56 protein-coding genes (1 of these 56 running past the window's edge) are annotated in these 57671 nt (G+C 61.6%); 23 read left to right on the plus strand and 33 right to left on the minus strand.

All coding sequences use genetic code 11. The features are described 5' to 3' along the window. Positions 1–356 carry the 3' end of a GTP cyclohydrolase FolE2 gene (gene folE2, locus VJR90_00525; GenBank protein HKV95959.1) on the plus strand. 463 nt of this gene lie to the left of the window's left edge, so 356 of the gene's 819 nt are visible here — the last part of the coding sequence; its start codon lies beyond the left edge, outside the window; its stop codon occupies positions 354–356. A 37-nt stretch (positions 357–393) separates the two neighbouring features. Here the strand turns inward: folE2 and VJR90_00530 are convergent, their stop codons facing one another. The 12 genes from VJR90_00530 to VJR90_00585 form a co-directional block, all read right to left on the minus strand. Then, complete coding sequence (locus VJR90_00530) at positions 394–1701, minus strand: serine/threonine-protein kinase (protein HKV95960.1); 1308 nt, start codon at positions 1699–1701, stop codon at positions 394–396. A gap of 61 nt (positions 1702–1762) precedes the next feature. Further along, positions 1763–2269, minus strand: coding sequence for a phosphatidylglycerophosphatase A (locus VJR90_00535; GenBank protein HKV95961.1), 507 nt, complete (start codon positions 2267–2269; stop codon positions 1763–1765). 8 nt (positions 2270–2277) lie between these two features. Beyond that, the gene (thiL, locus tag VJR90_00540) at positions 2278–3240 is read right to left on the minus strand and encodes a thiamine-phosphate kinase (protein ID HKV95962.1); all 963 of its coding nucleotides are present in this window, start codon (positions 3238–3240) and stop codon (positions 2278–2280) included. Further along, on the minus strand, positions 3237–3692 hold the full coding sequence (gene nusB / locus VJR90_00545; GenBank protein ID HKV95963.1) for a transcription antitermination factor NusB: 456 nt from the start codon (positions 3690–3692) through the stop codon (positions 3237–3239). The genes thiL and nusB overlap by 4 nt, the downstream gene beginning before the upstream one ends. A gap of 219 nt (positions 3693–3911) precedes the next feature. Further along, positions 3912–4391, minus strand: a complete 480-nt coding sequence (gene ribH, locus VJR90_00550; protein ID HKV95964.1) for a 6,7-dimethyl-8-ribityllumazine synthase — start codon at positions 4389–4391, stop codon at positions 3912–3914. A gap of 147 nt (positions 4392–4538) precedes the next feature. Beyond that, positions 4539–6329 (minus strand): tetratricopeptide repeat protein, encoded by a 1791-nt coding sequence (locus tag VJR90_00555; protein ID HKV95965.1) that lies wholly within the window; start codon positions 6327–6329, stop codon positions 4539–4541. 64 nt (positions 6330–6393) lie between these two features. Then, positions 6394–7524 carry a bifunctional 3,4-dihydroxy-2-butanone-4-phosphate synthase/GTP cyclohydrolase II gene (ribBA, locus tag VJR90_00560; GenBank protein HKV95966.1) on the minus strand — a complete coding sequence of 377 codons (1131 nt, stop codon included), beginning with the start codon at positions 7522–7524 and terminating at the stop codon, positions 6394–6396. Next, on the minus strand, positions 7521–8123 hold the full coding sequence (locus VJR90_00565) for a riboflavin synthase (protein ID HKV95967.1): 603 nt from the start codon (positions 8121–8123) through the stop codon (positions 7521–7523). Before VJR90_00565 ends, ribBA begins: the two co-directional genes overlap by 4 nt. 29 nt (positions 8124–8152) lie before the next feature. After that, on the minus strand, positions 8153–9262 hold the full coding sequence (ribD, locus tag VJR90_00570; protein HKV95968.1) for a bifunctional diaminohydroxyphosphoribosylaminopyrimidine deaminase/5-amino-6-(5-phosphoribosylamino)uracil reductase RibD: 1110 nt from the start codon (positions 9260–9262) through the stop codon (positions 8153–8155). Between the two features lie 101 nt (positions 9263–9363). Next, a complete protein-coding gene (gene nrdR / locus VJR90_00575) occupies positions 9364–9876 on the minus strand; it encodes a transcriptional regulator NrdR (protein HKV95969.1) in 513 nt (170 codons plus the stop codon). 15 nt (positions 9877–9891) lie between these two features. After that, complete coding sequence (glyA, locus tag VJR90_00580; protein ID HKV95970.1) at positions 9892–11160, minus strand: serine hydroxymethyltransferase; 1269 nt, start codon at positions 11158–11160, stop codon at positions 9892–9894. Between the two features lie 58 nt (positions 11161–11218). After that, on the minus strand, positions 11219–12178 hold the full coding sequence (locus tag VJR90_00585) for an acetoin utilization protein AcuC (GenBank protein ID HKV95971.1): 960 nt from the start codon (positions 12176–12178) through the stop codon (positions 11219–11221). Between the two features lie 69 nt (positions 12179–12247). On the opposite strand from VJR90_00585, the gene VJR90_00590 reads away from it, so the two are divergent. From VJR90_00590 to VJR90_00640, 11 genes are all read left to right on the plus strand, one after another. Then, the gene (locus VJR90_00590; protein ID HKV95972.1) at positions 12248–12712 is read left to right on the plus strand and encodes a RimK/LysX family protein; all 465 of its coding nucleotides are present in this window, start codon (positions 12248–12250) and stop codon (positions 12710–12712) included. A 10-nt stretch (positions 12713–12722) separates the two neighbouring features. Then, positions 12723–13652: a 30S ribosomal protein S6--L-glutamate ligase gene (gene rimK / locus VJR90_00595; protein ID HKV95973.1), complete on the plus strand. Its 930-nt coding sequence runs from the start codon at positions 12723–12725 to the stop codon at positions 13650–13652. An 84-nt stretch (positions 13653–13736) separates the two neighbouring features. After that, on the plus strand, positions 13737–14798 hold the full coding sequence (locus VJR90_00600; GenBank protein HKV95974.1) for an MBL fold metallo-hydrolase: 1062 nt from the start codon (positions 13737–13739) through the stop codon (positions 14796–14798). A gap of 193 nt (positions 14799–14991) precedes the next feature. Further along, complete coding sequence (locus VJR90_00605) at positions 14992–15282, plus strand: hypothetical protein (protein ID HKV95975.1); 291 nt, start codon at positions 14992–14994, stop codon at positions 15280–15282. Positions 15283–15477: 195 nt separating this feature from the next. Beyond that, positions 15478–15966: a GNAT family N-acetyltransferase gene (locus tag VJR90_00610; GenBank protein ID HKV95976.1), complete on the plus strand. Its 489-nt coding sequence runs from the start codon at positions 15478–15480 to the stop codon at positions 15964–15966. 668 nt (positions 15967–16634) lie between these two features. Continuing rightward, the gene (locus VJR90_00615; protein HKV95977.1) at positions 16635–16934 is read left to right on the plus strand and encodes a DUF1905 domain-containing protein; all 300 of its coding nucleotides are present in this window, start codon (positions 16635–16637) and stop codon (positions 16932–16934) included. A gap of 284 nt (positions 16935–17218) precedes the next feature. Then, positions 17219–17599, plus strand: coding sequence for a VOC family protein (locus VJR90_00620; protein HKV95978.1), 381 nt, complete (start codon positions 17219–17221; stop codon positions 17597–17599). 87 nt (positions 17600–17686) lie between these two features. Continuing rightward, positions 17687–18136, plus strand: coding sequence for a lipocalin-like domain-containing protein (locus VJR90_00625; GenBank protein HKV95979.1), 450 nt, complete (start codon positions 17687–17689; stop codon positions 18134–18136). Positions 18137–18373: 237 nt separating this feature from the next. Beyond that, a complete protein-coding gene (locus VJR90_00630; protein HKV95980.1) occupies positions 18374–19108 on the plus strand; it encodes a hypothetical protein in 735 nt (244 codons plus the stop codon). Positions 19109–19415: 307 nt separating this feature from the next. Then, on the plus strand, positions 19416–21086 hold the full coding sequence (ettA, locus tag VJR90_00635) for an energy-dependent translational throttle protein EttA (GenBank protein ID HKV95981.1): 1671 nt from the start codon (positions 19416–19418) through the stop codon (positions 21084–21086). Positions 21087–21964: 878 nt separating this feature from the next. After that, entirely contained in the window at positions 21965–23038 is a 1074-nt protein-coding gene (locus VJR90_00640) for a S41 family peptidase (GenBank protein HKV95982.1), read from the plus strand. Between the two features lie 147 nt (positions 23039–23185). On the opposite strand, the gene VJR90_00645 is transcribed toward VJR90_00640, so the two are convergent. Both VJR90_00645 and VJR90_00650 read right to left on the minus strand, forming a co-directional pair. After that, positions 23186–25138, minus strand: a complete 1953-nt coding sequence (locus tag VJR90_00645; GenBank protein HKV95983.1) for a chloride channel protein — start codon at positions 25136–25138, stop codon at positions 23186–23188. A gap of 342 nt (positions 25139–25480) precedes the next feature. Further along, positions 25481–26215, minus strand: a complete 735-nt coding sequence (locus VJR90_00650) for an FAD-binding oxidoreductase (GenBank protein ID HKV95984.1) — start codon at positions 26213–26215, stop codon at positions 25481–25483. Positions 26216–26397: 182 nt separating this feature from the next. On the opposite strand from VJR90_00650, the gene VJR90_00655 reads away from it, so the two are divergent. Beyond that, on the plus strand, positions 26398–27198 hold the full coding sequence (locus tag VJR90_00655) for a hypothetical protein (GenBank protein ID HKV95985.1): 801 nt from the start codon (positions 26398–26400) through the stop codon (positions 27196–27198). A 121-nt stretch (positions 27199–27319) separates the two neighbouring features. On the opposite strand, the gene VJR90_00660 is transcribed toward VJR90_00655, so the two are convergent. Beyond that, on the minus strand, positions 27320–28159 hold the full coding sequence (locus tag VJR90_00660; GenBank protein HKV95986.1) for an N-formylglutamate amidohydrolase: 840 nt from the start codon (positions 28157–28159) through the stop codon (positions 27320–27322). Next, on the minus strand, positions 28156–29487 hold the full coding sequence (gene hutF, locus VJR90_00665; GenBank protein ID HKV95987.1) for a formimidoylglutamate deiminase: 1332 nt from the start codon (positions 29485–29487) through the stop codon (positions 28156–28158). The genes VJR90_00660 and hutF overlap by 4 nt, the downstream gene beginning before the upstream one ends. Before the next feature lie 45 nt (positions 29488–29532). On the opposite strand from hutF, the gene hutI reads away from it, so the two are divergent. The 4 genes from hutI (at position 29533) to VJR90_00685 (ending at position 34499) form a co-directional block, all read left to right on the plus strand. Next, entirely contained in the window at positions 29533–30717 is a 1185-nt protein-coding gene (hutI, locus tag VJR90_00670; GenBank protein ID HKV95988.1) for an imidazolonepropionase, read from the plus strand. Further along, positions 30714–32243 carry a histidine ammonia-lyase gene (hutH, locus tag VJR90_00675; protein HKV95989.1) on the plus strand — a complete coding sequence of 510 codons (1530 nt, stop codon included), beginning with the start codon at positions 30714–30716 and terminating at the stop codon, positions 32241–32243. The genes hutI and hutH overlap by 4 nt, the downstream gene beginning before the upstream one ends. A gap of 356 nt (positions 32244–32599) precedes the next feature. Then, the gene (locus tag VJR90_00680; GenBank protein ID HKV95990.1) at positions 32600–33484 is read left to right on the plus strand and encodes a DUF4382 domain-containing protein; all 885 of its coding nucleotides are present in this window, start codon (positions 32600–32602) and stop codon (positions 33482–33484) included. Positions 33485–33569: 85 nt separating this feature from the next. Continuing rightward, positions 33570–34499: a DUF4382 domain-containing protein gene (locus tag VJR90_00685; GenBank protein HKV95991.1), complete on the plus strand. Its 930-nt coding sequence runs from the start codon at positions 33570–33572 to the stop codon at positions 34497–34499. 35 nt (positions 34500–34534) lie between these two features. Here VJR90_00685 and VJR90_00690 read toward each other — a convergent pair whose 3' ends face one another. The 7 genes from VJR90_00690 to VJR90_00720 all read right to left on the minus strand — a co-directional run bounded on the left by VJR90_00690 (position 34535) and on the right by VJR90_00720 (position 41308). Further along, complete coding sequence (locus tag VJR90_00690; protein HKV95992.1) at positions 34535–35788, minus strand: MFS transporter; 1254 nt, start codon at positions 35786–35788, stop codon at positions 34535–34537. A gap of 213 nt (positions 35789–36001) precedes the next feature. Then, positions 36002–36484, minus strand: a complete 483-nt coding sequence (locus VJR90_00695; protein ID HKV95993.1) for a C40 family peptidase — start codon at positions 36482–36484, stop codon at positions 36002–36004. Between the two features lie 38 nt (positions 36485–36522). Continuing rightward, on the minus strand, positions 36523–37545 hold the full coding sequence (locus VJR90_00700) for a biotin-dependent carboxyltransferase family protein (GenBank protein ID HKV95994.1): 1023 nt from the start codon (positions 37543–37545) through the stop codon (positions 36523–36525). Then, on the minus strand, positions 37542–38153 hold the full coding sequence (pxpB, locus tag VJR90_00705; GenBank protein ID HKV95995.1) for a 5-oxoprolinase subunit PxpB: 612 nt from the start codon (positions 38151–38153) through the stop codon (positions 37542–37544). Before pxpB ends, VJR90_00700 begins: the two co-directional genes overlap by 4 nt. Next, on the minus strand, positions 38150–38890 hold the full coding sequence (locus VJR90_00710) for a 5-oxoprolinase subunit PxpA (protein HKV95996.1): 741 nt from the start codon (positions 38888–38890) through the stop codon (positions 38150–38152). The genes pxpB and VJR90_00710 overlap by 4 nt, the downstream gene beginning before the upstream one ends. Positions 38891–38926: 36 nt before the next feature. After that, the gene (gene hutU, locus VJR90_00715; GenBank protein ID HKV95997.1) at positions 38927–40597 is read right to left on the minus strand and encodes a urocanate hydratase; all 1671 of its coding nucleotides are present in this window, start codon (positions 40595–40597) and stop codon (positions 38927–38929) included. A 405-nt stretch (positions 40598–41002) separates the two neighbouring features. Beyond that, complete coding sequence (locus VJR90_00720; protein HKV95998.1) at positions 41003–41308, minus strand: hypothetical protein; 306 nt, start codon at positions 41306–41308, stop codon at positions 41003–41005. Positions 41309–41480: 172 nt separating this feature from the next. Between VJR90_00720 and VJR90_00725 the strand changes: the two genes are divergently transcribed. Both VJR90_00725 and VJR90_00730 read left to right on the plus strand, forming a co-directional pair. Then, positions 41481–41891, plus strand: a complete 411-nt coding sequence (locus tag VJR90_00725) for a BlaI/MecI/CopY family transcriptional regulator (GenBank protein ID HKV95999.1) — start codon at positions 41481–41483, stop codon at positions 41889–41891. Next, on the plus strand, positions 41888–43513 hold the full coding sequence (locus tag VJR90_00730; protein ID HKV96000.1) for a TonB family protein: 1626 nt from the start codon (positions 41888–41890) through the stop codon (positions 43511–43513). Before VJR90_00725 ends, VJR90_00730 begins: the two co-directional genes overlap by 4 nt. Positions 43514–43552: 39 nt before the next feature. Here VJR90_00730 and can read toward each other — a convergent pair whose 3' ends face one another. The 7 genes from can to aceE form a co-directional block, all read right to left on the minus strand. Next, positions 43553–44170 (minus strand): carbonate dehydratase, encoded by a 618-nt coding sequence (gene can, locus VJR90_00735; GenBank protein ID HKV96001.1) that lies wholly within the window; start codon positions 44168–44170, stop codon positions 43553–43555. Continuing rightward, positions 44167–44787: a GNAT family protein gene (locus tag VJR90_00740; protein ID HKV96002.1), complete on the minus strand. Its 621-nt coding sequence runs from the start codon at positions 44785–44787 to the stop codon at positions 44167–44169. Before VJR90_00740 ends, can begins: the two co-directional genes overlap by 4 nt. Beyond that, positions 44784–45032 carry a DUF1272 domain-containing protein gene (locus tag VJR90_00745; GenBank protein ID HKV96003.1) on the minus strand — a complete coding sequence of 83 codons (249 nt, stop codon included), beginning with the start codon at positions 45030–45032 and terminating at the stop codon, positions 44784–44786. Before VJR90_00745 ends, VJR90_00740 begins: the two co-directional genes overlap by 4 nt. 29 nt (positions 45033–45061) lie before the next feature. Beyond that, positions 45062–46984, minus strand: coding sequence for a dihydrolipoyl dehydrogenase (lpdA, locus tag VJR90_00750; GenBank protein ID HKV96004.1), 1923 nt, complete (start codon positions 46982–46984; stop codon positions 45062–45064). An 81-nt stretch (positions 46985–47065) separates the two neighbouring features. After that, a complete protein-coding gene (locus tag VJR90_00755; protein ID HKV96005.1) occupies positions 47066–47446 on the minus strand; it encodes a VOC family protein in 381 nt (126 codons plus the stop codon). 93 nt (positions 47447–47539) lie between these two features. Further along, on the minus strand, positions 47540–48883 hold the full coding sequence (gene aceF, locus VJR90_00760; GenBank protein HKV96006.1) for a dihydrolipoyllysine-residue acetyltransferase: 1344 nt from the start codon (positions 48881–48883) through the stop codon (positions 47540–47542). 78 nt (positions 48884–48961) lie between these two features. Next, on the minus strand, positions 48962–51631 hold the full coding sequence (aceE, locus tag VJR90_00765; GenBank protein ID HKV96007.1) for a pyruvate dehydrogenase (acetyl-transferring), homodimeric type: 2670 nt from the start codon (positions 51629–51631) through the stop codon (positions 48962–48964). A gap of 238 nt (positions 51632–51869) precedes the next feature. Here aceE and pyrC point away from each other — a divergent pair, with 238 nt between their 5' ends. Both pyrC and rnt read left to right on the plus strand, forming a co-directional pair. Then, the gene (pyrC, locus tag VJR90_00770; protein ID HKV96008.1) at positions 51870–52907 is read left to right on the plus strand and encodes a dihydroorotase; all 1038 of its coding nucleotides are present in this window, start codon (positions 51870–51872) and stop codon (positions 52905–52907) included. A gap of 31 nt (positions 52908–52938) precedes the next feature. Next, positions 52939–53577 carry a ribonuclease T gene (gene rnt / locus VJR90_00775; GenBank protein HKV96009.1) on the plus strand — a complete coding sequence of 213 codons (639 nt, stop codon included), beginning with the start codon at positions 52939–52941 and terminating at the stop codon, positions 53575–53577. 38 nt (positions 53578–53615) lie between these two features. On the opposite strand, the gene grxD is transcribed toward rnt, so the two are convergent. The 3 genes from grxD to VJR90_00790 are packed head-to-tail and all read right to left on the minus strand — an operon-like array spanning position 53616 to position 54915. Then, positions 53616–53939, minus strand: a complete 324-nt coding sequence (gene grxD, locus VJR90_00780) for a Grx4 family monothiol glutaredoxin (protein HKV96010.1) — start codon at positions 53937–53939, stop codon at positions 53616–53618. 24 nt (positions 53940–53963) lie between these two features. Next, positions 53964–54296 carry a BON domain-containing protein gene (locus tag VJR90_00785; GenBank protein HKV96011.1) on the minus strand — a complete coding sequence of 111 codons (333 nt, stop codon included), beginning with the start codon at positions 54294–54296 and terminating at the stop codon, positions 53964–53966. A gap of 37 nt (positions 54297–54333) precedes the next feature. After that, positions 54334–54915 (minus strand): Fe-Mn family superoxide dismutase, encoded by a 582-nt coding sequence (locus tag VJR90_00790; GenBank protein HKV96012.1) that lies wholly within the window; start codon positions 54913–54915, stop codon positions 54334–54336. A 138-nt stretch (positions 54916–55053) separates the two neighbouring features. On the opposite strand from VJR90_00790, the gene nadC reads away from it, so the two are divergent. Both nadC and VJR90_00800 read left to right on the plus strand, forming a co-directional pair. Beyond that, a complete protein-coding gene (gene nadC, locus VJR90_00795; protein ID HKV96013.1) occupies positions 55054–55905 on the plus strand; it encodes a carboxylating nicotinate-nucleotide diphosphorylase in 852 nt (283 codons plus the stop codon). Between the two features lie 110 nt (positions 55906–56015). Continuing rightward, on the plus strand, positions 56016–57611 hold the full coding sequence (locus VJR90_00800) for a sulfotransferase (protein ID HKV96014.1): 1596 nt from the start codon (positions 56016–56018) through the stop codon (positions 57609–57611). Positions 57612–57671: the final 60 nt, after the last annotated feature.

A 57671-nucleotide genomic window follows, 5' to 3' on the forward strand; every position in this document is an offset into this window, starting at 1 on the left:
TCACCAGCCTGTGCCCCTGCTCCAAGGAAATCTCGGCGTATGGCGCGCACAACCAGCGCTCCCACGTGACCGTGAGCTGCCGAACCCGCGGCTTCGTGTGGCTGGAAGAACTCATTGACATCGTGGAACGCGAGGCGTCGTCCGAGTTATACGGATTGCTCAAGCGTCCGGACGAGAAATTCGTCACCGAGCGCGCCTATGACAACCCCAAGTTCGTGGAAGACATGGTGCGCGACATCGCGATGCAGCTCAACGCCGACGAACGCATCCGCGCTTACACCATCGAGTCGGAGAATTTCGAGTCCATCCACAACCATTCGGCTTACGCCATGGTGGAACACAACAAGGACGCCTGAGCGGCGGCCAGGTCCAGCTCCACCTCGATCCAGGCAGTCAGCTTTTCTGCAGATTCGCCTGCAGCTTGGGCGCCCCGGACTCGCCTTTGCGCCCGTGCGCCAGGCGTTCGATCAGTGCCCTCAGAAACATCTTGTGGAAGCGCAACTGGCACTGCGTGGATGCCTGCTCGATGAGCGTGGCATTCACGCGCAACACGCTCATGGGTGTCACCGCCACGATGCCCGCAATCGCGCGCCGCTCGGGCAGGTAGGGCGCCTCGCCGTAGCAATCGCCCTCTGACAGCCGGCCGACCATCTGGCCGCCGCGGCGCACGTCCGCACTGCCGAGCACCATCACCAGGAAGCCGTCGTCCAGTTCACCCTCAGTCACCACGCTCTCGCCGGGGCCGTAACTCTGCCAGCGGCTCGCCTGCAGCACCTCGTAGACCTCCGGATAGCTGAAGTCCTCGAAAAATGCCAGGCGCCGCAGGATATTGAAACGCTCCTGTTCCGCCAGTTCCTCGGAAAGCTTGTCGAGCGTGCGCACGGCACGCGTCAGGTCGGTGGCCAATTCCAGGCCTGTCTGGTAGCGGCGTGTTACGTCCTTGTCGAGGGACTTGTCCACGATGTCTTCCAGCACCGGCGGCACGTCCGCGCGCAGAGAGTGCACCGGCGGCGGCGTGGCGTAGATGATCTGATGCACGAGGCGTGCCAGATTGTTGCCGTAGTACGGCCGTTTGCCGGTGAGCAGTTCATACATGACCACGCCCAAGGAATACAGATCCGTCTGCACCGTCGAGGGCTGCTGGCGCATCTGCTCCGGTGCCATGTAGCTCGGCGAGCCCACCAGCCCCTTGAGCTGCCCGCCGTCGTTGCCGGCCATGTGCGCAACGCCGAAATCCACGATGCGCACGTCGCCGTCCGCCGTCATCATGATGTTGCCGGGCTTGATGTCGCGGTGCACCAGACCCTTGCGGTGCGCGTAGTCCAGCGCCTTGGCGCACTTGAATACGATTTCCACGATCTTGCGCACCGGCAACAGGTTGCCCGCGCGGCAGAACGTGGTGAGCGGTTGGGCTCCACGCACGTATTCCATGACCACGTAGCAATGACCGCCATCCTCGCCTGCGTCGTAGATCGGCAGGATGTTCGGATGATTCATCTTGCCGGCGAGATAAGCCTCGTTGAAGAACAGCTTGCGGCGGGTCTGGGCGGTCTTCTCGTCGGTATCGGCATCGAGACTGTAGACCTTGATGGCTACATCCTTGCCGAGGAAGGAATCGTGGCAAAGATAGACCGTACCTGTGGAGCCACGCCCAAGCTCCTGGGCGACAACAAACTTGCCGAGCTTTTCGGGGGCGTTCATGCGCACTCCATAGGTTGCCAACAGCCTTTTTTACCGTCCTTGGCCCACTATGTCCAGCGGATCACCAGGCCGGAAATGCCAGTCGCAGGATGTACAGCACCACGGCGGATGGAATCGCAGCCACCAGATCATCCAGCATGATGCCGATGCCTCCGCCAATGTTGCGGTCGAACCAGCGGATCGGCCACGGCTTGAGGATGTCGAAGACCCGAAACAGCGCAAATCCCAGCACAATCCACAGCCACCCACCACGCTCCAGCAAGGCGTGCGGCATGACCGCCATGGTGATGAGATAGCCTACCACCTCGTCCCAGTTGACGGCGCCGGGATCCTCGACGCCCAGTGCCCGGGCCGTATAGCCACAGATGAAAATGCCGAGCACGAACAACAGCGCGGTAATCAGCCAGTACAGCCAGACGGGCACCGGCGTCAGCAATACAAAGAGGATGACGCCCACCAGCGTGCCCGCGGTGCCTGGGGCTCGTGGCACCAGGCCGCTGCCGAATCCATGCGCCAGGAAATAAATGGGATTGCGGTAAATCTGGCGTACAGGCAGATGATCGTGCATGCGGTTTCTTATTTGAAGTGCCGATAACCCGAGGTATCCGCGTCCGGAACCCATCGGGTCCCGTCGGTTTGCAGACAGCGCAGGGATTTTTCCGCGGTCACTACACCCACCTGCGTGACCGGAAAGTCCGCTTTGCCCAGGCGTTGCTGCAATTGCGCAAGCCGCGCGGGCGGCATGCAGAAACACAATTCGTAATCATCTCCGCCGGCAAACGCCAACTGGCGCGCCTCGGCGCGCCCCAGCAGTTCCACCGCCTCGGGTGCCAGCGGCAGCGTATCCACATTGATTTCACCACCCGCGCCGCTGCTCTGCAGAATGTGCACCAGGTCCGCAAAGAATCCGTCGGAGATATCGATGCAGGCGCTGGCCAGCCCGCGCAGTGCCAGCCCGAGTGCGACGCGCGGTTCGGGCTTTGCGAACCGCGCGCGCAAACGTTCGCTGGCTTCCGGCTCGATGCGGTTGCGGATCAAGCGCAGCCCCGCTGCCGCCGCACCCAGTTCGCCGCTGACGTAGATATGCTCTCCGGGTCTGGCGCCGCCGCGCGTCAGCGCCGCACCGTCGGGCACCAGCCCATGCGCGGTGACGGTGATGCTCAAGGGGCCACGTGCCAGATTACCACCGACCAGCGCCACACGCTGTCGTTGCGCGAGCGCGAGGAAGCCGCGTGTGAAATGCGTCAGCCACTTTTCATCGGCTTCCGGCAAAGTCAGCGCCAGCAGTGCCCATGCCGGTTCGGCACCCATGGCCGCCAGGTCGCTCAAGTTCACCGCCAGCGAGCGATGCCCGATGTCTTCCGCCGGCAGGCCGGCCGGAAAGTGCACGCGCTCGACCAGCGTGTCCACGGTGGCCACAAGTTGCATGCCGTCCGGAACGCGCAACACGGCCGCATCGTCACCGACACCGAGAATTACGTCCTTGCGGTTGTGCGACTTGCCGGAAAAAAATTCCCGGATCAGCTCAAACTCGTTCATGCCCGCGCTCCATCGGTCCGAGCCTGCGGTTTGAACTCGGCGCTGCGAACTTCGCGGCACACGCGCTCCAGCACCGCGTTGATGTACTTGTGCGCATCCTCAGCGCCGAATCTCTTTGCGAGTTCCACCGCTTCATTGAGCACCACCCGGTAGGGCACTTCGGAACGCGATTTTAGCTCACAGGTACCGAGCAGCAGAATGCCGCGTTCCACGGGATCAAGCTGCGCAGGCGGCCGGTCGAGGTACTCGCCAAACAACGCTTCGAGCGCCTGACAGTCGGCAATCGCCTCCGAGAGCAGGGCTTCGAAGTACGCGGTGTCGGTGCCGCGCAGGTTCGGGCCGACGAGCAGTTGCACACGGATTTCGTCAGCCGGCGTGCCCGAGAGCTGCCACTGATACAGCCCCTGCAACGCCAGCCGCCGGGCGCGTGAGCGCGCGCGACCGCCATGGATAGCGGAAGTCCCGGAAACGCAGGAGCGGTTCCCGTGGCGCGAACTCCGTGTTTGAGCTTTCGCCATAAGCTATCTCAAAATATCGTTCGCCCTGAGCGTAGCGCTGCAAGCGCGTAGTCGAAGGGTTCCAAACCACAGATTTTTCGTGTTTCGACTTCGCGGAGCTTCGCTCTGCTACGCTCAACACGAACGGTTAGAGAATTTCGAAACAGGTCCATGTCAATCCGCCAGGCGCTGCAGCAGGCCGGCCATTTCCATGGCCGCGCGTGCAGCGTCCGCACCCTTGTTGCCGGCCGCACCGCCCGCGCGCGCCTGCGCCTGCTCCAGGTTGTCGCAGGTAAGCACGCCAAAGCCGACTGGCACACCCGTATCCAACATGGCCTGCATGACACCGCGCGCACATTCACTGGCCACGTAATCGAAATGCGGGGTCTCACCGCGAATCACCGCAGCGAGCGCAATCACCGCATCGTAGCCGCGACCGGCCGCCACGCGCTTCACCGCCATTGGAATCTCGAATGCTCCCGGTACGCGAATCACATCCACAGTCTCGGCACGCACACCTTCCCCGGCCAGCGTGCGCAGTGCGCCATCCAGCAGACGATCCACTACGTGCGCGTTAAAGTGCGCAGCGATGATCGCGAAGCGCAGACCCGCAATACTGCGTTCATCTTGCGGAGTTTTGGAAGGACCGGACATGATAAAGAACCCGGAAAAGCTGCGCGTATTCTAACCGAGTGCGGGCGTGCGGCTGGCTACATTGTGGCCGTGAGAGTGGCGATATTGTGGGTGGGAGCGGGGATACCCGCCGCGATTCCGGTCTTATCGCGGGCGGGACGGCCACTCCTACTGCATGGTGACGCTGGTGTATTGCTTGGCTAATTTCTCGAAGCGTGGGTCGCCGTGGAGCAAGGCATACGTCGGATTGATGCCGAGGTCGCTGCAGCCGACCGGACTGGCGGTGCAAAAGCCAGGCAGCATGCGCATCGCGGTCTGCTTCTCGCCCAGCGCGAGATAGAGCTGCAGCAGATCAGCTTGCGCGGTGGGACTGATATTGGCGCGGCGCAGGCGGACCAGCGCAGCCAGTGCCTTGGGACGCAGGGCGGATTCGAGCAGCGCCTGATAGGTCAGCCGGCCCGCATTCACCAGCTGCTTGTCGAGCTGCGTGCTTGGTTGCACCAGGTCAAAGGCTTTAACCGCGTCTGCACCGCGCTGCATCTCGACATACGCGAACGCCAGACCAAACGCAGCGTCAATATCGTGTGGCGAGAGCTTGGTCACCGTCTGTGAAACCGCCACCATCTGCGGCCAGTCGCCCAGGTCCTGATACTGCACAGCAAGATTGTTCTGTGCATTCACATTATCGGGATCGAGCAATGCAGCTTCCTGATACTGGGCCAGCCCTGGCTTGAGCGGCAGCACATTGCCGTAATTCACGTGCGCAGGCGCATTGCTCGGATCCAGCGCAAGTGCCTGTTCATATTTTGCCTTGGCCTCGGCGATGCGGTTGTTGTTCAAATCCGCATTGCCCAGCTCCACCAGTGCGTTAACGTTGTGCGGGTCCAATAGCAACGCCTTGTCCGCTGCCGCTCGGCTTTTGCGCTCGGCTTCCTTGAGCGGGAGCGTCGAAAGTTCCGCCAACAGATTGTAGCTGTGCGCGAGCCAGGCCCATGCGTCGGCGTAATTTGGATCGAGCTTCAAGGCCTGCTGAAAATCTTGTTGAGCGGCCTTTACATCCGCCGCCGTGTGACGATTCATGGCCGCGAGACCCCTGAGATAGAATTCGTGTGCCCGCGGGTTCTGCGTGGGCACCGCCTGCAGGCCGGCAAACTTGATTTGGAGCGCACCGGCGATGGCCGCGGAAATCTGGTCCTGCACCGCGAAAATGTTTTTGAGCGTATCGTCGTAGTGTGCCGACCACAGTTGATAGCCGGTCACGGTGCTGACCAGTTCCGCCGACACCCGCACCTCGTTGCCTTCGCGCTGGATGCTGCCGTCGAGAATGTGCGCGACGTTCAGCGCCTTGCCAATTTCGGCGGGCGTTTGCGTGCTGCCGCGAAAGTGGGCTGCAGTATTCCAGGCGATTACGCGCAGCGCGGTATTCTCGCCGAGCGCGTTGGTCAACTCTTTGGTGATGCCGTCGCTGAAGTATTGCTGCTTGGGATCGCCACCGAGGTTGGCGAATGGCAGCACCACGATGGTATCGGCGGGTGGATTGAAGGTGGATACAGCGGGATTGACCGTATTTTTGGCCACGGCCTGCTCTGCCGCCATACGTTGCGCATGACGTTCAGCCGCCCGCCACATGAAGGCGCCGGAGATGACCACCAGGATCAGCACCACCATGGCCAGCACGGAGCCGAGTTTCCAGTGCAGCTTCTGCCAGCGGGTGTATTTGGCCGGGTCCTTCGGCTTGATGAGCATCCAGGTAAGCACCAGCACCACAGGAAACAGAAGCAGCAGCACCAAGATCAGATAGCGCACGTCGTCGCGCGGCAGCCCGAAATCCAGGAATAGGCTGTTGCCGAGTTGCAGCAGCACCCAGCTGACCACCGCATACACCACCACTACGCGGTAGATGTGGTGCTGTTTAAGGCGGGCGAAAAAACCCTGCGAAGTATTCTCAGCGTCGGTCATGCGACCCTCCGCCGCAGAATTATGCGCTACTTCCCTATAGCCCAGTACGCCGCCGGCCAGGACCTCAGTCGCAGTTCACGTACTCCACGACTTCCAGGCCGAAACCCGACAGGCCGTGCATTTTCTTCGGCTGGCTCAGTACCCGCATGCGCTTGACGCCGAGGTCCAGCAGAATCTGCGCGCCGATGCCATAGGTGCGCAATACACTCGCGGTTGGTGCAGCTTCTTCCACCGCGCTGGTGGCATGGCCGCGCAGACGCTCCACCAGCAGTGCCGGATCTTCCGTCTGACGCAGGATGACCAGCACGCCGCCCTCCCGGGCGATGCGGCTCATGGCATGACGCAGCGGCCAGCCGAGTTCCTCCCAGTGCACGCCCACCACGTCCGACAGCGTGTTCTGCAAGTGCACGCGTACCAGCGTCGCGTTGTCCGGCTGCACCTCGCCGCGCAGCAGTGCCAGATGCACGGTGTGATTGATGCGATCTTCGTACGCCAGCAACCGGAACTCGCCGAACTCCGTGGGCACGCTGCGCTCGGCGATGCGCTCCACGGTTTTTTCCTTGGCGAGCCGATAACGGATGAGGTCGGCGATGGTACCGATGCGCAGCTGGTGCAGGCGCGCGAACTTCTCCAGATCCGGGCGGCGCGCCATGCTGCCGTCTTCATTCAGGATCTCCACGATGGCTGCCGCCGGCTCCAGCCCGGCGAGCCGCATGAGATCGCAGCCCGCCTCGGTATGGCCGGCGCGAGTCAGCACGCCGCCCGGTTGCGCCATGAGCGGAAAAATGTGGCCGGGCTGTTTCAGGTTTTCCGGTCTGGCGTCCGGTTTGACGCCGGTGCGGATCGTATGTGCACGGTCGTAAGCGGAAATGCCGGTGGTCACACCCTCGGCCGCCTCGATCGAAACCGTGAAGTTGGTGGTGCGCTTGTGATCGGTATCGTTGACCATCAGCGGCAGGCGCAATTGTGCGCAACGCTCGCGTGTGAGAGTCAGACAAATCAGGCCACGGCCATAGCGCGCCATGAAGTTCACGTCCTCGGGACGTACTTTCTCGGCCGCCATGATGAGATCGCCCTCGTTTTCACGATCGGCGTCGTCCATCATCACCACCATGCGGCCGGCACGCAGATCGTCGAGGATGGTCTCGATGGAATCGAGACCCGCCTGGGAAAGTCGCGTGACTGTACTGTTCATGGCTGGGTATCCGCTTGCGTCAGGCGCTCAAGATAGCGCGCCAGCAGGTCCACTTCCAGGTTCACGCGCGCGCCCTCCCGCCAGTGCTTGAGAACGGTGTGCTCCAGGGTGTACGGGATGATGTTCACGTCGAACCGGTCGGCGTTAACCTGGTTCACCGTGAGACTCACGCCGTCCACACACACCGATCCTTTGCGCGCGATATAGCAGCTGAGTTCCGTCGGCGCCTCGATTTCAAAGCGCACCGAGCGTGCATCCTCGCGGCGGCCGGTCACGGTGCCCACTCCGTCCACATGCCCCAGGACCAGGTGGCCCCCGAGCGGTGTGCCAAGCGTCAGCGCTATTTCCAGATTCACCGGAGCACCCGCGGCGAGAGCGCCCAAGGTGGTCAGCGCCAGAGTCTCGCGCGAAGCATCCGCGGCAAAGCCCTGCGCATGCTTTTCGATCACGGTGAGGCAGCAACCGTTTACGGCGATGCTGTCGCCCACCTGAAATCCATCCGGCCGCAATCCGGCTGCATCAATTTCAACACGCACGTCGCCGCCGCGCTTTTCGAGCGATTTGATTTTTCCGACAGCCTGCACAATTCCGGTGAACATCCATCCATTCCTGTTTTGTAGGAGCGGCTTCAGCCGCGATGATCTTTACCCTCTGCCGGCACCGCGATCAGGCGCAAATCATCGCCCAGCATGCGCACATCCGTAATCCCCAATTCAATGCGCTCCTGCATGCTCTTCAAGGCCGGCAGGCTGAACATGCCGCGCGCGGAATCACCCAGCAGGCAGGGCGCCATATAGATAATGAGTTCATCCAATAATCCAGCCGCGAGCAGCGCGCCGTTCAGTTTGACGCCCGCCTCTACCAGCACTTCGTTGCATTCCATCTGTGCCAGCCGTTGCATGAGCACTCCGAGATCCACGTGCCCGCCGTTCGCCGGCAGAGTCATGAGTTGGACGCCGGCAGCCGCAAGCGCCGCATGCTGCGCACCCCCGGACACGAGCGTGGCAATATGGGTTTCACCCGGCGGTTTCAACACCTTGGCGGCAGGTAACACGCGCAAAGCGCTGTCCACGACAATGCGCCGCGGCTGCCGCCACTCGCCTGGCAGGCGCACCGTGAGTGCGGGGTCGTCCGCCAGCACCGTGCCGCTGCCGGTGAGAATCGCGGAACTGCGTGCCCGCCAGTGCTGCGCATCCGCACGCGCGGCTTCGCCGCTGATCCATTTGCTTTCCCCATTACCCAGCGCCGTGCGTCCGTCGAGGCTCACGGCAAGTTTGCTCCGCACCCACGGCCGGCCGCGCGTCATGCGGCTGATGAAACCGGGGTTGAGCGCCCGCGCCTGCTCCTCCAGCAGACCGCCCGTGATTTCGATGCCTGCGAACTGCAACTTCGCAAACCCCTTGCCGGCCACCAGCGGATTGGGGTCCTGCATGGCGGCGATGACGCGCGCCACACCGGCTTCGATGAGTGCGTCAGCACAGGGTGGCGTGCGCCCGAAGTGTACGCACGGCTCGAGCGTGACGTACACCGTCGCGTCGCGTGCCTGCGCACCTGCCGCTTGCAATGCCAGCGCCTCGGCGTGCAACTCGCCGGCCCGGTGATGAAAACCGCGGCTGATGACCCTGCCGTCCTTCACTATCGCGCAACCCACGCGTGGATTGGGGTCGGTGGTGTACAGCCCCTGCTCGGCAAGACGCAGGGCTTCGGCCATGAATTCATGATCGGCAGCGGTGAACATTCAGGGCCGTAGAAGATCGTGCTGAGTGCTATGTGCTGCGTGCATGTCCGCGCGCATGCTGATTCCGAACGCAGCACTCCGCACGCAGTACGCAGCACTCCTCATTGCTTGTCTTCATCCGGCAATAACGGCATCTGTTCGCGCTTGAGCGCATCGCGCGCCACTTCGTCCTGCAGGCGCTGAATTTCATCACGGAAGGCATTCACGTCCTGAAAGCGGCGATACACCGAAGCGAAGCGTACATAGGCGACTTCATCCAGCGCCTTGAGCTCTTCCATCACCCACTCGCCCAGTTGCCGTGACTTGACTTCGCGCTCACCCGTGACCTGTAGCTTGTGTTCGATGCGCGCCAGCGCCTCCTCCATGGCCTCGGTGCTGACCGGGCGCTTTTCCAGCGCGCGCAGCATGCCGGCGCGCAGTTTCTTCTCATCGAAGGGTTCACGGATACCGTCATTCTTCACGATGCGCGGCATGACGAGTTCGGCGCTCTCGAAGGTGGTGAAACGCTCACCGCACTTCTCGCATTCGCGCCGGCGGCGCACCTGCGTGCCCTCGCTCGCCAGACGCGAGTCAATGACCTTCGTGTCTTGGTGATTGCAAAATGGGCAATACATACCGGGGCCGGTAGTTCAAAATTTCAAATCAGGCGGATACACCGGGAACTTCCTGCACAACGCCAGTACTTGATCCTTGACGCGGGCGATGGTCTGCTGATTTCCGAGATCGTCAAGGATGTCCGCCATCCAGCCCGCAAGTTCACGGATCTCGCCTTCTTTCAGGCCGCGGGTGGTGGCCGCGGGCGTGCCGATGCGCAGGCCGGAGGTCACCATGGGCGGACGCGGGTCGTTGGGCACCGCATTTTTGTTGACGGTGATATTGGCCTGGTGCAGCGCCGCGTCCGCATCCTTGCCGGTGATATTGCGGGAAATCAGGTCCATGAGGAACAGGTGATCGTCGGTACCGCCGGACACGATGTTGTAGCCGCGTTGGATGAAAGCCTCGGCCATGGCGCGCGCGTTGTTCAGGATCTGCTGCTGGTAGCCCTTGAACTCCGGCTGCAACGCTTCAAGCAGCGCCACCGCCTTGGCGGCGATCACGTGCATCAGCGGTCCGCCCTGGGTGCCGGGAAACACCAGCGAATTGAGTTTCTTTTCGATTTCCGGATTGGCTTTCGCCAGAATCAGCCCGCCGCGCGGGCCGCGCAAAGTCTTGTGCGTCGTGGTGGTGGTCACGTCCGCGACGTTGACCGGATCGGGATACAGGCCGGCGGCCACCAGCCCCGCCACGTGCGCCATGTCCACCACCAGAAAGGCACCCACGCTGTCGGCAATCTCGCGGAATTTCTGCCAGTCAATGCGGCGCGAATACGCCGAGAATCCCGCCACGATCACCTTGGGTCGGTGTTCCTCGGCAAGCGTGCGTACCTGCGCGTAGTCGAGCAAACCGGTGGCCGTGTCCACGCCGTACTGGTGCACGTTGAAATGCTTGCCGGAGAAATTCACCTTGGCGCCGTGCGTGAGGTGCCCGCCATGAGCCAGCGCCATGCCGAGCATGCTGTCGCCCGGCTGCATGAGCGCGTAATACACCGCGGCGTTGGCCTGCGAACCGGAATGCGGCTGCACGTTGGCGTAGGCCGCGTTGAAGAGCTTCTTGGCGCGCTCGATGGCGAGCCGTTCCGCCACGTCCACGTACTCGCAGCCGCCATAGTAGCGTTTTCCCGGATAACCCTCGGCATATTTATTGGTGAGCACCGAACCCTGCGCCGCCAGCACTCGCGGGCTCACGTAATTTTCGGAAGCGATGAGTTCGACGTTTTCTTCCTGGCGGCGGCGCTCCGCGCACAAGGCGTCGTAGAGTTCATTGTCGAACCCCTGAATGGTCATGGACTGGCTGAACATGGAATGCTCCGGCGGGCGTTATTTTCCGCCGCTCATTGTACCTTAGGCACCACAGCACTCAGGCGCGGAGAAAGGCTTCGACCACACCGCTCCAGGCCTGTGCCAGATTGCGCCGGTTGTATCCGCCGCCACCCAATCCGACGATGCGGCCGTCACATGTTTCTTCCGCCAGCATGCACAAACGCGCCGCCGCGTGTGCGTGCGCGGCCACTGTATAACGCAGATGCGTGATGGGATCTCCCCGGATGCTGTCCGCACCGCACTGGAACAGGATGAACTCGGGCCGACCCCGACGCACATATGCTTCTACCTTTTCCCAGGCGGCACGGAATGCAGCGTCGTCCGCGCCGGGCGGCATGGGTATATTGAGCTTGGTGCCGCGCGCCGCACCCTTGCCGGTTTCCTCGCTGCCCCCGGTGCCGGGATACAGAAACCGGCCGTCCTCGTGCAGATCGGCAAACAGAAGATCCGCATCGTCTTCGAAAGCGTAGAACACGCCGTCGCCGTGATGCGCGTCAATGTCCACGTAAGCAATGCGTTTCAGGCCATGCGCGCGCCGCAGATGTTCAACGGCGGCGCCGATGTCGTTGAGCACGCAGAAACCCGCGGCATGCTTGCGACCGGCGTGATGCAGTCCCGCAATCGGCACGAACGCGTGCCGCCAGGTGCCGCGCATCACGCCATCCACCGCGTTGAGCGTGGCGCCCACCACCCATTCGGCCGCTTCCAGAATATGCGGAGCCGCGGGCGTGTCGCCGTCATCCAGAAAACCCTCACCCATCGCACATTTTTCACGCACGTAATCGAGATAGCGTGCATCGTGAAAGGCTTCGAGTTCCGCGTGGCTCGCGGCGCGCGCCGCGATTGGCTGTACACGCGTGTCCAGCTCACGCGCCCGCATTTCATCCCAGAAAGCCGCAAAACGGTCTGCACCGAACGGATGGCCGTCGCCGAAGCCATAGCGTGCCTGTGCCGGATCGCTGCACACCCCGACAGGCTGGACGGATTTTGCGGACATGCAAGACTCCCGGCGGACCGGCGATAGACGATGATATTATGGCAGCCCGCGCCGCGACCCATGTATCGCATGCAAGCACGGACAGAATCGCAATTACTTCCGGTCGGCTGGCGCGAATGGGCGGCATTGCCGGAACTCGGCATTGCGCGCATCAAGGCCAAGATTGACACTGGCGCGCGCACCTCGGCGCTGCACACCTTCGCGTTGGAACTGCTGCAGCACGACGGTCAGACTTGGGCACGCTTCGGCGTGCACCCGCTGCAGCGCCGCACCAAGCCCGAGATTTACTGCGAAGCGCCGGTTGCCGACGAACGCTGGGTCACGGACTCCGGCGGGCATCGCGAACGCCGACCGGTGATCGTGACGCCGATATGCGTCGGATCGTACACCTGGCCGGTGGAACTGACGCTCACGCGCCGCGACAGCCTGCGCTTTCGCCTGCTCATCGGCCGCAGCGCGATGCGCGCGCGGCTCACCGTGGACCCAACCGCTTCCTATCTGACCGGAAAGCGGCGCGTGCGTTCCCCAGCTTGAGAGATCCAGCATGAAGACCACGAAAAAGAAACGTCTCAAGATCGCCGTGCTGTCGCGCAACACGCGCCTGTATTCCACCAAACGTCTGGTGGAAGCCGGGCTGAAGCGCGGCCACGACGTGTACGTGATTGACCCGCTGCGCTGTTACATGAACATCGCGGCGCACCGGCCGGAAATCCATTACAAGGGGCGCAAGCTCGAGGACTTCGACGCCATCATCCCGCGCATCGGCAAGTCCGTGACCTTTTACGCCACGGCGGTGCTGCGCCAGTTCGAAATGCTCGGGGTGTTCCCGCTCAACGAGTCGCTGGCCATCGGCCGGGCGCGCGACAAGCTGCGTTCGCTGCAACTTCTGGCGCGCAAGGGTATCGGCATGCCGCTCACCGGGTTTGCGCATTCGCCCGACGACACCGAAGACCTGATGGCGCTGGTGGGCGAAGCACCGGTCATCATCAAATTGGTAGAAGGCACACAGGGCAAGGGCGTGGTGCTTACCGAAACCCGCCAAGCCGCCGAGAGCGTGATTGACGCGTTCCGCGGCCTGGATGCGCATTTCCTCGTGCAGCAATTCATCCGCGAATCCCGCGGCACCGACATCCGCTGTTTCGTGATCGGCGGCAAAGTGGTCGCCGCCATGAAGCGGCAGGCGCGCAAGGGTGAGTTCCGCGCCAACCTGCACCAGGGTGGCAGTGCCGAGGCGGTACGCATGACACCGCGCGAACGCCAGATTGCGCTCAAGGCCACCAAGATCATCGGCCTGAACGTCGCAGGCGTGGACATCATCCGCTCCAGCAACGGGCCGCTGGTGCTGGAAGTGAACTCCACACCGGGCCTCGAAGGCATCGAAGCGGCCACCAAGACCGACATTGCCGGCGAAATCGTGCGCTTCATCGAACAACGCTGCCGAAAATCCAACGACTTGCCGCCGCCGCACGGCTGATCCTTCTATACACGTGGATCAATTCTGACCCTTGGACCGCGAGTGGCTTTGACAAAGTAGCATCAGGAGTTCGCGGAGGTACCCATGACCACGTCCAGCCTATTCGCCAGCGCAATCGTCGCACTCTCGCTCGTTATTGGTCCGGGTGCGCTGGCCGCACCACATTCCGCGCCCGGCCAGTCGCCACCTGGAATACAAATCCTCTTCCTCGGCACCGCCGGCGGGCCGCCCTTGCGTGCCGCTCGCTCCGAGCCGGCGACGCTGCTCATCGTTGACGGCCGGCGCTACCTGATTGATTGCGGCATCGGTACCGCGCGACGACTCGTTGAGGCCGGCATCCGCTCAGAAACGATCGGCACCATCTTTCTCACTCATCTGCACCCCGACCACGATCTGGGGCTTGTCGGTGTGCTGGCAAACGATTTCCAGAATCGGGATCTGGCCGGCCCACAACACACAATTAGCATCTACGGACCACTGCAGACGAAAGAACTCGTTGACGCAGCCTACCGTTTCATCAGCATTCCGTACGCGGTGTTTGCGGCCGAAGGCGGTGGACCGAGGGGCGGCGTGCCCCCGGCACCGCCATTTTCGGTTCATGAGTTCCGCGCGGGCGTCGTGTACCAAGACGACAAAATTCGCGTCATTGCGGTGGAGAACTCGCACTACGCCCTGATGCCGCAAAAATTCCGCGCGACCATGAAGTCGTATAGTCTGCGGTTTGAGACACCGCACGGAACGATTGTATTCACCGGCGACACAGGACCGAACGATGCCGTCCTCCGGCTTGCCGAGGGCGCCGACGTGCTCATCTCGGAGGTAGAGGACTTCGCGGCGATCAGGACATTCGCTGACCGCATGGCGCAGCAGAATCACTGGTCAACCGAACGCCGGAGTCGGTTCTACGCACATATGACGAAAGAACACCTCGACATCAAGGACGTGGGACAGATAGCGGCACGGGCACACGTGAAATCCGTCGTGTTGTACCACTGGGACCCGGCTGATCCAGCAGCCTATGTGGCAGGCGTGGCGAAATATTTCTCCGGTCCGGTGTTTGCCAGCGCTGACCTGCAGCGGTATTGCTTGCTGTCTGCGTCACTGCATAACCAATCGAGCCGACCGCCACTGCACCTTTGCGAATAGATCACCGATATAAAGAGGGGCGGTGCCCTTAACCGTTGAGAGCGTAGAGACCACCACCAGAACAGACAAGCCCGGCAAGCTCATCGCGTGCATCGAACGGCGCTGCCGCAACTCCAACATCTTGGCGCCACCGCACGGCTGATTCTTGCCGTAAAATCGGAATCCCGGAATTCAGGTATCTGAACCGCAACCTATGAACAAATCCATTTTTGCGAAGCCCAGTGCACTGATACCGCTCGCAATGTCTCTTGCAGCTCTGGCCGTCGTGCTTGTCCACATTGTCATGTTCGGCACAGCTCGCGAAGCTGACGAGGGAACAGCCGCGCACCTGTGGCAAATACTCATGGTCGCTCAGCTTCCGGTCATTGCGTTTTTTGCCATCAAATGGTTGCCACGGGTGCCGAAGCAGGCAATCGGGGTATTGGCGCTCCAAACCGCAGTGCTCTTTGCGGCGCTGGCTCCAGTCTTCTTGCTTGGCCTCTGATGCCGGAGCTGCCTGACAATTCATTTCAGCACACTCTCAACCGCTACACGGATTGCCGACGTTAAATTCGGGTTTTAAGGACCAAAACCACATCCCATGAAGATAAATGTGTTCCCTGTCACGCCGGCTCGCTGGCCGGATCTCGAAGCGGTCTTCAACGCCAGAGGCTGCTCGGTAGCCCGTAGCTGCTGGTGCATGGCGTATCGCCGCAGCGGATCCCAATATCCTTCCTGGCCGGATCGGAGTTGTGCCAAAGCCAACCGCGCCGACCTCAAGGCCCTGGTGAACAAAGGCAAGACACCCGGCCTCATCGCGTATCAAGGCAAGGTTCCGGTCGGCTGGATTTCGCTCGCACCGCGCGAGGAGTTCGCCCGGTTGCAGCGCTCGCCGGTGATGAAGCCCGTGGATGACAAACCCGTCTGGTCCATCATCTGCTTCGTCGTGCCGTTGGCGTATCGGGGCCAGGGTGTAGGCCACGCCCTGCTGCAAGGCGCAATCGATTACGCTCGAAAGCACGGCGCCACGCTGATCGAGGCCTATCCCGTGGACAAGGCAGGACGATCCAGGGACGATGCTATGTGGTTCGGCGCCAGATCCATGTACGACCGCGCTGGCTTCAAGGAAGTAGCACGCCGCAAACCTGCACGGCCAGTCGTTCGGCTTAAAGTGCAAAAGAGTGCGTGACCGCGATCCTCGACGATCGTGACGTCGCCATCGCATTGAATATGCGATGCAAGATGGCCTGACAACCGTACCTGCACTGGCAAGCCACGAATTAAATTCGACAGCACTACAATATAGACCTTCGTTCGTCTTATTCTAGTTGGAACACTCTATGCACTCCGTCGTTGGGGTCAAAAGGCAAAACTTTTTTCGGCGGTGTTGGTCCGGCACTGCACGCCTGTGGCAAGCGTACTGGCTCGTCGGCGTACTGGGCCAAATTGTTGTTCTCTTTGTTACCTTTGCAATCACCTATCCATTCCGATCGGGTTTTCAGGAAAACTTGTGGACGGACATCGTCAATTTAATGCTCATACTTATCAATTTAGTCCTCGTGCTCATCTATGTTGTTTATGCCAGCGTTAGCATTTGGCGTTGTGCGCCCAACGCCAACAATCAGGTTTGGGGCGGCTTGGCGCGTGTGACGATCTTAATGTCGTGGGCTTACGGAGTGGTCGAAGTTTGGCGAGCACTGTAACTACCCATTGCGGCTGGGGCTCTACCGCCGTCCAGTTCGGCGCCACTAAGCTCAAACGCATGGAGGCGGAAAATTGAATACAGCTGGCGAGTCAATGCGCTCTCGACGAGTCCACGTACTGACAGTTGAGCGCAGGAGGCAGGCACGGAACATCATGGCCAGAGCCGAATACAAAGTGCGCGCCAAGGTGTGGCTCTACCCTGGAAAGGCCGCCTGGCACTTTGCAAACCTGTCGTCGAAGCAATCGAGCCACATCCGGAAACTGTTCGGCACCGAGGCCGCAGCTTGGGGCTCTTTGCCGGTCACCGTGCGCATCGGGGACACGGCATGGAAGACTTCCATCTTTCCCGACAGCAAATCTTCGAGCTATCTCTTCGCGATCAAGGCAGAGGTGCGGAAGAAGGAACACATCCGTGCGGGCGACACCATCACGGCAACCGTGCAGATCAGGTAGGCACGCTGATGCCCACCTCGAGACAGGCAATGCAAAGCGTTTTGAAGAGCTCTAAGCTGCTACTCATTCGCCCTGAGCATAGCGAAGCGCAGTCGAAGGGCAGGTGCAAAAACTTTGAATTGCAAGCATCAATTCGGTATGCACCCTTCGTCGGGCTCAGGATGTACTTCGACAGGCTCAGTACGAACGGAATTGGTCGAATGTTCCTTGGCTTGCCTGCGACGTCCACAAACGGTAGCTTAGACGCGCTGTGTTAAGCGCCACAACAGGCTCGGAGGCTGACTGTGAGCAAGGACACCAAGCTCTCCTCGATCCGCCAGATTGCCGTCACCGTCAGCAGCGTGGATGCCGCCTTGAAGTTCTATCGTGACGTTCTCGGCATCCCCTTTCTTTTCATCGCCGGCCCCAATCTGGCATTCCTGGATGCGGGTGGTACTCGCCTGATGCTCAGCACGCCGCAGGGTGCGGGTTCCGTCGGTCACAATTCCATTCTTTATTTCACGGTTTCGGACATAGTCGCTGCGCACGCCGTCCTGGTTACGCGTGGCGCCACAAGCGAACGTGCGCCCGAACTTACCGCCAGGTTGCCGGACTATGAACTCTGGACCGGCTTCCTGAAAGATCCAGACGGCAACCTGGTGGGCTTGATGGAGGAAAAGCGATGATCCGGCGTCCTTGCGTGGCACGTGCCTGTTCATTCAAGCCGAAAGCATTTCGCGGCGCGGCGTAGTTCAGGTGTCAGGCCGAATCACATGAGTCTCTCCAACGATCTCCCGGGAACCTGGTTGCTTCAGTCGCGCATTGACGTTACGCCAACCGGGGAACGCCATCCCGATTCGCTGCTCGGAGAGGACCCCGTGGCACTTCTGATCTACGACCGCACGGGGCATTTCTCCGCCCAGTTCATGAAAACGGATCGCTCCAACCTCGCGCCATCGGGCCCAAGCAATGCCAGGAACAACACGCAGGCACAAGGCGGCTACGACGCGTACTTTGGAACCTACAGCATTGACGACGCTACCGGCGTGGTTACGCAGCAGCTCATGGGCTCCCTATCGCCGGGGAACGTGGGCATGGTGCTGTCCCGGGCGATGGAGGTTCGTGGCGATACGCTGCTGATCAATCTCGAGACCACGGCGGCGGATGGAACGCCCGTGGTCCGCACACTTACCTGGCGACGCTTGAGGAACGCAACCCGATAGGCAACCTTACAGACCATCCGCGAGTGTCTGAATTAGGAGGTTGTGCTGGGTAATGACCATTTCAGGGAATACACCCAAAATGAGCTTGCGCGTCGGATTAATACTGGTCGTCGAGGACGACCGGCAAAACAAAGAAAACCGGCTATGAATTTTGAGTGATAGACTTTAGCTGATGCCGGTATTCGCTCTGACCCCATTTTTCATTTAGTGAGCCACGGAAAGAGAGATTAGGAAACCATGAGCCTCGCAATCACCGTGTATGTACGTGAGGGAATAGTAATGGCGGCGGATAGCCGCTTGACCCTGAATCAAACGGTTTCACAGGTGGATGCCCAGGTCGTCCATTTAGCCGTAGGTCAAAGCGATAACGTTCAGAAACTATTTCTTTCGCCAAACCGCGTTGGAATATCAACTTTCGGGGATGCCGACATCAAGGGCGTACCAATTGCAGGGTTCGTTGACTCTTTCTTGGCCACCAAACTACCGGATAACGGCCAAGTAGAAGAGACCGCTAAAGCACTCCTGGCCTTCTTTCGGAGCAACGATCCGATGCCAAGCACAACCTTTCATGTCGCCGGATACACATCTTCTGGCGCCATAGCGCAACAAGAGGTCTGGCTAGTGGATATACGCACGAATTGCTGTGAGCGGAAGAATCCACCAGAAGAGCAAGGAGCCACTTGGGGTGGTGAAATAGATATCCTTTCACGGCTCGTTAATCCTGTCGCTAGAGTGGACGCTAGTGGCAAAATACTAATGAATTTACCCGATTATCCAATTCCGTGGGGCTTCTTCACTCTGCAGGACGCAATAGATTTTGCAATCTTTGCGACACGATCGACCATTGACGCAATCCGTTTCCAACCGAGAGCAAAAACTGTTGGCGGTCCAATTGATGTTTTGGTTCTTCAACAGAACGGTTGCAAGTGGATTCAACGCAAACAGCTACGCGGAGAGTCGAAAGAGAGCTGACAGTGCGCCCCCTTGGATAATGGAGCCAGCACCACTACCCGCCACGCCTGATCCGGCTCGCGCCATTCCTGAGAATGCCGGGAACCATATGTGGGAAGCTTCAAATTACCTGTCACCATTACGAGGCCTGTCCTCGATGAACCTGCGAGCGGTGACCCAGATGTTTAACTTTTTTCCACTGCCGCTGTTGCGGGATTAACGGAGGGCCATTTATGCGAAGCACCCCTAAATGAGCTCATGCGGCAAGAAATTCATCGCGGCTAGCTTATAATCCGCATCCTTTCCCAATCTCCGAACGATTAACTCCATGGCGCAATATATCTACACCATGAACCGGGTGGGCAAGGTCGTGCCGCCCAAGCGCGAGATCCTGCGCGACATTTCCCTGTCCTTCTTTCCCGGCGCCAAAATCGGCGTGCTCGGGCTGAACGGCGCCGGCAAATCTTCGCTGCTGCGCATCATGGCGGGCGTGGACACGGACATCCACGGTGAAGCGCGCCCGCAGCCGGGTATCAAGGTCGGGTTCCTGCCGCAGGAGCCGCAGCTCGATCCCAAAATAAACGTCCGCGCGAACGTGGAAGCCGGCATGGGCGAAGTCATGGAGGCCAAGGCCAAACTCGACGCGGTGTATGCGGCGTACGGCGAACCGGACGCCGATTTCGACAAGCTCGCGGCCGAGCAGGCGCGGCTGGAAAACATCCTGCAGGCCGCGGGCGCGACCAACCTGGATCACGTGCTGGAAGTGGCTGCCGAAGCGCTACGTCTGCCACCCTGGGACACGGATGTCGTCAAGCTCTCCGGTGGCGAGCGCCGGCGCGTAGCTCTGTGCCGCCTGTTGCTCTCGAAGCCCGACATGTTGCTGCTCGACGAGCCCACCAACCATCTGGACGCGGAATCGGTCGCGTGGCTGGAACGTTACCTTCAGGAATATTCCGGCACTGTGGTGGCCGTGACGCACGACCGTTACTTCCTCGACAACGTGGCCGGCTGGATTCTGGAACTGGATCGCGGCCACGGCATTCCCTGGCAGGGCAATTACTCCTCGTGGCTGGAGCAGAAGGAAAAGCGCCTGGAAATGGAGGAGAAACAAGAAACCGCGCACATCAAGGCCATGAAGCAGGAACTCGAGTGGGTGCGCACCAATCCCAAGGGCCGGCATGCCAAGAGCAAGGCGCGCCTGCAGAAGTTCGAGGAACTCTCCTCGGTAGAATTCCAGAAGCGCAATGAAACCCAGGAACTTTATATTCCACCCGGCCCGCGCTTGGGCGATCTCGTGGTCGAAGCCAAGGACTTGCGCAAGAGCTTCGGCGACAACCTGCTGTTCGAGGGGCTGTCCTTCAAGCTGCCGCCGGGCGGCATCGTGGGCGTCATCGGCGCAAACGGCGCGGGCAAGACCACGCTGTTCCGCATGATCGTGGGCCGGGAGAAACCCGATGCCGGCGAATTGCGCATCGGGCCGAGCGTCAAGCTCGCGTACGTGGATCAGTCGCGTGATGCGCTCAACGACAAGAAATCCGTGTGGGAGGAAATCTCCAACGGCCAGGACGTGCTCACCATCGGCAGCTACGAGACGCCCTCACGCGCCTACGTCGGGCGCTTCAACTTCAAGGGCCCGGATCAGCAGAAACTCGTCGGCCAGTTGGCGGGCGGCGAACGCAACCGCGTGCATCTCGCCAAGGTGCTGCGCGACGGCGGCAACCTGCTGCTGCTCGACGAACCGACCAACGATCTCGATGTGGAAACCCTGCGCGCACTGGAAGAAGCGCTGCTCGCCTTCCCCGGCTGCGCGGTGGTGATCTCGCACGACCGCTGGTTCCTGGATCGCATCGCCACGCACATGCTGGCGTTCGAAGGCGATTCCAAGGTGATGTGGTTCGAGGGCAATTACGCCGACTACGAGACTGACCGCAAGCGCCGCCTCGGTGCCGATGCGGATCAACCGCATCGCATCAAATACCGTCCTTTGCGGCGCGGTTGATCGGCCCGTACAGGGATGTACGGTCGCGCGCAGCGTGAAGCGCATCCCGGACATGCGCCGGGATGCGCGTGCGCCGGGCGGGCAGGATGCCCGCTCCGGCGTCAATTCAGTCTAGCCGCATCGCATCAAATACCGGCGCTTGAAAGAATAGACCAAGGCAATTGATTAAATCCTATGCCTAAGTTTCGAACCGTTCGTGTTGAGCGTAGCGGGCCCTGGCTCCGCGGAGTCGAAACACTGACGAGTCCGGAATTTGGTACCCTTCGACTTCGCGTCTTCGACGCTACGCTCAGGGCGAACGGAATTTTGAGATAGCTTGCACTCGCTTGACCGCCGGGCACGCCTAAAATCCCCCCTCTTTCGGGCTTCGCAATCCTGCTTCGCCCGAAAGTCCAGGGCAGCCATCAGTGGCTGCCCGCTCGGAGCTATGCTCCTTGCCCCCTTTGACAAAGGGGGCGCGTTTCGCGCGGGGGGATTTGTCAAAATGTTCAATTTGTTGGATGCCCTTAGGAATCTAATCCGATAGTGCTAATCTTCATGTGGGCGCCCTCTCTCATGTGATGTGGAACCAAACGACTTTCCGCTCTGGCACATTACGATGCCGTATTGAGCGGGGGCGTCCATATCATCTGATTTACTCGCCACATTCGTCACACCGGCGTGGTCCCGGCTCTCGCCGGGAGGTGTCCGGGTTCTTGAAGAGGCTGGATTCCGGCTCTACACCTTCGCGGGGGCAAGCTTCACCGGAATGACTGAAAGCGAAACATTCAGAGCTTCCTCGGCGCGGTAGCAGCTGCGCTTATTTTCGTCCCGTTCGACTGCGACGGAACTTGCTGCATTTTGTACGGCCTTATCAGAAACCTTATGCTAGGCACACGATGAGCGCGGCCAAGGTAATAGCAATTGCGGCATTGTTCGCGGCGCTGGCACTCGCCGGTTGCACACCGAACATCGCGCCGGGCCATCCGATCCCCAGGAACCCGTACGCCTACCAGTTCGAGGAATACTGGTACAAGTTCGACCACCTGTATCCGTATTTCGAGTACAAGCACGTGGACTGGCAGGCCGCGTACAACCAATACCGGCCGCTCGCCGACCAGGTGCACAACGAATCGGAACTCGTGCATCTGCTGATGCGCATGACCACAAAGCTCAAGGACGTTCACGTGTGGTTCAAGTCGCCCGAGGGTGAATACCTCAACACTTACGATTCCAAGCGCGCCGATGATCCCAACTGGAGCCCGGGACCGCTCAGCGTCTATGTTCCCGATCTGGCCTACTACGGCGGCGCGGACTGGGGCTACGGCCACGTGCAGGGCTTTCCCTATATCTTCATTGCCGACTGGAAAAAGCACGCGCTGTCGCTGGACGATTTCGCGACCGCTTTGGAGCAATTCCAGTCGAGTCCTGGCCTGATCCTGGACGTGCGCATGAACAGCGGCGGCAATGACCAGTTGGCCTACAAGATCGCCGAATATTTCGCCGCCAAACCGCACCTCAGTGAGTATTACCGTTACCGCAACGGGCCGCGTCCGGGCGATCTGGGTAAACCCCGACCACGGTACCTGTACCCGGCAATCGGCGTGCACTACCCCGGCTTGTTGATGCTGCTGATCGGACCCGACAGCTTCAGCAGCACCGAGAATTTCATCGCAGCCATGCAGACTCTGCCCAACGTCACCACCCTCGGTGCAACGACGGGCGGCGCCTCCGGCTGTCCGGAAACCTTCGCACTCGGAGACGGCTGGATCTACAGCGTGCCGGTCTGCTACGACATGACCGCGGATCACAAGGTTATCGAATGGAACGGCATCCAGCCGGAAGTGCCTGTGTCCGCCACGCAAGCCGATTTCGGGCGTGGCGACGATCCGGTGCTGGATGCCGCCCTGCAACTGCTCAAGGAAAAGCTCAAGGCACAGGGTGATCAGCAATTACCCGGCACGCCCCGCTGAGATCGTCTAACAAAATTGGCGAGAGGAACCGCTCCGCACAACTGAAATCCCCCCCTCGCCCCCCTTTGCAAAGGGGGGAGCGCGCTTGGCGCGCAGGGAGATTTGTCACGGGTGCTCATATTGTTAGGTGCTCTAAGTAACGCAGAGTCAATCGCGTTTGGAGGCGTCGCGCTTGGTGCCGGCGTCCGGCTTTTGTCCCACGGTCCTGACGTCGGAGTGGAGCGCCTTCCCCGCGTCGGCGTGTGCCGGTGCGAGGTTGCGCAGCCAATGTGGCAGATGCACGTGCAGATCAATGATGCGCTCACGTATGTGCTCTTCACCCAAGGCCATGGCGCGCGCGCGCAGCACGTCATGGCGCGTCACCAGGCTAATCAGAGTGCCGGACTGCGGATCAACGATCGGCACGCAATCCATGTCGGATTCGGCCATGCGGTCTGCCACCCGGCTGAGCGGCTCGTCCGGATAACCAGTGGCACGCGCCTTGGGGGTCACATCGGCAATGCGAACCGTGGGCAGATAGTTGCCGCTGCGCAGCTTGCCGACGTCCGTGCGCAACAGCATGCCCAGCAGCTTGAGCCGGTCATCCACGACCGGCAAGCCGTGCTTGTAGCTCTCCGGATCGCGTTCATCCGCGTGCGGCGGCAACTGCATGTGCTCGTCGAAGAATTTCACGGCATCGCCCACCGTCATGTTGCCGGCGAGCGTGCGCACGTCGCGCGTCATGTGGTCCTCGACGAACATGGTCTCGAACGGATCGGTTGAATACTCGCGGGTCACGTGATGCCCACGCCGGGAAATCTTTTCGGTGAGCACCGAACGCTTGAGCATCAGCACCGTGCAACCCGCTGCCACGAAGGTGGCGATGGTCAGTGGCAGTACCGCGTTCATGTCGTGCGTCAACTCGAGCGCAAACACGATGCAGGTGAACGGCGAGCGCATGGTGCCGCCGAGCACCGCGGTCATGCCCACCAGCGCCCACAGTGTCGGTTCACCGACCGGAATGATGCGCGCCTCGAGCGCGCCCATGGCGCCGCCCATGATGAGCAGCGGCGCGAGCACGCCGCCCGAAGTGCCGGAGCCGAGCGTCGAAGCCCAGAGCAGCGATTTCACGATCAACAGCGCCAGCACCACGGAAAACACCAGATTGCCCGCGAGCAGATCGCGGATCACATCGTAGCCGACGCCCAACGCCCGCGGTTCGATCATCGCGGCGATGCCGATGAGCACGCCGCCAATCGCCGGCCACCACATCCAGTGCACCGGCAGTTTTCCGAAGCCATCCTCGAAGCGGTAAGTGAGCCAGGTGAGCAAGCCGGACAGCAGTCCGGCGGTAATTCCGACCGGGATGCAGATGAACAATCCCGCGAGCGGCATGAGCGCCGAGTGATAGGCGAACAGCGGGCCCGCTCCAAGCAGCGGCTCGCGCACGATGGTGGCGGCGGCGGCGGCTATCGCGACCGGGATGAAACTGCGCGGCCGCCATTCGAACAACAGCAGTTCAACGGCAATCAGCGTCGCGGCCACCGGCGTCGCGAAAATCCCGGCCATGCCCGCCGAAGCGCCGGCGATCATCAGCGTCTTGCGCTCCATGGCGGAGAGCTTGAACAGTTGCGCAAACAGCGAGCCGAACGCGCCGCCGGTCATGATGATCGGGCCCTCCGCACCGAACGGTCCGCCGGTACCGATCGCGATCGCAGAAGCAACAGGTTTGATTACCGCCACCTTCGGCTCGATGACACTACGGTTCAGGAGAATCGCCTCGATAGCCTCGGGGATGCCGTGGCCGCGGATTTTCTCCGAGCCGTAACGCGCCATCAGCCCGATCAACAAGCCACCGACGATGGGCGGAATGAACGCCATCCAGCCGACCGTCTCATGCGATGGGAAATTGAAGGCAAAGGAAACCGTGTGATAAAAGGAAATGTTGGTAATGAAGCCGATCAGCCGCACGAGTATCCAGGCGATACCCGCGCCGGCCCCGCCGATCGGCACCGCCATGAGCGACAGCACCACCAGCCGCCAGTTCGCCGTCGTGTAGTCGCCCAGGGCCGGGCGCTTGCGACGCGGTGTTGGAACCCCAGATTTGGGATGCGGGCTCATGGAAAATCCGCGCCCCGGCGTGAGCGGGTGCCCGGAATCGTGTTGGCTGTTGGAATTAAAACCACGGAGTGCAAGGTTAGCACTCTGTCGCGAAGATATCAGGTCGGCCGACCCCACCTTGAACCTGCCGAAGCCTGCCCTGCCCGGCCAAAGTACCGGGTCGAATCGGATTGGCCCGCGCGACGCGGTGCTGCGCAATTCCGGCGGCGGAAGGCAATCACCGCGACCGAAAGGGCGACGCCGAACACTCCGACCAGCGGATAAAAAGAAGCGACAAGCTACGGATCGTCTATCGGGTACAGCCGCGGCTGCGCAGGCAGAAACCAGCGCTTGCGGGTTGTGTCAGTTCGAAGACACGAACTTCTCGCGGCGCAGGTTGTGAGTCTGAAAACCCACGGCCTTGAGCTTGGCTACCGCGTCGTCAATCATGCCGGGATTGCCGCACAGGTACACGATGTCGCGCGCCGGATCGGGATTCAGCTCCATCAAGTGGTCCTGCACGTAGCCCTTGCGTTCGTGTGCCACCGCGGGTTCCGAGAGCCGCCGGCTGTAGCTGGTGATGAACTGGAAGCGCGGATTCTCGCGCGCCAGTTGCAGCATGTCCTCGCCGTACAGGAGTTCGTCGGGTCCGCGCACGCCCATCAACAGCACCGCCTCGTGGCCGCCGCCGTTCAGGCGTTTGCGCAGTTGCGGCAGCATGGCACGGAACGGCGCAATGCCGGTGCCCGTGGCCACCAGCAGATCGCGCTGCAGTGAGTCCTCGCGCAACTGGAACTTGCCGAACGGACCGGTCGCCTGCACGCGCGCGCCCGGCTCCATGGCAAACAGCAAACCGGTGCCGCGGCCGCCGTCCACGTAGGTGATTGCGAGTTCCACGTCCCCCGAATGCTCCGGGCTGGCGGCAATGCTGTAGCTGCGGCGCAACTCCTTGTCTGTGAAGGGCATGTGCAGGGTAACGAACTGCCCCGCCGCCCAGCGAAACGGCACACCGTCCTCACGCCGGAAATTGAACTGGCGCACGCGCGGCGTCACCATGCGGGTGGACTGCAAAACGAAATTGAATCGCTCGTGGGGCATGCTCTTTTACCAATACATTCAACAGGAATGGAATTCACAGTGAAACGCGGGCACAGGTTACCGGGCATAATCCTGCGTTAACCCGGCGGCTCTGCGCTATAGTTACGCTCGCCTATTTTAAGGAGGATTGAGTCATGTTGCATCGCCCCGCCAATATTTTGTGTTTGCTGGCCGGCAGCCTGATGGCGTTCGCCACCGCCCATGCCGGCCCGATCGCGCCATCCGACAATGCTCACATGCTGCTGCAGGAAGCCGTGAACGGCAGTTGGCGCTCCGCCGCCAACAAGGCCCGCGACCAGTACCGCCATCCCATCGAGACGCTGGAGTTTTTCGGCATTCGTCCGGACATGACGGTGATCGAGCTGGATCCGGGCGGCGGATGGTACACGGAAATTCTCGCGCCTTTCCTCTACGACCACGGACATCTGATCGAAGCATCGGCGCCCATGGACAGCTCCAGTAAATTCATGCGCCGCATGGCCGACGCCTATGCGCAGAAACTCAAAAGCGACCCGGCGGTGTACGGACACGTCGAGAAAATCATCCCGTTCGCGCCGCCCGAGCAGGTGAACCTGGGACCGGACGATTCCGCCGACATGGTGCTCACCTTCCGCAACGCGCATGACTGGCTGAACCACAGTCCGGAAACATTGGAGGCCGTATTCCAGTCCGCCTACAAGGTGCTCAAGCCGGGCGGAGTGTTCGGCGTTACCGAGCATCGCGCCAGGCCGTTCGCCGATGCCGTGCAAAGCTCCAAGGAACTGCACCGCATTCCCGAGGACTACATGATCGAAGCGGGCCTGAAGGCCGGATTCCGGCTCGCCGGCGTATCGGAAATCAACGCGAATCCCAAGGATCCGGAGGACATCAACGTGCACCACTTACCGCCGAATCTGATGGGCGCCAAGACCCCGGCCGAAAAGGCCAAGATGGAAGCCATCGGCGAATCCGACCGCATGACGCTCAAGTTCGTCAAACCCTGATCCCGGCACGATGAAAGCGGGCAGCGCGCAGGCGTTGCCCGCTTTTTTGTGCCCGCGCTTTGGTTGCGGGCCCACTGCCGCGCCCGCGCTATACGCAAAGAGCGTAAATCCGGCGCAAAAGCTAACTGTCGGTAGCGTGCCTCCAGCCGGACGAGCGCCTGACGGTTTCGTCACTCACCGCCTGAAGCACGCTCTGGATCTGCTTCTTGGCAGGTACGAATCCCCGATACATCAACGCGCCAGCCGGATCCTGTTCGTCCATGTACACGCGTTCGCACATCTCGATCTGCAGCGCCTCGACCGTGTCCTGCTTGCCGTAGTGGTCGGTGATGTAGCCGCCCTTGTAGGGGCGGTTGCGTGCCACGCGGAATCCCTGCGCGCGAAACGCAGCCTCGGCGACCTCCGTGAGCCAGCCGGAATTGCTGCGCCCGTCGCGGTCACCGAGGAAGATATCGTCGGTCAGAGGGCCGTGCAACAAATTGGCCCGCGAAGCCACGCTGTGGACATCGATGAGCACGGCACGGCCGAATTTCCGGATTTTCATCTGCAGGAGTTCCCGCAGCTTCCTGTGATAGGGCGCATGCACCAGTTGGCGCCGGCGCTCGATTTCCCGCGCGTCGGGCATTGTGCGGTAAATTTCCTCGCCCCAGAAAGTCTTGAGCGCAACAAAGCCGGTCTCGAAACGGCCGGGATAGAGCGGCGCATCGTCGGGCGCACGGTTGAGATCCGCAACAAAGCGGCTGTAGGTAGCGTAAATCGTGGTGGCGCCAAGGTCCGGAAGATAATCGTACAGATGATGCAGATGCCAGTCGGTCATCGGCAAGCCGCGAATGTAGGCGGACGCAAACTGCGCTTCAATGCCGGGCGGCACATAAGTGCCGGTGTGCGGAATGCTCACCAGCAGCGGCGTTTCCTGCACCGCGGGCACGCGTATTTCGTACGGTTCCGCCGGAACGCTCATGCCTGATTGAGCCGTGCCACGGTGGCGGCAAACTCGCGCGTCCCGGCCTCTTCACCCGCAATTGCGCCGTGATCCGCAACGCGTTTCCCGCCCACGTACACCGCAGCGAGGTCCGCCCGGCTGCCACCCACAATCAATGCATCGAGTAACGAGTCCGGTCCGTGGCCGAGCCAGGGCGCCGTGTACTCGTCGAGCACCACGATATCGGCGCGCTTGCCGGGCACGAGTTCGCCGAGCGGTTCACCGAGCGCACGCGCGCCACCGCGGCAGGTCTGTTGCCACAGCACCGCGCCGAGACCGTCCGCATTTGCAAGGCGCGCACGCTGTTCGCGGCGCAGACGCTGGCCGTATTCCAGCAGCCGCAGTTCTTCTACCGCATCAATGCGGCCGTTGCTGTCGGAACCGATGGCGAATCGCCCGCCGGCGCGCACGTATTCCTCCGCTTCGAACAGGCCATCGCCCAAACCGGCTTCGGTGAGCGGGCACAGCACTACGGTGGCGTCGCGCTGCACGATGAGCGCGCGCTCGGCCGCACTGGCGTGCGTGGCATGCACCAAGTTCCAGCGCGCATCGAGTTGCACCGTGTGCGCCAGCAGTTCAATCGGCGTGCGGCCGAATGCCGCCTGACACTCCTCAACCTCCCGCCGCTGTTCGCTGATATGGATGTGTATGGGTCGGCGAGCGCCGATTGCGGCATCGGCCTGCACCAGCAACTGTGCCAATGTGAGCGGCGGCACCGCGCGCAGAGAATGCGGCGCGATGCCGAGCGGCACACCACGCAACTCCTGCAACAGCCGGCAATAGTCCTCTATACTGGCGTGCACGAAACGCCGCTGGCGCTCGGCCGGCGGCGTGTTGAATCCGCCCAGTTGGTAAAACACCGGCAACAACACCAGATGAATACCCGCCGTGCGCGCCGCTTCGATCACCGCCTGTGCCATCTCCAGGCCGAATCGGCCTCCAGGCAGCTGATGCAGATAGTGAAATTCGGCGACGCTGGTGAACCCGGCGCGCAGCATTTCGCGGAACGCCTGGCGCGCGATCACCAGCAGGTCCTGGGGCGTAATGCGCCCGGCCAGACGGTACATGGCCTCACGCCAGCTCCAGAACGAATCCTGCCCCCGCGCCTGCTCGCCAAAACCCGAGAGCGCGCGCTGGAAAGCATGACTGTGGGCGTTGGGCATGCCGGGAAGCGCGAAAAAACCGTGGCTCCCCTGCCCGCTGGATTCTATGGCTGCGATTATTCCGTCGCTGCCCACAACCAGGGTTTGGTCGGCACGCAAACCGTCGGGGGTCAGCAGGTATTTGAAACTCAACCGCGTAGGCATACGCCTATGCTCTCAAATTCACGCTCGGGCGGCTAGGAGATCCGGGTGTACGACCTGTTGGTCAAAAACGCACGCATCTACCCCATGGAATCGGACGCCGCGGTATCGCCCGCCCGCACTCTGGCGGTAAGCGACAGTCGCATCGTGGCACTCGACGTGCCCGATGATGCTGCAGCTAAGGAAGTCTTTGATGCCGATGACCGCGTCGTATTGCCAGGTTTTGTGGACTGCCACACACATGCACTGTATGCCGGCAACCGGGTCGCGGAACACACGTACAAATTACGCGGTGCCAGTTATGCGGAGATCACCGGCGCCGGCGGAGGCATTCAGACCACGGTGCGCGCCGTGCGTACCGCCGACGAAGCCCAACTGGTAAAGGAAACCCTGCCGCGCCTGCAGGCACTGGCGGCCGAAGGTGTGACCACGGTCGAAATCAAGAGCGGCTACGGTCTCAGCACCGAACAGGAACTCAAGATGCTGCACGCCATCCAGCGGCTGCGCCTGCATCTCAACATGGACATCGCGGCCACGTTTCTGGGCGCGCATGCGATTCCGCCGGAAAAATCCCGTGAGGAATATTTCCAGGAGGTCCTCGATGTCATGCTGCCGGCCGTGGCCAAGCAAAAACTCGCGGAGAGCGTGGACATCTTCGCGGAATCGTTCGCGTTCACAACCGAGGAGGTGCGTCAACTGTTCACGGCAGCCTCCGGGCTCGGCCTGCATTGCCGCATCCACAGCGACCAGCTCAGTCATATGGGTGCGACCGAAGCCGCGGCCACGCTCGGCGCCCTCTCCTGCGATCATCTGGAACACGCCAGCGAAACAGACGTACAAGCCATGGCGCGCGCGGGCAGCGTGGCGGTATTGCTGCCGGGCGCGTTCTATTTCCTGCGCGAAACCCGCAAACCGCCGGTCGAACTCTTGCGCCGTCACCGGGTGCCAATAGCCGTGTCCACGGATCTCAATCCGGGCACCTCGCCGATCGCGAGCCTGCTCACGGTCATGCACATGGCGGCATTGTTGTACGGCCTCACGCCCGACGAGATCCTGCTGGGCGTGACGCGGCATGCGGCGCGCGCGCTGGGACGCGAACAGCGGGTCGGCAGCCTCGCGCCTGGACGCCACGCGGATTTCACCGTCTGGGACATCCCGTCGCCTGAATTCCTCCTGTATCAGCTCGGCGGCCTGAAACCGGCCGCGGTGTTTTACAAGGGCAAGCAAACATGAGCGATTTGGCGTTGACCGGACATGATTTGACGCTCAAGGACTTGGCGGAATTCGAAGTACACCGCCCGCGCGTGACACTTGCCAGGACGGCGCGCGGCCGCATGCAGGCGAGTGTGGAAGTCGTGCGTGAAGTCGTGCGCACCGGGCGGGTGTGTTACGGCATCAATACCGGCTTCGGCGCGCTTGCACGCCAGCATATTTCCCATGACCAGCTCGTGCAGCTGCAATACAACCTGGTGCGCAGCCACGCCTGCGGCGTGGGCGAACCATTGGCACCCGTCGTCACGCGCCGCATATTGCTGCTCAAGGCCAACAGCTTGGCCATCGGCAACTCCGGCATCCGTCCGGAAGTCGTGGAGGCGCTGCTGGCGTTCCTGAATCGCGACGTACTGCCGGTAATTCCCGCAAAGGGTTCGGTAGGGGCCTCCGGGGATCTCGCGCCGCTCGCGCATCTGGCGCTGGCCCTGATCGGCGAGGGCGAGGCCGAGCACGGAGGCAAGCGGCTTGAGGGAAAGGCGGTGCTCGATGCCGCGCATGTGCCGCAGATACAGCTCCAGGCCAAGGAAGGCTTGGCGTTGCTGAACGGCACGCAGATGAGCGCAGCCTTGGCCATCGAGGGTCTGCTGCAGACACGCAACGCCCTGCTTTCCGCCATAGTGATCGGCGCGCTGACGCTCGAAGGACTGGCCGGCAGTTACAGCCCGTTCGACGCCCGCATCCACGCGGTTCGCAATCTGCCCGGCCAGATCAAGGTGGCCGAGTGGTTCCGCAGCCTGCTGACCGGCAGCGGGATCTGGCGGTCGCATCAGGACTGCGACCGGGTACAGGACCCCTATGCCGTGCGCTGCATGCCCCAGGTGTTCGGCGCGGTGTGCGACACGCTCGCGCATGCGGCCGGCGTACTGGCACGCGAATGCAACAGCGTATCGGATAACCCCCTGATTTTCGGTGAGGACGTGCTCTCCGGCGGGAACTTCCACGCCGAGCCCTTGGCCTTCGTCGCGGATTTTCTGGCGATAGCCGCCACGGAACTGGGCACCATGTCGGAGCGGCGTACCGACCTGATGCTGCGCAAGATCAATCCGCGCCTGGAGATGTTCCTGGCGCGCACGCCGGGGGTGGAGTCGGGCTTCATGCTGGCGCACGTGACCGCCGCCGCCCTGGCCTCAGAGAACAAGACGCTGGCGCATCCGGCCTCCGTGGACACCATCCCCACCTCGGCCGGGCAGGAGGACCATGTGAGCATGGCGCCCTGGGCCGGCATCAAATTGCTGCAAATCCTGGAAAACCTGCACCATATCCTGGCCATCGAGGCACTGGCCGCGGGAGCGGCCATCGAAGCCCAACGCCCATTGCACAGCACGCCCCAACTGGAAAAGGCCCTGGTCCATATTCGCGGGGTCGCAGCCGCGCATACCGGCGACCGGCGCCTCGACAAGGACATCAACCAGCTTGCCGCGCAACTGAGCCGGGGCTTGCTGACGGGCTGCCTGCCGCCGGACGCAAATCAGTCACTGCTGGTGTGACCTAAGCCGGGCATCAGGTGCCCCGCGGTCCGCGTCAATCTCCTGCAATTCAGATATGTCACACAAACGACATATTTTCCAACTATTGGCTATAATCACGCTGCGTCCCAGTCGGACACCGGACGATGGCTGAGGCCATCGGCAGAAAAGCATGGTTATGACGGCCCCGCGCAACGTGGGGAAGTCCGGGGCCTCTCGTTTTCCCCCTTTGACGAGAGGCCCCTCTTTTTTTCACCTGTAATTGCCTGGGCAGTCCTCCCCCTATGAGGCGAACGCACCAGACGGTAAACTGCGCGTCTGCGAGCCTGCCGCCTGTAGCTGGCCGTCTTCGTTCCCAAGCCCGATCCGGAGTTCCGATGTCCAGACTGATTGCCCGGTCCGCCGCCGCCCTGTGCGCGTTGCTGCTGCTCACCAGCTGTGGCGGCAGCGGCGGCAACAACAACAATTTGAATATCTATGTTGCGGACGCGCCCATAGACAATGCCCGCAGTGTGATCGTGTCGCTTACCGGAATTACTGTGACCGGAGATCAAGGTACTCAGACCTTCACGTTCCCGGCATCCACCCCGATAAATTTTTACCAGCTGCAGGGCGGACTTTCGCAATTCCTGATCAGCACCACTCTGCCGGCTGGACATTACTTTTCCATCACGCTGGACTTTGACGCTGCGCCCGGCACGCTCGATTCCAACATCACGCTGATCGGCAACGGCAACACCTATCCGCTGGTGATCCCCGCCGGTCAGCCGACGTCGTACACGGTACCGGTGAATTTCATCGTGTTCCAGAACATCACCGCGAATTACACACTCGACCTGGATCTGCGCAAGTCCGTCATTACAGACCCATCCAATCCCAATCAGTATCTGCTGCAGCCGTCGCTACGCGCCGTCAGCAACAATGATTACGGTCTTATTTCCGGCACGGTGGCCAACACCCTGGTCAGCTCGGGCTGCAACCCCGCCGTATACATATACAGCGGCAACGTGACTCCCACCGACGTCAACATCAACGCCCCGGCCGGCAGCGTACAGCCGATCACCAGCGCGCTGGTGGGAGTCAACGGCACCATTTCGCAATTCGCGTTCAGTGCCGGCTTCCTGCCACCCGGCCAGTACACCGCGGCTTTCACCTGCCAGGCCAACCTCGACGACCCGACCAAGACCGACAACATTCAATTCCTCGCCACCACCACCACCACCGTGGCCGCGGGAAACACTACCTACATCAATCTGCAATAGGCGTGGCGCTCAAATCCCGCGTGACGCGGATAAGCTATACTTTGTCCACGTTGCAGGTTGTCTCCCTGACTTGGGGAGGTGTCTTATGTTGCGATATGCGCGCATCCTTGTGCCCTTGTCATTCCTGTTGCTGATCGCCGGCTGCAATTCTTCCTCTGACAATGGCCTGCTCAGCCTTTCGCTGACCGATGCTCCGGTGGACAACGCCGCCAACGTGGTGGTGGATATCACGGCCATCCAGGCGATACCCCAAAACGGCAGCCCGATTACCTATACGTTCCCGCAGCCACAGCAGATTGACCTGCTGCAATTGCAGCAGGGTGTATCCACCCCACTGGTAAATGACTGGAGTCTGCCACCGGGGCAATACATCGGCCTGAATGTGTTCGTCAGCGCAGACCCAAGTGTTCCGGATTCCTACATCGTCCTGAATGACGGCAATCAGTACCCACTGGTGGCGCTGCAGCCCGTGAATTCAACGGCCTGCGGCCTGCCCTGCGCCAATACCGCGGTACTCGCGATCCCGCTGAATTTCAATGTCGACAGCAACGAAAATGGCGCCTATGTGATCGATTTCGACGCACGCAAATCCGTGCTGCCGCCGGCCACACCCGGGGGTACGCAATACGGGCTGCAGCCGGAAGGGCGCATGGCTGCCATCCTGGACTCCGGCAACATTATCGGTATCGTGCCCAACTCATTGATTACGCCGGGATGCACACCCGCCGTGTACATCTTTGCCGGTGCCAACGCGACACCGACCGACATCGACAACAATTCACCGCAGGCCACGCAACCGGTGACCGAAGAAACCGTGACCTTGAACAACAATACCGGAGACTACGTGTTCACCGGTGCGTTTTTGCCGGCCGGCACCTACACCCTGGCGTTCACCTGTGAAGCCGCTCTGGACAACCCCGGCACCGCCGACAACATCACCTTTACTTTTACCGGCAGCGTACCGGTCGCGGCGCAAACCACTTTCCGCGTGGTGCTGACCAGCCCCAACACCTGATCCCCGTGCACAGATCGTTGCGGTAATGAGCGCGTTCAACGGTCGGATGATTTCGTGCCGGCGTGTGCATAGCGGCGGAACACGCGGCCGTAACCAATAACATACAGCACCTGCAGCGCCGCGGCCACGTAAAACGGAGTGAGAAACATGCCGGCGGCGATCATCGGCCCCGCAACGCCCGGGCCAATGGACTGCGGCACCTGAAATGAAGCCGCATTGACGCTGGCCGCCAGGCCACGGCGCTCGTCGCGCACCAGCACCATCACTTGTGCCTGACGCGCGCCGACCGACGCCCCGCTGGTCGCGAGCCGAAACATGTAAACCACTGCTGCCAGCCAGAACCACGGCATCAGCGGCAGGATGCCCAGCAACACGGCGCCAATGGCGCGCGACCAGATCACCGAACTCACCAGTCCGTGCCGCACCGTGATGCGGCCGGTGACAATGGCGCTCACTCCGGCTAGCAAGAAAGTCACCGCCATCAGCGGGGCGATCTCACCGGGCCCGATGTGATAGCGCAGCGCAAACCAGTAGGCGATCAATGTGCTGGTCAGTCCGATGGACAGGCCGTTGAGCGTATTCAACTGAAACAGCCGCCAGAGGATGTGATTCTCAAAGCGCCGGGCCTCGGCATTGCCGGGCGTGGTTCGCGATGCGGCCAAGATCCGCGGGGCCACACGCTGCTCCGGAGCACCGCCCAGCAACCACAAATTCACGATTCCGCCCAGCGCAATCACCATGAAAATGGGGCTGTAGGCAAAATGTACGCCCCAGCCGGAAATCAGGAATGACGGCGTGATCGCAAACAGCGCGCCCAGGGTCATGCCGAAAAATCCCAGCCCCGAATTCAGGCTGTAAATCCAGCCGCGCTGTTCAGGCGGCACGACTTCCGCCAGCCACGCCTGTTCGGCGGGTGCGAACGGCCCGGCCGATCCGGCACGGCCGCGGCCGAATCCCCCGACAATCACCGCCGCAACCAGCAGCGTCGGGCTGGCACTCAGCAGCGGTGCAAGGCCGCACAGCACCGTCAGGCCTTCGTTGCAAAGCAGAAACGGCTTGCGCTGCAGTCGGTCGCTGACCACGCCGATCAGCATGCTGAAGGCCGCGGCTACCAACCCTCCGGCCATCAGGGTCAGGCCGATTTCAAGTCCGCTCCAATGCAAGGCATGCATGTACAGCGACAAGTCCACCACCAGCGCGCCCTGCGCCACGCTGCGCACCGCGCGTGCCGCCAGCAGGCGGCGCGTGGCCGGATGCAAGTCAGCGAGCGCCAGTCGCAGACGGAACATGATGCTGGCGGTGGAATATCACGCTGCGGCGGGAAAGGTGCAGCAGAAAGATGGCGGGGTGAGGACTAGGGAAGTATGAAGAACGGTATACCGTGAAAGCCAAGCTCACTTCCCTACTCCTCATCAGACCCAGCCGCCGCTGGGTTCATCGCGTTGCGCGTTGAATTCTACCGCGCTGCAGGCCGTGCCCAGGATCGCGCGGGATTTAATCGCTCAAAACCGCCCGCCGCCGACGAAACGCGATTTCCAGTAGCGATCATCCAGCCGGGCATAAGACACCGGTTGGCCGGTTTCCGGCGCATGCACGAACACGCCGTTGCCGACGTAGATGCCGACGTGCATCTGGATATTGCCGACGATCTGGAAAAACACCAGATCGCCGGGCTGCAAATCCCGCAGGCTCACCGGATGCGAGGCGTACAACTGCTGGTTGGCGGTGCGCGGCACCGCGATGCCCGCATGCCGGAACACGTAATACACCAACCCACTGCAGTCGAAGCCACGCGGCGTATCGCCGCCGTACACATACGGCGCGCCGAGTTCGCGGTTCGCGAGCTGTACGATTTCCCGCGCACGCGCGGCTTCGGGGGATGCATACGTTGCCTGCGCGGACGGCCGCTCCGGCCAGGGCGCACAAGCCGCGAGTGCAGCCGTAAGCAGGCCGGTAATCACAACGATCCGTGGTTGAACACGCATGGGTCTCATACAAGCGCAACTCAAGAGAAAACTCAAGCTCAGCGGCGCATGCGCACGCGCCGGCCGTCCACCTGCAGGTTGGCGGCGCGCAGTTCGGGATGCGACTTGGCGAGCGTCATCAGACTGCGTGCCGCCAGCAGGCCTTGGTCCGCGGAAACCAGGCCAGTGCGCAAATCCCCGTTGACGATACGCAACTCGGCAATGGCGTGTTCACGACTCACCAGTTGAAAACCAAGTGTGGCGCCGGGTCGCAACTGACCGAGACGCGGCAGGTCGGCCGCGATCACCACGGCAATTACGGGATAGCCGCCGATAGTGCCATGATTGCACAGCAAAACAATGGGATGACCGTCGCCCGGCACCTGCACCGCTCCGCTTACCATGCCCTGCGAATGCAGTTCCTGCTGGCGGCTGCGCGCCACACGTGCTCCCGCAAGCCGCAATCCACTGCGGTCGCTGTCGCTGCGTACCTCGTACTCCGAGCCGAGAAATTCTTCGAGTGCGCCGGCGGTGAACCATTCGGAATGCGGTCCGGCCAGAACCCGCAGGACTGGGCGTGCGCCGAAATCCGGCGATGCACGCCAGTACCAGCCCTGCTGCAGACGCTGCGTCTGAATGGGCAAAATCTCGCCGCCCCGCAGTATGGCCGGCCCCAGACCGGCGAGCGTGTCGCTACCCGCACTGCCCAAAACCAGCGGCGCGGAAAATCCTCCGGCTATGGCCAGGTAGGCGCGCATGCCGGTGTGCAGCGCACCGCAGCGCAAAACCTGGCCGGCATGCACCGCGATACTTTGATACATGGCCAGCGGCTTGTCGTCCAGACTCGCATCCAGTTGGCCGCCGGCAAACGCAATGACTGCGTCCGCCTCGAAACGCAACAGCGGTCCGGTCAGTGTCATTTCCAGCGCCGGAGAATATTCGGGATTGCCCACCAGCAGATTCCCCTGGCGCAGGCTGAGCGTATCGGCGGCACCCGCGCGCGGCACGCCCAGATGCGCAAATCCCGTGCGCCCAAAGTCCTGCAGGCTGGTAAAGCGCCCCGGTTCCAGAACCGCAATCACGGCAGCGGCCGAAAGCGGAGCCTGTCGCCCGGCAGCAGCAGCGCCGGCTCGGCACGCAAGGCATCGAACAGCATTGCATCGGTGTGGCCAAGCACCCGCCAACCACCGGGCGTGGCCTGCGGGTAGATGCCGGCGAATTCCCCGGCAATGGCGACACTGCCCGCGGGCACGCGCGTACGCGGTGATTTCAGCCGCGGTACGCGCAACGCCGGATCCAGGCCGACGAGATAGGGGAAGCCGGGAGCAAAACCGAGAAAGGCCACGCGGTAATCCGGCGCGCTGTGTCGCCGGATCACCTCGATGGCCTCCAGTCCCGTCAGGCGTGCAACCTCTTCGAGATCGGCGCCGTCATAACGCACTTCGATTTCATGTTCGCGCCCTCGCGATGTGCGCGGCGGGCGTTTCATGAGTCTCGACAGCCGGCCCGCAAGTTTTTCCGCGTCTAGCACCAGAGGATCGAATTCTGCCAACAGCGTGTCGTAGCCAGGCACCAACTCGCGCAGGCCTGCGATATGTTCCGCCAGCAGTACGCGGCGCAAATGCTGAGCGGCGGCACTGTCCGGAAGCCTGACCAGCAGCGCGGAGTCGCCAAAAAAACGCAGGTTCATGCGAAGGCGCGCAGTTCCACGCCCGCCTGCTCCAGCGCCGTGCGCAGCGCACGCGCCAGCGCCACCGCGCCCGGCGTGTCGCCGTGCACACACAGCGAACGCGCGTGAATGCGCACACTGCGACCGTCAATGCTCTGCACGCGGTGCGCGCAGGCAATGTCCGTGCCGCGCTGCGCGACGGTTGTTGCATCGGTGATGACCGCGCCCGCCTGATCGCGGGAAACCAATTTGCCGTCCGCGGTATAGGCACGGTCGGCAAACGCTTCGCCCACGACCTGGGTGCCGAGGCCGTGCGCCACGGTTTCCGCGGTACTCCCGGGCAAGGTGAGTATGGGCAGTGCACTGTCGAAACTTCGCAAGGCCGCGATCACCGCTGCGGCAGTTTCTTCATCCTGGGCCATGCGGTTGTACAAAGCGCCGTGCGCCTTCACGTAGCGCACATGCGTGCTGGCGGCGCGGGCGATGTCGCCCAGTGCGTGCAACTGGCGCAGAACTTCGGCAGTGAGTTTCGCGGGCGACAGCGTGAGATTGCGCCGGCCGAAATGCTCGCGGTCGGGATAGGCGACATGCGCGCCGACGACGACCTCGTACTGCAGCGCCAGGGCCACAGTGTGCCGCATGCTTGCGGCATCGCCCGCGTGCGCGCCGCAGGCGATGCTCGCGCTGGTGAGCAGCGGCATGAGTGCGGCATCGTCGCCACAGCCCTCACCGACGTCGGCGTTGAGGTCCATGAGCATGGCATTAATGTACACGCCTGGCAGTGCAACCGTACCTCAATGCGTGCCGAACATCGGCAGGTCCAGGCCGCGCTCACGCGCCACCTGCAAGGCCTTTGCGTAACCGGCATCCGCATGCCGCATGACGCCGGTGCCCGGGTCGTTGGTGAGCACGAGCCGGAGCGCACGCTCGGCCCGCTCGCTGCCGTCAGCGACGATCACCACGCCCGCGTGCAGCGCATAGCCGATGCCCACGCCGCCGCCGTGATGGAAACTCACCCAGGAGGCGCCGCTCGCGGTGTTCAGGAGTGCATTCAGTACCGGCCAGTCGGCCACGGCATCGGAGCCGTCGCGCATACCCTCGGTCTCGCGGTTGGGAGACGCCACGGAGCCTGCGTCCAGATGGTCGCGGCCGATGACGATGGGCGCCTGCAATTCGCCCTTGCGCACCATAGCGTTGAAGGCCAAACCTAGCTTGTGCCGTTCCTTGTAGCCCAGCCAGCAGATGCGCGCCGGCAGGCCCTGGAAGTGGATGCGCTGCCGCGCCATCTCCAGCCAGCGGTGCAAGTGTTGCTTGTCGGGGAACAGTTCTTTGGCCTTGGCGTCGGTCTTATATATGTCCTCGGGATCGCCGGAGAGCGCCGCCCAGCGGAATGGGCCCATGCCTTCGCAAAACAACGGACGGATGTAGAGCGGCACGAAGCCCTTGAAGTCGAAGGCGTTGGCCACGCCCGCATCCTGCGCCATGGCGCGGATGTTGTTGCCGTAATCAAAGGTGGGAATGCCCCTGGCGTGCAAGCCGAGCATGGCGCGTACCTGCCGCGCCATGGACTGCTTGGCAAGTTGCACGTATTTGGCGGGGTCGGTCTTGCGCAGCGCTGCGGCCTGCGCGAGCGTGTAACCCGCCGGGATGTACCCGTTCAGCGGATCGTGGGCCGAAGTCTGGTCGGTGAGCAGATGCGGATGCTCGTGGCCCTTCAATATCTCCTCGAATATCTCCGCGGCATTACCCAGCAAACCGACGGAGATCGCCTGCCCTTTGGCGGCTGCGTCTTTGACAATGCCGAGCGCTTCCTTGAGTGTCCTGGCCTTGTGGTCCAGATAACCGGTTTCAAGCCGCTTGTCTATGCGCTTCTCGTCCACTTCCACGGCGAGACAACACAGGCCCGTGAACACCGCGGCCAACGGTTGGGCGCCACCCATGCCGCCCAAGCCACCCGTCAACAGCCACTTGCCCTTGGCATCGCCCTGGTAATGCTGCCGCACGGCTTCGGCGAAGGTCTCGTACGTACCCTGCACGATGCCCTGCGAGCCGATGTAAATCCACGAGCCGGCCGTCATTTGGCCGAACATCATCAGGCCTTTGCGGTCCAGTTCGAAGAAATGTTCCCAGGTGGCCCATTTGCCCACCAGATTGGAATTGGCGATCAGCACCCGCGGCGCAAACTCATGGGTCTGGAACACGCCCACCGGTTTGCCCGATTGGATCAGCAGGGTTTCGTCGTTCTCCAGGCGCTGGAGCGTCTCGACGATCTTATCGAAGCATTCCCAATTGCGTGCCGCACGGCCGATGCCACCGTAAACCACCAATTCCTTGGGATTTTCTCCTACCGCCGGGTCCAGGTTGTTGTGCAGCATGCGCAGCGCCGCCTCCTGAGGCCAGCCTTTGCAGCTCAGTTTGGAGCCGGTCGGCGCATGTAATTCGATGTCGCGGAAGCGTGTAGGCACGGTTGCTCCCGAAAAAGAATGGCCGGTATTGTAACCGGCCGTTCATCGGTGTGGCGAAGTTGGGGCAGCGCTTGGTGATTACCCGCACATCATGCGTGACGGTCGGAACTTTCCACTAGCTGTAAAAGTCCACCGTTGGTTGGCTTTCTGCGGCGCCGTCAAAGCCCGATGTGTGGGGCAGTGATGCTGCTGATCGCCAACAGGTTCAGTGCCAAGATCAGAAACGTTAGCGATCTCGCAGCAAGTCCTTACCGCCAATCATTCAACAATCAGCCACGTCCTCGACTGAATCTCTAGTCGCCACGAAAATTGTGGCTCGCAGCTCGGTGTCGTGATTCTCATCATCCCTTGACGCGCACACATCGGCCGCAATCAGGCATATTTACACCGGCTGCGGACACCCAATCAAAGACAAGTGGGATTACACGACCCAGGCCGGCCCTGCAATTCAGCATTGCGCATCGCTTCCTGAGCGGCTTTCTGACGGGCCGCCATCTGCTCCTTGGTCAGACAAATGCGCTGCGGAATGTGCGATCCCAGGGGAAAACTGTCGGTGCAGATGAGCTGGTCTTTTCCGGTTTCCGGAGTGCCACGGGTAACCGCCACCGCTTCTTGTTGCGTGGCCGCTGCGGTTTTGGGGCCGGCCCCCGGTGTAGTGGCACAGGCCGCCATCAACAGGGCCGCACCGCCAGCGAGCATGAGTTTGTACATGAAAGGGCTCCTGAAAGTCGTACGATATTAGAAGTACTGCTGTGCTAGTATATTGTAAATACCGGCATTTGCAAGCCCAGTGCCGGAAATTCATACTATGAAACCAGTAGAAAACACTATACTCAAACCGGCCGGGGAACACCAGCCCTGAATTCGTCGATGAGGAATACGCATGTCGTCACCTAGACCCGCAACGGCAAGTAAAGTTCCCGAGCCCACGCAGAGCGAGCTCGACATCCTGAACGTGCTCTGGCAATTGGGACCGAGCACGGTACGCAACGTGCATGCCGCGCTGCTGGAGCACGATGAACTGGCCTACACCACCGTGCTTAGCATGCTGCAGGTCATGTATCAGAAAGGTCTCGTTTCGCGCGACGACTCCGAACGGGCTCACGTCTACAAACCGGCATTGAGCCGCAATCAAACGCAGCGCCAGATTCTCACCAAACTGTTGCATCGGGTATTCGAGGGATCCACAACCGAGTTGGTCATGCAGGCGCTGGGTTCCGCACAACCCGCGAGCCTGAGCGAAATCAACAAGATCCGGGCGCGTCTGGATGAACTGGAGGGCAAACGCAAATGAGCACGTTTACCACCCTTCTGGATTCCGCGCTGCTTTCAACCCTGGGTTGGACCTTGGTGCATTTTCTCTGGCAAGGGGCCGCTGTCGGTCTGCTTTATGCTCTGCTGCGTCATTGGCTGCGCAACAAGTCGCCCGTCGCCCGCTACAACCTGGCGATGCTCACGCTGCTGACGCTGGCGCTGCTGCCGATTTTCACCTTTATCCATCTCTATCAGCCCGCCACGAGCGCCACTGCCACTGCTGCATGGACCAGCCTCACGATGGTGACTGCAGCGAATACGGACTCAAGTGCGGCTGCATTTCTGCCGTGGCTCAATAACCTGCACGTGTGGCTGAATCCCTGGTTGTCGTGGGCGGTGCTGCTGTGGTTCTTGGGCGTGGTGATCATGACCTTTCGAGTCGGGCACGGTTGGCAACGCGCGCATCATCTGCAGCGCACGGCGAATTTCCCCCCGCTGCCGCAATGGGACAGCATCGTCAAGGACCTGAGCCGGCGGTTGGGTATTCGCAAGGTGGTGCGCCTGGCGGTATCCGCCCGTATTCTCGTGCCGTCAGTAATAGGCTGGCTCAAGCCCGTGATTCTGCTTCCGCCTTCGGTAATTTCCGGGCTCACACCGTTGCAGATCGAGTTGATCCTGGCGCATGAATTGGCGCACGTGCGCCGTCATGACTATGTGTGGAACCTGGTGCAGATTATCGTAGAAACCCTGCTTTTCTACCATCCGGTAGTGCGCTGGGTTTCGAACCAGGCGCGCATAGAACGCGAGCAATGCTGTGACGACCTGGTCGTGGCCTTGCATGGCGACCCACTCGACTATGCGCGGGCACTCACAGAATTGGAAGGGCTGCGTCATCCGCGCAGCGCCCTGATGCTTGGCGCGAATGGCGGGCAGGTGCTCGACCGCATTTACCGCCTGCTGGGACAGTCGACCGCCAGCATGCCGGCTGCATGGGGTCCGGTTTTGCTTGCGGCATGCATGCTGCTCGCCGGTGGGTTGATATCGTCCAACCAGATAAAAACGCTGTGGCACAGCGTGGCCGGCGCCAGATATTCGCTTACGGGTCAGCACGTGGAAAACGCGCCGGCCCCCGCAGTCTTGCCGGTCAGCATACAACCCACGCGCATCCAACAAACAGCGGTAATCCAGACTAACCCACGACAGGTAAGCCTGTCGGCCGGCATGTCTGCACTGCACAACGCACCACTTGCACCATTGCTTGCTCCGCTTGCGCCCGCGGCGGTACCGCCGGTGGCCGCAGCGACTGCACACCAGGATGCAACGCCCCTACGCCTGGGCGGTGAGCTGATTTCGCGTTACGCGCCCCAATACCCCGCCTTTGCCCAGGAGCGCGGTGTTGAGGGTACGGCCACAATTGATTTCACGCTCACCGCGGGTGCGGAAATCACGGACGTGCACATAGCCAAAGTCACGGGATCAGAGCTCTTCGGACAGGCCGCCGTACACGCCATTCAAAGGTGGAAATTCACCCCGGTCACCGTCGGCGGACAGCCTGTCGCTCAACATATGAGCGTGGAATTCGTTTTCCGCCTGCACGCGGCAACCAGCGCGAGCGACGGACCCTGCAAAGCCCCGATGGGTTACCACGTCTGCATAAACTAGCCAGGCCGCGCCCCAACCAATTGACTCCACACCCGGCGGTCAGCCCCGGGGTAATTCGTCCGGCCCCGAGACGGTAACGTCCAAGTCGTGCAACAAGCCATCCTGCAAGCTGTAAATCCAGCCATGCACCGTAAGCGACTGACCGCGCGCCCACGCTTTCTGCACAATCTCGGCTCGGCAAACGTGAGCGGCTTGTTCCGCGACATTCAATTCGCACAGCCGCGCCAGCAGTTTCGTCTCGTCTTTGAACGTCTTGAGATCGTCGCGATGCGCCCGGGCAACGTCCTGCACGTGCTTGAGCCAATTGTCTATCAGTCCCAAATGCGCATCGTGCCAGGCAGCCTGTACGCCGCCGCAGCCGTAATGCCCGCAAACGATGATGTGCTCCACCTTGAGCACGTCCACGGCATACTGGATCACGGACATGCAATTCAAGTCGGTGTCCAGCACCACGTTGGAAATATTGCGGTGCACGAACACCTCACCCGGCATCAAGCCCATGATCTGGTTGGCCGGCACGCGGCTGTCGGAGCAGCCGATCCACAGGTATTTCGGCGCCTGCTGGCGCGCAAGCCGTGGAAAGAAATCCACCTGCTCGCGGCTGACCTGCTGCGCCCATTTGCGGTTGTTCTCGAAGATTTGCGGCAGCTTTTTCATGCGCGGGTACCGGCAGGCATATAGCGAGGATTTAATTTTGCCTGCAGACGTGCTTTAACGGCAGGCCACTCGTGATCAAGAATACTGAAGTACACCGTATCGCGTACACGACCGGTATCGGTAACCATATGTCGTCTCAAAGTTCCCTCTTCTTTGGCGCCGAGCCGCAGAATCGCCCGGCGTGAACGTTCATTCAATGCATCAGTTTTAAGCTCAACCCGGAAGCATTCCAACACCTCGAAGGCGTGGCGCAGCATCAGATATTTGGCCTCGGAATTGACCGCGGTACGCTGCCAAGGCTTGGCAATCCAGGTTGCTCCGATCTCTACACGGCGATTGGCCAAGTCAATGTTCAAGTAGCGGGTAGAACCGATTACCTGTCCCGTTACCAGGAAAACTGTGGCAAACGGCAAGGACACACCGCGCTTTTGCTCGTCCAGCGCCTTTTGTACATAAGTCTCCATGTCCTGACGGCTGCGCTTTTGTATTGAGTCCCAGCGCCACAGATCCGAATCCAACCCCACGGCACACAGGCCATCGAGATGTCCCAATGTCAGAGGCTCAAGCCGCACATGCGCTCCTTCCAGAATCAAAGCCTGTGTGAGCTGTGCGCTCAAACGGAGGCCCCCGAACAATCTGGATGGTGTACGCGCTTCGTGGAAGCTGGATATTTTGCCAGCAGATCAGCGGGTCGAATCGGCCTGGGTGCAAAGTTGCCGCCACAATTTGGGCATACAAAATGCAAGCGGCTCGCCACGCAGTCACGGCAAAATGTGCATTCGAAGGTGCAAATCATGGCCTCGACTGAATCCGGTGGCAGATCCTTGTCACAACACTCGCAATTGGGTCGCAATTCCAGCATGAGTGGCCCAGGCAGATCGTAATTCGCAACTAGCGTTTCTTGGGAATGTACAGGTCGGTTAGCGTGCCTTCGAAGGCCTCGGCCGCAAACATCACAGTCTCGGAAAGCGTCGGGTGCGGATGGATGGTCAGGCCGATGTCTTCCGCATCGCAGCCCATCTCGATGGCGAGCGTGAGTTCCGCAATCAGGTCGCCGGCGTTTGAGCCGACGATGCCGGCGCCGAGAATGCGATGCGTCTGGGGATCAAACAGCAGCTTGGTCAAGCCGTCGTCACGGCCAAGCGAAAGATTGCGGCCGCTCGCCGCCCACGGGAAGCTGCCTTTGCCAATTTCAATGCCCTGCTCTTTCGCCTGCTTCTCGGTGAGGCCGACCCAGGCCACTTCCGGATCGGTGTAGGCAACCGAAGGAATGGCGCGCGCGTCGTTGGCGACTTTCATGCCGGCCGCCACTTCCGCTGCAACCTTGCCTTCGTGGCTGGCCTTGTGAGCGAGCATGGGATTGCCGGCGATATCGCCGATGGCAAAGATGTGCGGCACGTTGGTGCGTTGCTGGCGGTCCGCGGGAATGAAGCCGCGCGCGTCCACCGCGACTCCGGCCTTGCCTGCGTCAATCAGCTTGCCGTTCGGCCTGCGGCCCACGGCCACCAGTACGCGGCCATAGGTCTGCGGCGCAGGCGCATCTTTGCCGTCAAAGCTCGCCTTGATACCCGTCTTGGTGGCCTCCAGCTTCGCCACTTTCACACCCAGGAGAATCTTCTCGTAGCGATTCTCGATGCGCTTCTGCAGTACGCGCACCAGATCGCGGTCGGCTTCCGGAATGAGCATGTCGGTCAATTCCACCACGGTGACCTTCACGCCCAGCGCGTCATACACGCAGGCCATTTCCAGTCCGATGATGCCGCCACCGATTACCAGCATGCGTTCCGGCAATTCCTCCAGTTCCAGCGCCGAGGTCGAATCGAGAATGCGCGGATCGTCCGGGAAGTCGGGAATTTTTGCGGCCTGGGAACCGGCCGCGATGATGCACTGCTCGAAGCGCAACACTTGTCCGCCTTTTTCGCCCGTTACACTCAGATAATGCGGTGAGAGGAATTTGCCCGCGCCCTGTACCACCTGCACCTTGCGCTGTTTCGCCAGGGTCGCCAAACCGCCGGTGAGCTTGCCCACCACGCTGTTTTTCCAGGTACGCAGTTTGTCGGTATCAATCTTCGGTTTGTCGAAACTGATGCCGCGCTCCGACATCTCCGCCGCGTCTTCGATGACCTTGGCCGCGTGCAACAGAGCCTTGGACGGAATGCAGCCGACGTTCAGGCACACGCCGCCCAAACTCTGATAACGCTCCACCAGCGCGACTTTCTTGCCGAGATCGGCGGCGCGGAACGCCGCGGTATAACCGCCGGGGCCCGAACCAAGCACCAGCACTTCACATTCCAGATCCACCTTGCCCGTGTATTCCGAACTTGCGGGAGCGGCCTCCTGGCCGCGCTTGTCTGCCGATTCGCCATCTTTTCGCTGCCCGAATGCCGCTCCTGCAGAAGCAGCCATACCCGCTGATTTACTCCCCTCACCCTCTTTCGGACTGCGCATTCCTGCTTCGTCCGCAAGTCCAGGGCGGTCATCCCTGACCGCCCGCTCGGCGGCTCCCGCCTCGCCCTCTCCCCCTGGCGGGGGCGAGGGAGATTTAAGAGAAGCCGTCGGCTTTTCCGTAGCCCCGGCCACCTCCAAGCTGAGAATCGGCGAGCCTTCGGATACCTTGTCGCCCTGCTTGACCTTCATTGCCTTCACGGTGCCCGCTTGGGGTGCCGGCACATCCATCGTGGCCTTGTCGGTTTCGAGCGTGATCAGCCCCTGTTCTTTCTCGATTTTGTCGCCCGGCTTCACCAGCACTTCTATGACATCCACATCCTTGAAGTTGCCGATGTCGGGGACTTTGATCTCTACGATATTTTCCATGATGTCACTCGATATTGTGGGAGCGGCTTCAGCCGCGATTGGCATCTGGCATCGCGACTGAAGTCGCTCCTACAAAAACATTTAATCCCAGCGGTTCGCGCCCTCGGAAAACCCCGGACGCTGCGCGCGCACCACACAGAACACTTGTCCGGTAGGTGCCTGCATGACCACCCAGGTCTTGACATGCCGCACCACCTTGGCGCCCAGTTTTTCCAGACGCGCCACTTCGGCGGAAATGTCGTCACTTTCAATATCCAGATGCACGCGGCTTTCGTGTTCCACGCGTTGCACTTCGGCGAGCACCTCCCCGACTGGCGTCGCCAGCATGCGGTAATTGTCGCGGCTGCTGGGATGCTGCATGTCTACCGGGCGGCCAAGCGCAGCGCCCCAGAAGCGCGCGGCTGCGTCCACGTCATCGGTCTTACAATCTATGAGTACGGCACACAGGCGGCTGTGATGCATGGATTCCTCCGCTATGCAGGCCCGGTTGGCGCATTGGGTCCCCACAGGACCGCCGGCTACACGCTAGCAGCACCCAACCCGGCCGCATGATCTTCAAAGTACCAGATTGCGTGCTTCCGACAGCACCTGGCACAGGAAAGTGGTGAAGCGCGCGGCCATGGCGCCGTCAATCACGCGGTGATCATAGGACAGCGACAGCGGCAGCATCAGCCGCGGCTGGAATTCCTTGCCGTTCCACACCGGTTTCATCTGTGAGCGCGACACGCCGAGTATCGCCACTTCCGGCGCATTCACGATGGGTGTAAACAAGGTGCCGCCGATGCCGCCCAGGCTCGAAATGCTGAAGGTGCCGCCCTGCATCTCGTCAATCTTGAGTTTGCCGTCGCGCGCCTTCTGCGCCAGCTCGCCGAGTTCCTTCGCGATCTCGAATACGTTCTTCCGGTCGGCATTGCGGATCACCGGCACCATCAGCCCGTTCGGCGTGTCCGCGGCAAACCCGATGTGAAAGTACTTTTTGTACACCAGATTCTCGCCGGCAGGATCGAGTGAACTGTTGGCTTCCGGAAACTGCCTGAGCGTAGCCACGCAGGCCTTGACCAGAAACGCCAGCATCGTGAGTTTGGTGCCGATTTTTTCCGCGTCGGATTTGAGCGCCTTGCGCACGTTATCGAGCTCGGTGATATCGGCTTCGTCATGCTGGGTGACATGCGGCACGTTGACCCACGCGGCTTGCAGGCGCGGTCCGGAAATCTTCTTGATGCGCGGCAGCGGCTTGATTTCGATTGCACCGAACTTCGCGAAATCCACCACCGGCACTCTCGGCAGTCCGCCGCCGGCCGCGCCGCCCTGCATGACGCCCTTTACGAACGCCTTTACGTCATCGTGGGTGATGCGCCCCTTGCGCCCGCTGCCCGTGACGCGCGGCAGGTCCACGCCCAGTTCACGCGCCAGCTTGCGCACCGACGGTCCCGCGTGCGCCTTGCCAAAACCGGACTCATTGATGGGAGCCGCGGGCACAACGGGAGGCGATGCAGGCACCGCAGCCGCCGGGGTTGGCGCAACTTGCCGGTTACCGCCTTTGTCCGCCCCGGCCGCCGGTGGCGAGGGTACTGGAGCCGCCTTGGGCGCCGCCGCCTGAACGGGCCTGGATTCTTTGGATCTGTTTTGGCTTTGCCCGGTTGCGCCCGCCCCTGCGCCGGCGAGTTCCAGAGTCAGAATCAACGAACCCTCGGAAACCTTGTCACCCTGCGTGACCTTCATTTCCCTGACAGTCCCTGCCTCTGGCGCCGGCACATCCATCGTAGCCTTGTCGGTTTCCAGCGTGATCAACCCCTGCTCTTTCTCGATCCGGTCACCGGCCTTGACCATGACTTCAATGACGTCCACGTCCTTGAAGTTGCCGATATCGGGGACTTTGACTTCTATCGTATTGCTCATGCTCACATTTCTTGTTGTGGGAGCGGCGTCACGCGCCGCGATTCGAATGTCGCGACGGAGACCGTCGCTCCTACAATTTCACACCGTCATGGGGTTCGGTTTTTCGGGATTCAGACCGTACTTCTTGATGGCCTCGGTCACCCGCTTCGCATCCAGCTGACCGTCATCCGCAAGCGCCTTGAGCGCCGCCACCACAACGTGAAACCGGTCCACCTCGAAGAAATGCCGCAGATCCTCGCGCGTGTCGCTGCGGCCGAAGCCATCGGTACCGAGCACCGCGAACCGCCGCGGCACGTACTCGCGAATCTGGTCAGCGAACAGGCGCACGTAATCGCTGGCTGCGATCACCGGTCCGGGATGCTTCTCGAGCTGCTGGGCGACATAGGGAACGCGGGGACTCTTCCCGGGATTCAGCAGGTTCCAGCGCGCGCAATCCTGGCCGTCACGACGCAACAGCGTAAAGCTGGTGGCGCTCCACACATCCGCGGCCACGTTCCAATCCTTCTCCAACAGCTCGGCGGCCGCCAGGACTTCACGCAGAATGGTACCGCTGCCCATGAGTTGCACGCGCAGTTTGACGTTGCCGCGGCCCGCGCGCAGCGGATAAAGCCCGCGGCGGATGCCTTCTTCCACGCCCTTGGGCATGGCCGGCTGCGGGTAATTTTCATTCATCACCGGGAAATAGAAGTAAACATGTTCCTGTTCCTTGAACATGCGCCGCAGGCCATCCTGCACAATCACGGCGATCTCGTAGGCATAGCATGGATCATAGGGAATGCAATTGGGAATGTTGGCCGCCATCACCTGGCTATGGCCATCCTGGTGCTGCAGTCCCTCGCCTTCGAGCGTAGTGCGCCCGGCGATACCGCCCACCAGAAATCCGCGCGCCTGCGAATCCGCCGCCGCCCACGCCAGGTCCATCATGCGATGCCAGCCGAACAGCGAATAGAAGCAAAAGAATGGAATCAGGGTCACGCCATAATTGCTGTAGGCGGTGCCGGCGGCCAGAAATGAACTCATGGCGCCCGCCTCGGTGATGCCCTCCTCCAGCAATTGCCCGGTCTTGGATTCCTTGTAGTACATAAGCTGGTCGGCATCTTCCGGCTGGTAAAGCTGGCCCACCGCGGAGTAGATGCCAATCTGGCGAAACAGCCCTTCCATGCCGAAACTGCGCGCCTCATCGGGAATGATCGGCACCACATATTTGCCGATATTCTTGTCGCGCAGCATCACGGCGAGTACGCGCACCATCGCCATGGTAGTGGAAACCTCGCGATCGCCCGTGCCCTCCAGTTCCTTCTGGAAGGCATCCAGCGCAGGTACGTCATGCGGTTTGGCATTGCCGCCGCGCTGGGGAAGAAACCCGCCCAAGGCCTTGCGCCGTTCCATCAGGTATTGCATTTCCGGGCTATCCGCCGGCAGACGGATGAACGGATGTTGGCTGATGTTCTCGTCGCTCACCGGAATATTCAGGTTGTCGCGCAGCTCGCGCATGGACGCTTCATCGAGCTTCTTCACGTTGTGAGCGATGTTCTGGCCCTGAGCGGCCCGGCCGAGGCCAAAGCCCTTGATGGTCTTGGCAAGAATCACCGTCGGCTGGCCGCTGTGCCCGACTGCCGCCTGGTATGCGGCATACACCTTGCGCGCGTCGTGTCCGCCGCGGTTGAGGCGCCAGATTTCCTCGTCGCTCATGTTGGCGACCATCTCCAGCAGCTCCGGATACTTGCCGAAGAACTTCTCGCGCACGAACTTGCCGTCTTTCGACTTGTAATCCTGGTATTCACCGTCTACGCACTCCATCATGAGCTTGGGCAGCAGTCCGTGCTTGTCGCGCATGAACAGTTCGTCCCAGCGCGATCCCCACAACACCTTGATGACATTCCAGCCCGCGCCCAGGAAATGCGCTTCCAGCTCCTGAATGATCTTGCCGTTGCCGCGCACCGGTCCGTCGAGCCGCTGCAGATTGCAGTTGATTACAAATACAAGATTGTCCAGGTGCTCGCGCACCGCGAGCGGTGTGGCGGCCAGCGTTTCCGGTTCGTCCACTTCGCCGTCGCCGATGAAGCACCACACTTTGCGGTCCGAGGGTTTGAGGAACCCGCGGTGCTCCAGGTAACGCATGAGGCGCGCCTGATACACTGCCATGATCGGACCCAGGCCCATGGATACGCTCGGGAACTGCCAGTAGTCGCGCATCAGCCACGGATGCGGATACGAGGACAATCCGCGCTTCTCGACCTCGCGCCGGAAATTGAACAATTGCTCTTCGTCGAATCGGCCTTCGAGGTAGGAGCGGGCATAGACGCCGGGTGAGGAATGCCCTTGCAGATACACGAGATCGCCCGGCACTCCGTCCTGCGGCGCACGCCAGAAATGGTTGAATCCCACTTCGAACAGGGTGCCGATGGACGCGTAACTCGCCAGATGCCCGCCGATGCCGCTGTTGGCCTTGTTCGCATGCACTACCATCGCCGCGGCATTCCAGCGCAGGTAGGCTTCGATACGCTTTTCCAGCTCGCGGTTGCCGGGATAGGGCGGCTCGTGTGCGAGCGGAATGGTGTTGACGTAAGCGGTATTGGGACTGTAGGGCAGATGCGCGCCGGAGCGGCGCGCCGCGTCAATCAACTGCTCGATGAGAAAATGTGCGCGCTCCGTGCCCTCGACTTCCAGTACCGAGGTGAGCGCATCCAACCACTCGCGGGTTTCCTGCGGATCGGGATCGCGGGCATTGGCGGCATCGTTGGCCATGGAATTTCTCACCACGCTCAAGGTAATGGGCGCTCAGGCGGTCTATTCGCGGCCCGCGCCTTCCGCCCGTGCGGAAAGCCCTATATCATCGCGGCGGAACCATCCTGGAACTGCGAATGCCTGCTCTGTCGCGCGTGCATGACCAAGCCACAGACGATTGCCGTGGTCACGCCGGAGCGGGCGGCGAGCCTGAGCCCGCGTATTATACCGCCCCGTGCAAACCGGAACGACCCACCCAATGAGCGCATCATTCAACATCACGCGGCCGGACGACTGGCATCTGCACCTGCGCGATGGTTCCATGCTGCGCGACGTCCTGGCGCACAGTGCCCGGCGTTTCGCCCGCGCTATCGTGATGCCGAACCTGAAACCCCCGGTCACGACCGCAGCTGCGGCGCTTGCCTATCGCCAGAGGATTCTCGACTCACTCCCAAAGCACGCGCAATTCGAGCCGTTGATGACGCTGTACCTTACTGACGACCTGCCGCCGGATGAGATCACCCAAGCCAGGGCCAGCGGACATATCCATGGCGTGAAGCTCTACCCCGCGGGCGCCACCACCAATTCCGCTGCCGGCGTCACCGACATCCGCCGTTGTGACGCGACGCTGGAAAAAATGGCGGAACTGGGCATGCCGCTGCTGGTGCACGGCGAGGTGACCGATCCGGCGGTGGATGTATTCGACCGCGAGCCCTTGTTCATCGAGCGCGTGCTCGCACCGCTCTTGCGCCGCCTGCCAGCGCTCAAGATTGTGTTCGAACACATTACCACGCGCGCGGCGGTGGATTTCGTGTTGGCGCAAGGCAAAAACCTCGCGGCCACGCTCACGCCACACCATCTTCTCTACAACCGCAACGCGCTGTTACGCGATGGGATCCGGCCGCATTATTACTGCCTGCCGGTACTCAAACGCGAGCGCGACCGAGAATCCCTGATCCAGGTAGCCATCAGTGGCAATCCCAAATTCTTCCTCGGCACCGACAGCGCACCGCATGCCCGACACCTGAAGGAAAACGCCTGTGGATGCGCCGGAATCTTCAGCGCGCACGCCGCCATCGAGCTGTATGCCGAAGTCTTTGAACAGGCGGGCGCGCTGGACAAGCTCGAAGCCTTCGCCGGCTTCCACGGTGCGGATTTCTACGGACTGCCGCACAACCGTGACAAAATCACGCTGGTAAAGAAATCCTGGACCGTACCGGAAGCCTATCCCTTCGGCGAACACCAAGTCGTGCCAATGCGTGCCGGAGAAGCGGTCAGCTGGTCGCTGGCCAAGTGATTCACACCCACGCATGCAGGTTGCCGCACCCATGAATGATGCCTCCACTCCGCAGCGCCTGTCACAGCGTTTTCGTGGCTTCCTGCCGGTCGTGGTGGACGTGGAAACCGGCGGCTTCGACAATCAGCGCGACGCCTTGCTGGAAATCGCCGCGGTGCTCGTCGAAATGGACGCAGACGGCCGCCTGCGGCGCGGCGCCACCCACGGCTATCACGTGCAGCCTTTCGAGGGCGCCAACATTGACCCGGCCGCGCTCGAGGTCAACGGCATCGATCCCTGGCATCCACTGCGGCCAGCGATTCCGGAGCGCGACGCGCTGCAGCGCGTGTTCCGTGCGGTGCGTGAGGCGCTGCAGCAATACGACTGCACGCGCGCCATCCTCGTCGGGCACAATGCATTCTTTGATCTGGGTTTCCTCAATGTCGCGGTGACGCGCAGCGGGATCAAACGCAATCCCTTTCACCCCTTCTCCAGCTTCGATACCGCCACCCTCGGTGGCGTGGCCGTCGGCCAGACCGTGCTGGCGCGCGCTGTCGAAGCCCTGAACCTGCCGTGGGATCCATCCGCGGCCCACTCCGCCAGCTACGACGCCGAGAAAACCGCGGATTTGTTCTGCGAGATCGTCAACCGGTTCCAACCGATTTACCGGGACAACCTGCCCGGCACTTGATCTGCCGGCTGCGTGGCCGAGGATGCCCGCAATTCCCTTCAACTGTGCTTGATGCCCTTCGCGTCCAGCAGTTCCCGCAGCTCACCGGATTCGTACATCTCCGCAGTGATGTCGCAGCCCCCCACCAGTTCCCCCTTGACGAAGAGCTGCGGGAAGGTCGGCCAGTTGGACAATTTCGGCAGATTGGCCCGGACTTCGGGATCGGCCAGCACATTCACGTGGCCAAATTCCACACCCAGATTTTTCAGTATCTGAGAGGTACGCGCCGAGAAGCCGCACTGCGGAAACTCCGGAGTGCCTTTCATGAAAAGCAGCACCGGTTGACTATCGAGCTGCCCCTTGATGCGTGTCATCGTGTCCATAAAAAGCTGTCCGCCTCCGGTAAGTTAACTGCCTGGTCCGATCTGGATATCGTCTATCACGCCCTTGACGCCGCCCACTCCCTTCGCCACCTGCACCGCTTCGTCGCGCAGCGCCGCAGTAGGCACGGTGCCGGTGAGCGTCACCACCTGAGCTTTGGTGGTGACGTGGATGTGAAAGGCCTTGAGGCCCGTGTCACCCAGCAGCTTGGCCTTGACCACGCTGGTGAGATAGGAATCATCCGCGAAACTGCCGACGGTCGTACCGACCATGGGCTTGTTGGTTGAGCAGGCGCTGATCGAGGCCAGCGACAGTCCTGCCAACAACGATAACAGCGCAACATTTAATGCCTTCAACATGGTTGACCCTCGTCTTGGAGCGCTTGCGCGCTGCCATTCAATGCCCAAGATTCTTCGCCGCGAACTCCCAGTTCACCAGCTTCCACCAGGCTTCGATGTATTTCGGCCGGGCGTTGCGGTAATCAATATAGTACGCGTGCTCCCACACGTCGCAGGTCAGCAACGGCTTGTCACTGCCGGTCAGCGGATTTTCCGCATTGCTGGTCTGGGTCACGGCCAGCTTGCCATCCGGCCGCCTCACCAGCCAGGCCCAGCCGGAACCGAACAGGCCGGCGGCTTTCTCGCTGAATTCCTTCTGCAGCGCCTCGAATGAGCCGAAGGATTTCTTCACGGCCTCGGCCAGAGTACCGCCCGGCTGGCCGCCGCCCTTGGGACTCAGGCTGTGCCAGTAAAAGCTGTGGTTCCAGACCTGTGCGGCTTGATTGAACATCCCGCCCTTGGCCTTTTTCACTATATCTTCGAGCGAGGAGTTCGCAAACTCGGTGCCGGGGATCAGGCTGTTGAGCTTGTCCACGTAGGCTTTATGGTGCTTGCCGTAATGAAACTCCAGGGTTTCCTTCGAGATATGCGGCGCAAGCGCATCGAGCGCATATGGCAACTTGGGCAATTCATGAGTCATGGCGTTCTCCTTCTTGAGATTTCAGCGGCGGCCGTGGAGGGGCGCGGAAAATCCGGCGCGCGACCGCGAAAACTGGAGTCAGTCTAAACCGCGGCCCGCAGCCGCGCAACTTGCGGCAGCTGCGTATAATCCGCGCGCATGTCCATCCCTCTGCCCGACGACGTGGTCGAATGCGTGCACCGCGCACTTGCCGAGGACATCGGCAACGGCGATCTGACAGCTGCTTTGATTGATCCGCAGGCACGCGCACGCGCACAGGTGATATCGCGCGAAACCGCGGTGTTGTGCGGCTGCGCATGGTTTGATGAGGTATTCCATCAATTGGACCGGGATGTCCGCGTCACCTGGCACGCGCACGACGGCGACGACCTCCATGCCGACCAGATTGTGTGCAAGCTCGAAGGCCCGGCGCGTGCGCTGCTCACCGGCGAGCGCACCGCACTCAACTTTCTGCAAACCCTGTCCGGGACCGCCACCGCCGCACGCCGTTATGCCGAAGCCGTGCGTGGCACGCACGCGGCAATTCTCGACACCCGCAAGACGCTGCCGGGCCTGCGGCGCGCGCAGAAATACGCGGTGCGCGTGGGCGGCTCCCGCAACCATCGCCTGGGCCTGTTCGACGGCATGCTCATCAAGGAAAACCACATCGCCGCCGCCGGTGGTATAGCGGCCGCAATTGACGCCGCCCGCCGTCAGGGCGTGAAAGTACCGGTGGAAATCGAGGTTGAAAATCTGGAGCAGTTGCGTGCGGCCATCGCAGCCGATGCCGACATCGTGCTACTCGACAACTTCGACCTCGACGGGCTGCGCAATGCGGTGCGCGCAACCGCGGGGCGCGTCAAACTCGAAGCCTCCGGCGGCGTGGACCTGGAGCGGGTGCGTGCCATCGCCGAAACCGGCGTGGACTACATCTCGGTAGGCGCGCTCACCAAGCATCTGCATGCCGTGGATCTGTCCATGCGTTTTGACTTCGAGCCGCGACCGAAGTAACCCGGTTTTCCGTCGCATGCAATGCGGGACAGCCGTCGGACTGCATTGCTACCCGCGCGCGACCGGCCGATTGCCGCTAGAATGGCCGCGCCCTTACGCTTCCCCACGCCATGGCCGAGACCTTACCGCTCCTCACACCCGCCCAAGCGCAGGCTCGCCGCCAGCTGCAGCTTGGCCTGCGTTACCTCGAAGCCGGCGACCTGCCGGCCGCGGGCAATGCCCTGCTGCAGGCGGTCCGGCTCGACGACACACTCGCGCTCGCGCACTATCAGCTGGGCAACTGCCTGCGCCGCTACGGCGATAGCGCGCGTGCCGAACAGGCGCTGCTGGCCGCCATCGAGCGTGACGCTGTGCTGAACGATGCTTATATCAGCCTGGCCTATCTGTACCACGAGACCGGCCGCGGCCCTGACGCCGGCCTGATCCTAGAAAAGCTCCTCGCGACGCGACCGGACGATGTCAGCCTCCGCTTCCAGCTCGGAGGCCTGCTCGTCAAGTTCGGACTGTTCTCCGCAGCCGAAAGTATTTTTGCCAACTGCCCGCCCTCCGATGCACGTCACGCCCAGGCACAGCTCACGCTGGGCAACGCCTACCAAGCGGCCGGACAGTTCGAACGGGCGCAACAGGCCTTCCTCAAGGCCATAGACCTGAATGCCAATAGCGATGCCGCCTATCTGAGGATCGCACACACCCGGCGTTTTGGCCCGGGGGACTCCGCACTCATCGGGAAGTTCGAACGGATTCTTGCGCAACCGGATCTGAGCGCGGCGACACACGTTTGCCTGCACTTCAGCCTCGGAAAGATATACGACGATCTGGCATCCTACGACCAGGCCTTCGAGCACTATCGGCGCGGCAACGAGTTGCAACACGAACGCGTGAAATTCGACCGCGAGCAGTTGCTGGATTACATCGCGCGCGCCAAACAAGTATTCACCGCCGAATTCCTGCGCAGCGCAGCCCCGGCGCCCGCGAACGCGACCCCGCAGCCGATCTTCGTGATCGGCATGTTGCGCAGCGGCACCACGCTCGTCGAGCGCATTCTTGCGAGCCACCCCGAGTGCTACGGCCTCGGTGAAACGGAACTCGTGGATGCGCTCACCCGCGACCTGGCCGCACAGACCGGCAAAAGTTATCCGGAATGTGCGCGCGCACTCACTCTGGCCTTGTGCACGCGGCACGCGGCGGCACTACGCTCCGCCTGGCCAGCGCCGGCGCGCGGGCTTGCGCATGTCATTGACAAGAATCCGCTCAATTTCCTGCACCTGGGATTGATCAGCTTGCTGTTTCCGGGTGCGCCGGTCATGCATTGCGTGCGCGATCCTCTGGACACCTGCCTGTCCATCTACTTCCAGCACTTTGCCCACCCGCGCAATACTTATGCCTACGCGCTCGACGACATCGCGTTCTTTTACCGCCAATACCGGGATCTCATGAGCTACTGGCAGCAGGTGCTGCCGGTACCGCCGTACGATGTACGGTATGAACAATTGGTGCGCGAGCCCGACAGTCAAGTTCGCGCGCTAGTGGCGGCTGCCGGCCTGCGGTGGGATCCGGCATGCCTCGAATCCCACAAGCACAGCGAACGCATAGATACCGCAAGTGCCTGGCAGGCGCGCCAGCCTATCTACAGCGCATCGGCCGGCCGCTGGCGCCGGTATGCACGCCACCTGGATAGTCTGCGGGAGGCGTTGGGCACAGGCTAGCCCACGGCCGACCCACAGCTACGTGCCATTCTGATGCAAAAAAACGGCCCCGTTTCCGGG

The sequence above is a fragment of the Gammaproteobacteria bacterium genome, assembly GCA_035279405.1.
Taxonomy (GTDB): domain Bacteria; phylum Pseudomonadota; class Gammaproteobacteria; order Natronospirales; family REEB76; genus REEB76.

Coding starts and splice junctions, on each gene's coding strand:
- VJR90_00530 (HKV95960.1), bottom strand. CDS start 1,701: ATGAACGCCCCCGAAAAGCTCGGCAAGTTTGTTGTCGCCCAGGAGCTT.
- VJR90_00535 (HKV95961.1), bottom strand. CDS start 2,269: ATGCACGATCATCTGCCTGTACGCCAGATTTACCGCAATCCCATTTAT.
- thiL (HKV95962.1), bottom strand. CDS start 3,240: ATGAACGAGTTTGAGCTGATCCGGGAATTTTTTTCCGGCAAGTCGCAC.
- ribH (HKV95964.1), bottom strand. CDS start 4,391: ATGTCCGGTCCTTCCAAAACTCCGCAAGATGAACGCAGTATTGCGGGT.
- VJR90_00555 (HKV95965.1), bottom strand. CDS start 6,329: ATGACCGACGCTGAGAATACTTCGCAGGGTTTTTTCGCCCGCCTTAAA.
- ribBA (HKV95966.1), bottom strand. CDS start 7,524: ATGAACAGTACAGTCACGCGACTTTCCCAGGCGGGTCTCGATTCCATC.
- VJR90_00565 (HKV95967.1), bottom strand. CDS start 8,123: ATGTTCACCGGAATTGTGCAGGCTGTCGGAAAAATCAAATCGCTCGAA.
- ribD (HKV95968.1), bottom strand. CDS start 9,262: ATGTTCACCGCTGCCGATCATGAATTCATGGCCGAAGCCCTGCGTCTT.
- nrdR (HKV95969.1), bottom strand. CDS start 9,876: ATGTATTGCCCATTTTGCAATCACCAAGACACGAAGGTCATTGACTCG.
- glyA (HKV95970.1), bottom strand. CDS start 11,160: ATGTTCAGCCAGTCCATGACCATTCAGGGGTTCGACAATGAACTCTAC.
- VJR90_00585 (HKV95971.1), bottom strand. CDS start 12,178: ATGTCCGCAAAATCCGTCCAGCCTGTCGGGGTGTGCAGCGATCCGGCA.
- VJR90_00590 (HKV95972.1), top strand. CDS start 12,248: ATGCAAGCACGGACAGAATCGCAATTACTTCCGGTCGGCTGGCGCGAA.
- rimK (HKV95973.1), top strand. CDS start 12,723: ATGAAGACCACGAAAAAGAAACGTCTCAAGATCGCCGTGCTGTCGCGC.
- VJR90_00600 (HKV95974.1), top strand. CDS start 13,737: ATGACCACGTCCAGCCTATTCGCCAGCGCAATCGTCGCACTCTCGCTC.
- VJR90_00605 (HKV95975.1), top strand. CDS start 14,992: ATGAACAAATCCATTTTTGCGAAGCCCAGTGCACTGATACCGCTCGCA.
- VJR90_00610 (HKV95976.1), top strand. CDS start 15,478: ATGGCGTATCGCCGCAGCGGATCCCAATATCCTTCCTGGCCGGATCGG.
- VJR90_00615 (HKV95977.1), top strand. CDS start 16,635: ATGGCCAGAGCCGAATACAAAGTGCGCGCCAAGGTGTGGCTCTACCCT.
- VJR90_00625 (HKV95979.1), top strand. CDS start 17,687: ATGAGTCTCTCCAACGATCTCCCGGGAACCTGGTTGCTTCAGTCGCGC.
- VJR90_00630 (HKV95980.1), top strand. CDS start 18,374: ATGAGCCTCGCAATCACCGTGTATGTACGTGAGGGAATAGTAATGGCG.
- ettA (HKV95981.1), top strand. CDS start 19,416: ATGGCGCAATATATCTACACCATGAACCGGGTGGGCAAGGTCGTGCCG.
- VJR90_00640 (HKV95982.1), top strand. CDS start 21,965: ATGAGCGCGGCCAAGGTAATAGCAATTGCGGCATTGTTCGCGGCGCTG.
- VJR90_00645 (HKV95983.1), bottom strand. CDS start 25,138: ATGAGCCCGCATCCCAAATCTGGGGTTCCAACACCGCGTCGCAAGCGC.
- VJR90_00650 (HKV95984.1), bottom strand. CDS start 26,215: ATGCCCCACGAGCGATTCAATTTCGTTTTGCAGTCCACCCGCATGGTG.
- VJR90_00655 (HKV95985.1), top strand. CDS start 26,398: ATGGCGTTCGCCACCGCCCATGCCGGCCCGATCGCGCCATCCGACAAT.
- VJR90_00660 (HKV95986.1), bottom strand. CDS start 28,159: ATGAGCGTTCCGGCGGAACCGTACGAAATACGCGTGCCCGCGGTGCAG.
- hutF (HKV95987.1), bottom strand. CDS start 29,487: ATGCCTACGCGGTTGAGTTTCAAATACCTGCTGACCCCCGACGGTTTG.
- hutH (HKV95989.1), top strand. CDS start 30,714: ATGAGCGATTTGGCGTTGACCGGACATGATTTGACGCTCAAGGACTTG.
- VJR90_00680 (HKV95990.1), top strand. CDS start 32,600: ATGTCCAGACTGATTGCCCGGTCCGCCGCCGCCCTGTGCGCGTTGCTG.
- VJR90_00685 (HKV95991.1), top strand. CDS start 33,570: ATGTTGCGATATGCGCGCATCCTTGTGCCCTTGTCATTCCTGTTGCTG.
- VJR90_00690 (HKV95992.1), bottom strand. CDS start 35,788: ATGTTCCGTCTGCGACTGGCGCTCGCTGACTTGCATCCGGCCACGCGC.
- VJR90_00695 (HKV95993.1), bottom strand. CDS start 36,484: ATGCGTGTTCAACCACGGATCGTTGTGATTACCGGCCTGCTTACGGCT.
- pxpB (HKV95995.1), bottom strand. CDS start 38,153: ATGAACCTGCGTTTTTTTGGCGACTCCGCGCTGCTGGTCAGGCTTCCG.
- VJR90_00710 (HKV95996.1), bottom strand. CDS start 38,890: ATGCTCATGGACCTCAACGCCGACGTCGGTGAGGGCTGTGGCGACGAT.
- VJR90_00720 (HKV95998.1), bottom strand. CDS start 41,308: ATGTACAAACTCATGCTCGCTGGCGGTGCGGCCCTGTTGATGGCGGCC.
- VJR90_00725 (HKV95999.1), top strand. CDS start 41,481: ATGTCGTCACCTAGACCCGCAACGGCAAGTAAAGTTCCCGAGCCCACG.
- VJR90_00730 (HKV96000.1), top strand. CDS start 41,888: ATGAGCACGTTTACCACCCTTCTGGATTCCGCGCTGCTTTCAACCCTG.
- can (HKV96001.1), bottom strand. CDS start 44,170: ATGAAAAAGCTGCCGCAAATCTTCGAGAACAACCGCAAATGGGCGCAG.
- VJR90_00745 (HKV96003.1), bottom strand. CDS start 45,032: ATGCTGGAATTGCGACCCAATTGCGAGTGTTGTGACAAGGATCTGCCA.
- lpdA (HKV96004.1), bottom strand. CDS start 46,984: ATGGAAAATATCGTAGAGATCAAAGTCCCCGACATCGGCAACTTCAAG.
- VJR90_00755 (HKV96005.1), bottom strand. CDS start 47,446: ATGCATCACAGCCGCCTGTGTGCCGTACTCATAGATTGTAAGACCGAT.
- aceF (HKV96006.1), bottom strand. CDS start 48,883: ATGAGCAATACGATAGAAGTCAAAGTCCCCGATATCGGCAACTTCAAG.
- aceE (HKV96007.1), bottom strand. CDS start 51,631: ATGGCCAACGATGCCGCCAATGCCCGCGATCCCGATCCGCAGGAAACC.
- pyrC (HKV96008.1), top strand. CDS start 51,870: ATGAGCGCATCATTCAACATCACGCGGCCGGACGACTGGCATCTGCAC.
- rnt (HKV96009.1), top strand. CDS start 52,939: ATGAATGATGCCTCCACTCCGCAGCGCCTGTCACAGCGTTTTCGTGGC.
- grxD (HKV96010.1), bottom strand. CDS start 53,939: ATGGACACGATGACACGCATCAAGGGGCAGCTCGATAGTCAACCGGTG.
- VJR90_00785 (HKV96011.1), bottom strand. CDS start 54,296: ATGTTGAAGGCATTAAATGTTGCGCTGTTATCGTTGTTGGCAGGACTG.
- VJR90_00790 (HKV96012.1), bottom strand. CDS start 54,915: ATGACTCATGAATTGCCCAAGTTGCCATATGCGCTCGATGCGCTTGCG.
- nadC (HKV96013.1), top strand. CDS start 55,054: ATGTCCATCCCTCTGCCCGACGACGTGGTCGAATGCGTGCACCGCGCA.
- VJR90_00800 (HKV96014.1), top strand. CDS start 56,016: ATGGCCGAGACCTTACCGCTCCTCACACCCGCCCAAGCGCAGGCTCGC.